Annotated in this window: 55 protein-coding genes and 1 pseudogene (2 of these 56 only partly in view); 21 read left to right on the top strand and 35 right to left on the bottom strand. The window is 69.2% G+C overall.

Going from position 1 to position 55,409, the window contains the following annotated elements:
* Positions 1-1,006, top strand: partial view of an ABC transporter ATP-binding protein gene (locus tag AC1Z4A_RS20980; protein ID WP_483681021.1) — the 3' portion only. The gene continues 17 nt to the left of window position 1, outside the view; 1,006 of the gene's 1,023 nt are visible here — the last part of the coding sequence; its start codon lies beyond the left edge, outside the window; it ends in the stop codon at positions 1,004-1,006.
* 12 nt (positions 1,007-1,018) lie between these two features.
* Entirely contained in the window at positions 1,019-2,098 is a 1,080-nt protein-coding gene (locus tag AC1Z4A_RS20975) for an ABC transporter ATP-binding protein (protein ID WP_483681020.1), read from the top strand.
* A gap of 34 nt (positions 2,099-2,132) precedes the next feature.
* Here AC1Z4A_RS20975 and AC1Z4A_RS20970 read toward each other — a convergent pair whose 3' ends face one another.
* Both AC1Z4A_RS20970 and AC1Z4A_RS20965 read right to left on the bottom strand, forming a co-directional pair.
* On the bottom strand, positions 2,133-2,384 hold the full coding sequence (locus tag AC1Z4A_RS20970; protein WP_483681018.1) for a hypothetical protein: 252 nt from the start codon (positions 2,382-2,384) through the stop codon (positions 2,133-2,135).
* The gene (locus tag AC1Z4A_RS20965) at positions 2,377-2,730 is read right to left on the bottom strand and encodes a hypothetical protein (protein WP_483681016.1); all 354 of its coding nucleotides are present in this window, start codon (positions 2,728-2,730) and stop codon (positions 2,377-2,379) included. The genes AC1Z4A_RS20970 and AC1Z4A_RS20965 overlap by 8 nt, the downstream gene beginning before the upstream one ends.
* 376 nt (positions 2,731-3,106) lie before the next feature.
* Here AC1Z4A_RS20965 and AC1Z4A_RS20960 point away from each other — a divergent pair, with 376 nt between their 5' ends.
* Complete coding sequence (locus tag AC1Z4A_RS20960) at positions 3,107-5,710, top strand: hypothetical protein (protein ID WP_483681014.1); 2,604 nt, start codon at positions 3,107-3,109, stop codon at positions 5,708-5,710.
* Between the two features lie 173 nt (positions 5,711-5,883).
* Here AC1Z4A_RS20960 and AC1Z4A_RS20955 read toward each other — a convergent pair whose 3' ends face one another.
* Both AC1Z4A_RS20955 and AC1Z4A_RS20950 read right to left on the bottom strand, forming a co-directional pair.
* Positions 5,884-6,132, bottom strand: a complete 249-nt coding sequence (locus AC1Z4A_RS20955; protein ID WP_483683667.1) for a DUF397 domain-containing protein — start codon at positions 6,130-6,132, stop codon at positions 5,884-5,886.
* A gap of 5 nt (positions 6,133-6,137) precedes the next feature.
* Positions 6,138-6,965 carry a helix-turn-helix domain-containing protein gene (locus AC1Z4A_RS20950; protein WP_483683666.1) on the bottom strand — a complete coding sequence of 276 codons (828 nt, stop codon included), beginning with the start codon at positions 6,963-6,965 and terminating at the stop codon, positions 6,138-6,140.
* A gap of 491 nt (positions 6,966-7,456) precedes the next feature.
* Between AC1Z4A_RS20950 and AC1Z4A_RS20945 the strand changes: the two genes are divergently transcribed.
* Positions 7,457-7,837 (top strand): hypothetical protein, encoded by a 381-nt coding sequence (locus AC1Z4A_RS20945; protein ID WP_483681012.1) that lies wholly within the window; start codon positions 7,457-7,459, stop codon positions 7,835-7,837.
* A 60-nt stretch (positions 7,838-7,897) separates the two neighbouring features.
* On the opposite strand, the gene AC1Z4A_RS20940 is transcribed toward AC1Z4A_RS20945, so the two are convergent.
* The 4 genes and pseudogenes from AC1Z4A_RS20940 to AC1Z4A_RS20925 form a co-directional block, all read right to left on the bottom strand.
* Entirely contained in the window at positions 7,898-8,053 is a 156-nt protein-coding gene (locus AC1Z4A_RS20940) for a hypothetical protein (protein ID WP_483681010.1), read from the bottom strand.
* A gap of 102 nt (positions 8,054-8,155) precedes the next feature.
* Positions 8,156-8,581: a MarR family winged helix-turn-helix transcriptional regulator gene (locus AC1Z4A_RS20935; protein WP_483681008.1), complete on the bottom strand. Its 426-nt coding sequence runs from the start codon at positions 8,579-8,581 to the stop codon at positions 8,156-8,158.
* 44 nt (positions 8,582-8,625) lie between these two features.
* Positions 8,626-8,892: a hypothetical protein gene (locus tag AC1Z4A_RS20930; protein ID WP_483681005.1), complete on the bottom strand. Its 267-nt coding sequence runs from the start codon at positions 8,890-8,892 to the stop codon at positions 8,626-8,628.
* Positions 8,892-9,194: pseudogene (locus AC1Z4A_RS20925) on the bottom strand (NmrA family NAD(P)-binding protein); the annotation flags it as partial. The gene AC1Z4A_RS20930 and the pseudogene AC1Z4A_RS20925, both read right to left, overlap by 1 nt.
* Here AC1Z4A_RS20925 and AC1Z4A_RS20920 point away from each other — a divergent pair.
* Together AC1Z4A_RS20920 and AC1Z4A_RS20915 are read left to right on the top strand one after the other, a co-directional pair.
* Positions 9,108-9,281 carry a hypothetical protein gene (locus AC1Z4A_RS20920; protein WP_483681002.1) on the top strand — a complete coding sequence of 58 codons (174 nt, stop codon included), beginning with the start codon at positions 9,108-9,110 and terminating at the stop codon, positions 9,279-9,281. The pseudogene AC1Z4A_RS20925 and the gene AC1Z4A_RS20920 overlap by 87 nt on opposite strands.
* Positions 9,278-9,592: a MarR family winged helix-turn-helix transcriptional regulator gene (locus tag AC1Z4A_RS20915; protein WP_483680999.1), complete on the top strand. Its 315-nt coding sequence runs from the start codon at positions 9,278-9,280 to the stop codon at positions 9,590-9,592. The genes AC1Z4A_RS20920 and AC1Z4A_RS20915 overlap by 4 nt, the downstream gene beginning before the upstream one ends.
* Positions 9,593-9,596: 4 nt before the next feature.
* Here the strand turns inward: AC1Z4A_RS20915 and AC1Z4A_RS20910 are convergent, their stop codons facing one another.
* From AC1Z4A_RS20910 to AC1Z4A_RS20890, 5 genes are read right to left on the bottom strand one after another with little or no spacing between them, the layout of a single operon-like run.
* Entirely contained in the window at positions 9,597-10,670 is a 1,074-nt protein-coding gene (locus AC1Z4A_RS20910; protein WP_483680997.1) for an ABC transporter ATP-binding protein, read from the bottom strand.
* Complete coding sequence (locus tag AC1Z4A_RS20905; protein ID WP_483680995.1) at positions 10,651-11,661, bottom strand: ABC transporter ATP-binding protein; 1,011 nt, start codon at positions 11,659-11,661, stop codon at positions 10,651-10,653. Before AC1Z4A_RS20905 ends, AC1Z4A_RS20910 begins: the two co-directional genes overlap by 20 nt.
* A gap of 11 nt (positions 11,662-11,672) precedes the next feature.
* Complete coding sequence (locus AC1Z4A_RS20900) at positions 11,673-12,695, bottom strand: ABC transporter permease (RefSeq protein ID WP_483680993.1); 1,023 nt, start codon at positions 12,693-12,695, stop codon at positions 11,673-11,675.
* Positions 12,688-13,611, bottom strand: coding sequence for an ABC transporter permease (locus tag AC1Z4A_RS20895; RefSeq protein WP_483680991.1), 924 nt, complete (start codon positions 13,609-13,611; stop codon positions 12,688-12,690). The genes AC1Z4A_RS20900 and AC1Z4A_RS20895 overlap by 8 nt, the downstream gene beginning before the upstream one ends.
* Before the next feature lie 52 nt (positions 13,612-13,663).
* Positions 13,664-15,316 (bottom strand): peptide ABC transporter substrate-binding protein, encoded by a 1,653-nt coding sequence (locus AC1Z4A_RS20890; RefSeq protein ID WP_483680989.1) that lies wholly within the window; start codon positions 15,314-15,316, stop codon positions 13,664-13,666.
* Positions 15,317-15,536: 220 nt separating this feature from the next.
* Between AC1Z4A_RS20890 and AC1Z4A_RS20885 the strand changes: the two genes are divergently transcribed.
* Both AC1Z4A_RS20885 and AC1Z4A_RS20880 read left to right on the top strand, forming a co-directional pair.
* Positions 15,537-15,887 carry a hypothetical protein gene (locus AC1Z4A_RS20885; protein ID WP_483680988.1) on the top strand — a complete coding sequence of 117 codons (351 nt, stop codon included), beginning with the start codon at positions 15,537-15,539 and terminating at the stop codon, positions 15,885-15,887.
* A complete protein-coding gene (locus AC1Z4A_RS20880; RefSeq protein ID WP_483680986.1) occupies positions 15,884-16,141 on the top strand; it encodes a hypothetical protein in 258 nt (85 codons plus the stop codon). Before AC1Z4A_RS20885 ends, AC1Z4A_RS20880 begins: the two co-directional genes overlap by 4 nt.
* Positions 16,142-16,355: 214 nt before the next feature.
* Here the strand turns inward: AC1Z4A_RS20880 and AC1Z4A_RS20875 are convergent, their stop codons facing one another.
* Positions 16,356-16,847, bottom strand: a complete 492-nt coding sequence (locus tag AC1Z4A_RS20875; protein ID WP_483680985.1) for an RICIN domain-containing protein — start codon at positions 16,845-16,847, stop codon at positions 16,356-16,358.
* A gap of 170 nt (positions 16,848-17,017) precedes the next feature.
* Between AC1Z4A_RS20875 and AC1Z4A_RS20870 the strand changes: the two genes are divergently transcribed.
* Positions 17,018-17,602 (top strand): flavodoxin family protein, encoded by a 585-nt coding sequence (locus AC1Z4A_RS20870; protein WP_483680984.1) that lies wholly within the window; start codon positions 17,018-17,020, stop codon positions 17,600-17,602.
* A gap of 21 nt (positions 17,603-17,623) precedes the next feature.
* Here the strand turns inward: AC1Z4A_RS20870 and AC1Z4A_RS20865 are convergent, their stop codons facing one another.
* Entirely contained in the window at positions 17,624-18,475 is an 852-nt protein-coding gene (locus tag AC1Z4A_RS20865) for an ATP-grasp domain-containing protein (RefSeq protein WP_483680983.1), read from the bottom strand.
* A gap of 184 nt (positions 18,476-18,659) precedes the next feature.
* On the opposite strand from AC1Z4A_RS20865, the gene AC1Z4A_RS20860 reads away from it, so the two are divergent.
* Positions 18,660-20,930 carry a hypothetical protein gene (locus AC1Z4A_RS20860; protein WP_483680981.1) on the top strand — a complete coding sequence of 757 codons (2,271 nt, stop codon included), beginning with the start codon at positions 18,660-18,662 and terminating at the stop codon, positions 20,928-20,930.
* 685 nt (positions 20,931-21,615) lie between these two features.
* Here the strand turns inward: AC1Z4A_RS20860 and AC1Z4A_RS20855 are convergent.
* Complete coding sequence (locus AC1Z4A_RS20855; protein ID WP_483680979.1) at positions 21,616-22,968, bottom strand: NsdA family TPR-like regulatory protein; 1,353 nt, start codon at positions 22,966-22,968, stop codon at positions 21,616-21,618.
* A gap of 271 nt (positions 22,969-23,239) precedes the next feature.
* On the opposite strand from AC1Z4A_RS20855, the gene AC1Z4A_RS20850 reads away from it, so the two are divergent.
* Positions 23,240-23,392, top strand: coding sequence for a hypothetical protein (locus tag AC1Z4A_RS20850; RefSeq protein WP_483680977.1), 153 nt, complete (start codon positions 23,240-23,242; stop codon positions 23,390-23,392).
* Here the strand turns inward: AC1Z4A_RS20850 and AC1Z4A_RS20845 are convergent.
* The 3 genes from AC1Z4A_RS20845 to AC1Z4A_RS20835 form a co-directional block, all read right to left on the bottom strand.
* Positions 23,349-23,891: a GIY-YIG nuclease family protein gene (locus AC1Z4A_RS20845; protein WP_483680975.1), complete on the bottom strand. Its 543-nt coding sequence runs from the start codon at positions 23,889-23,891 to the stop codon at positions 23,349-23,351. The genes AC1Z4A_RS20850 and AC1Z4A_RS20845 overlap by 44 nt on opposite strands.
* A gap of 339 nt (positions 23,892-24,230) precedes the next feature.
* Entirely contained in the window at positions 24,231-24,458 is a 228-nt protein-coding gene (locus AC1Z4A_RS20840; protein ID WP_483680973.1) for a hypothetical protein, read from the bottom strand.
* Positions 24,455-24,589: a hypothetical protein gene (locus AC1Z4A_RS20835; RefSeq protein ID WP_483680972.1), complete on the bottom strand. Its 135-nt coding sequence runs from the start codon at positions 24,587-24,589 to the stop codon at positions 24,455-24,457. The genes AC1Z4A_RS20840 and AC1Z4A_RS20835 overlap by 4 nt, the downstream gene beginning before the upstream one ends.
* Positions 24,590-24,901: 312 nt before the next feature.
* Here AC1Z4A_RS20835 and AC1Z4A_RS20830 point away from each other — a divergent pair, with 312 nt between their 5' ends.
* Positions 24,902-25,771 carry a helix-turn-helix domain-containing protein gene (locus tag AC1Z4A_RS20830; RefSeq protein ID WP_483680971.1) on the top strand — a complete coding sequence of 290 codons (870 nt, stop codon included), beginning with the start codon at positions 24,902-24,904 and terminating at the stop codon, positions 25,769-25,771.
* Positions 25,719-25,934, top strand: coding sequence for a DUF397 domain-containing protein (locus AC1Z4A_RS20825; protein ID WP_483680970.1), 216 nt, complete (start codon positions 25,719-25,721; stop codon positions 25,932-25,934). Before AC1Z4A_RS20830 ends, AC1Z4A_RS20825 begins: the two co-directional genes overlap by 53 nt.
* Positions 25,935-26,000: 66 nt before the next feature.
* Here the strand turns inward: AC1Z4A_RS20825 and AC1Z4A_RS20820 are convergent, their stop codons facing one another.
* From AC1Z4A_RS20820 to AC1Z4A_RS20800, 5 genes are all read right to left on the bottom strand, one after another.
* The gene (locus AC1Z4A_RS20820) at positions 26,001-27,149 is read right to left on the bottom strand and encodes an ABC transporter ATP-binding protein (RefSeq protein ID WP_483680968.1); all 1,149 of its coding nucleotides are present in this window, start codon (positions 27,147-27,149) and stop codon (positions 26,001-26,003) included.
* Complete coding sequence (locus AC1Z4A_RS20815; protein WP_483680965.1) at positions 27,142-28,203, bottom strand: ABC transporter ATP-binding protein; 1,062 nt, start codon at positions 28,201-28,203, stop codon at positions 27,142-27,144. The genes AC1Z4A_RS20820 and AC1Z4A_RS20815 overlap by 8 nt, the downstream gene beginning before the upstream one ends.
* A gap of 11 nt (positions 28,204-28,214) precedes the next feature.
* Entirely contained in the window at positions 28,215-29,159 is a 945-nt protein-coding gene (locus AC1Z4A_RS20810; RefSeq protein ID WP_483680964.1) for an ABC transporter permease, read from the bottom strand.
* Positions 29,152-30,078 carry an ABC transporter permease gene (locus AC1Z4A_RS20805; RefSeq protein WP_483680961.1) on the bottom strand — a complete coding sequence of 309 codons (927 nt, stop codon included), beginning with the start codon at positions 30,076-30,078 and terminating at the stop codon, positions 29,152-29,154. Before AC1Z4A_RS20805 ends, AC1Z4A_RS20810 begins: the two co-directional genes overlap by 8 nt.
* Before the next feature lie 87 nt (positions 30,079-30,165).
* Entirely contained in the window at positions 30,166-31,791 is a 1,626-nt protein-coding gene (locus AC1Z4A_RS20800; RefSeq protein WP_483680958.1) for a peptide ABC transporter substrate-binding protein, read from the bottom strand.
* 524 nt (positions 31,792-32,315) lie between these two features.
* Here AC1Z4A_RS20800 and AC1Z4A_RS20795 point away from each other — a divergent pair.
* Positions 32,316-33,530, top strand: a complete 1,215-nt coding sequence (locus tag AC1Z4A_RS20795; RefSeq protein ID WP_483683665.1) for an MFS transporter — start codon at positions 32,316-32,318, stop codon at positions 33,528-33,530.
* Positions 33,531-33,754: 224 nt separating this feature from the next.
* On the opposite strand, the gene typA is transcribed toward AC1Z4A_RS20795, so the two are convergent.
* Together typA and AC1Z4A_RS20785 are read right to left on the bottom strand one after the other, a co-directional pair.
* A complete protein-coding gene (typA, locus tag AC1Z4A_RS20790; RefSeq protein WP_483680955.1) occupies positions 33,755-35,656 on the bottom strand; it encodes a translational GTPase TypA in 1,902 nt (633 codons plus the stop codon).
* Between the two features lie 183 nt (positions 35,657-35,839).
* A complete protein-coding gene (locus AC1Z4A_RS20785) occupies positions 35,840-37,918 on the bottom strand; it encodes an ABC transporter family substrate-binding protein (protein ID WP_483680952.1) in 2,079 nt (692 codons plus the stop codon).
* Positions 37,919-38,252: 334 nt separating this feature from the next.
* Between AC1Z4A_RS20785 and AC1Z4A_RS20780 the strand changes: the two genes are divergently transcribed.
* From AC1Z4A_RS20780 to AC1Z4A_RS20760, 5 genes are all read left to right on the top strand, one after another.
* Entirely contained in the window at positions 38,253-38,561 is a 309-nt protein-coding gene (locus AC1Z4A_RS20780; protein ID WP_483680947.1) for a hypothetical protein, read from the top strand.
* An 86-nt stretch (positions 38,562-38,647) separates the two neighbouring features.
* Positions 38,648-39,496 (top strand): hypothetical protein, encoded by an 849-nt coding sequence (locus AC1Z4A_RS20775; protein ID WP_483680946.1) that lies wholly within the window; start codon positions 38,648-38,650, stop codon positions 39,494-39,496.
* Positions 39,497-39,532: 36 nt separating this feature from the next.
* Positions 39,533-41,515 (top strand): fumarate reductase/succinate dehydrogenase flavoprotein subunit, encoded by a 1,983-nt coding sequence (locus AC1Z4A_RS20770; RefSeq protein ID WP_483680944.1) that lies wholly within the window; start codon positions 39,533-39,535, stop codon positions 41,513-41,515.
* Between the two features lie 88 nt (positions 41,516-41,603).
* Positions 41,604-42,371 (top strand): succinate dehydrogenase/fumarate reductase iron-sulfur subunit, encoded by a 768-nt coding sequence (locus AC1Z4A_RS20765; protein ID WP_483680941.1) that lies wholly within the window; start codon positions 41,604-41,606, stop codon positions 42,369-42,371.
* A 127-nt stretch (positions 42,372-42,498) separates the two neighbouring features.
* A complete protein-coding gene (locus tag AC1Z4A_RS20760; protein ID WP_483680939.1) occupies positions 42,499-44,373 on the top strand; it encodes a TPM domain-containing protein in 1,875 nt (624 codons plus the stop codon).
* Between the two features lie 342 nt (positions 44,374-44,715).
* Here AC1Z4A_RS20760 and AC1Z4A_RS20755 read toward each other — a convergent pair whose 3' ends face one another.
* The 6 genes from AC1Z4A_RS20755 to AC1Z4A_RS20730 form a co-directional block, all read right to left on the bottom strand.
* Positions 44,716-47,226, bottom strand: coding sequence for a SpoIIE family protein phosphatase (locus AC1Z4A_RS20755; RefSeq protein WP_483683664.1), 2,511 nt, complete (start codon positions 47,224-47,226; stop codon positions 44,716-44,718).
* Positions 47,227-47,414: 188 nt separating this feature from the next.
* Positions 47,415-47,834 carry an ATP-binding protein gene (locus AC1Z4A_RS20750; RefSeq protein WP_483683663.1) on the bottom strand — a complete coding sequence of 140 codons (420 nt, stop codon included), beginning with the start codon at positions 47,832-47,834 and terminating at the stop codon, positions 47,415-47,417.
* A 172-nt stretch (positions 47,835-48,006) separates the two neighbouring features.
* A complete protein-coding gene (locus tag AC1Z4A_RS20745; RefSeq protein ID WP_483680937.1) occupies positions 48,007-48,522 on the bottom strand; it encodes a (deoxy)nucleoside triphosphate pyrophosphohydrolase in 516 nt (171 codons plus the stop codon).
* A 136-nt stretch (positions 48,523-48,658) separates the two neighbouring features.
* Positions 48,659-48,838 (bottom strand): SPOR domain-containing protein, encoded by a 180-nt coding sequence (locus tag AC1Z4A_RS20740; protein WP_483680935.1) that lies wholly within the window; start codon positions 48,836-48,838, stop codon positions 48,659-48,661.
* Positions 48,839-48,991: 153 nt separating this feature from the next.
* Entirely contained in the window at positions 48,992-50,641 is a 1,650-nt protein-coding gene (locus tag AC1Z4A_RS20735; RefSeq protein ID WP_483680933.1) for an APC family permease, read from the bottom strand.
* A 260-nt stretch (positions 50,642-50,901) separates the two neighbouring features.
* Complete coding sequence (locus AC1Z4A_RS20730; protein WP_483680932.1) at positions 50,902-51,654, bottom strand: GntR family transcriptional regulator; 753 nt, start codon at positions 51,652-51,654, stop codon at positions 50,902-50,904.
* Between the two features lie 379 nt (positions 51,655-52,033).
* On the opposite strand from AC1Z4A_RS20730, the gene AC1Z4A_RS20725 reads away from it, so the two are divergent.
* Entirely contained in the window at positions 52,034-52,237 is a 204-nt protein-coding gene (locus tag AC1Z4A_RS20725; protein ID WP_483680930.1) for an SCO3870 family protein, read from the top strand.
* Between the two features lie 85 nt (positions 52,238-52,322).
* Here the strand turns inward: AC1Z4A_RS20725 and ychF are convergent, their stop codons facing one another.
* On the bottom strand, positions 52,323-53,411 hold the full coding sequence (ychF, locus tag AC1Z4A_RS20720) for a redox-regulated ATPase YchF (RefSeq protein WP_483680928.1): 1,089 nt from the start codon (positions 53,409-53,411) through the stop codon (positions 52,323-52,325).
* Between the two features lie 185 nt (positions 53,412-53,596).
* Here ychF and AC1Z4A_RS20715 point away from each other — a divergent pair, with 185 nt between their 5' ends.
* Positions 53,597-54,208, top strand: coding sequence for a DUF6542 domain-containing protein (locus tag AC1Z4A_RS20715; RefSeq protein WP_483680926.1), 612 nt, complete (start codon positions 53,597-53,599; stop codon positions 54,206-54,208).
* On the opposite strand, the gene ppgK is transcribed toward AC1Z4A_RS20715, so the two are convergent.
* Positions 54,105-54,869: a polyphosphate--glucose phosphotransferase gene (gene ppgK, locus AC1Z4A_RS20710; protein WP_483680925.1), complete on the bottom strand. Its 765-nt coding sequence runs from the start codon at positions 54,867-54,869 to the stop codon at positions 54,105-54,107. The genes AC1Z4A_RS20715 and ppgK overlap by 104 nt on opposite strands.
* Before the next feature lie 29 nt (positions 54,870-54,898).
* A protein-coding gene (locus AC1Z4A_RS20705; RefSeq protein ID WP_483680923.1) for a 4-hydroxy-3-methylbut-2-enyl diphosphate reductase crosses the window boundary here: on the bottom strand, positions 54,899-55,409 show its 3' portion. The gene runs 479 nt beyond the window's last position; only the last 511 of its 990 coding nucleotides appear in the window; the start codon falls outside the window, past its right edge — the gene reads right to left on this strand; the stop codon is at positions 54,899-54,901.

The following is a 55,409-nucleotide window of genomic DNA, read 5'->3' as shown; positions in this document are numbered from 1 at the left end:
CCTCTCCGTACGCGATCTGTACGTGCGGTTCGCCACCGAGGACGGCACCGTGAAGGCCGTCGACGGGCTCTCCTTCGACCTGGAGCGCGGCCGCACGCTGGGCATCGTCGGCGAGTCCGGCTCCGGCAAGTCCGTGACGAGCCTGGCCGTGCTCGGGCTGCACGAGCCGCGCACCACGGAGATCCGCGGGGAGATCGTCCTGGACGGCCGGGAGCTGACCGGCGCACCGGAATCCACGCTGGAGAAGCTGCGCGGCAACAAGATGGCGATGATCTTCCAGGACTCGCTCACCGCGCTCTCCCCCTACTACACGGTGGGCCGCCAGATCGCCGAGCCCTTCCGCAAGCACACCGGGGCCTCCCGGCGCGAGGCCCGGCAGCGGGCCGTCGAGATGCTGGACAAGGTGGGCATCCCCCAGGCGTCGCTGCGGGTGGACGACTACCCGCACCAGTTCTCCGGCGGGATGCGCCAGCGCGCGATGATCGCGATGGCGCTGGTCTGCGACCCCGAGCTGCTCATCGCCGACGAGCCGACGACCGCGCTGGACGTCACCGTCCAGGCCCAGATCCTCGACCTGCTCAAGGACCTCCAGCAGCAGACCGGTTCGGCCATCGTCCTCATCACCCACGACCTGGGCGTGGTCGCCAACACCGTGGACGAGCTGCTGGTGATGTACGCGGGCCGGGCCGTCGAGCACGGCACGGTCCGCGAGGTGCTGCGCGCACCGCGCCACCCCTACACCTGGGGGCTGCTGGGCTCGATGCCCCGCCTGGCCTCGGACGTCGAGGCGCCGCTGACCCCGATCCCCGGCTCCCCGCCGAGCCTGCTGGACCCGCCGCCGGGGTGCCCCTTCCACCCGCGCTGCGCCCACACGGCCGCGGTGCCGGACGACCGCTGCCGCACGGAGCGCCCGGAGCTGCCCGCGGGCCGCGGGGCGGCCTGCCACCTCACTGCGTCGCAGCAGCAGACGACCTTCGCCGAACAGATCAAGCCCCGGCTGGGCTGAGGAGCGTACGCCATGACCGACACCGACAAGGTGCCGCCGCCCAGGGCCGGCGGGGAGGACGAGCCGCTGCTCGTCGCCGAGGGCCTGACCAAACACTTCCCGATCAAGGGCGGCTTCCCGGTCCGGCGGACGGTCGGGGCGGTGCAGGCCGTCGACGGCATCGACCTGACGGTGCGGGCGGGCGAGAGCTTCGGCCTGGTCGGCGAGTCGGGCTGCGGCAAGTCCACGACGGGCCGGCTGCTGACCCGGCTCCTGGAGCCGACCGCCGGGCGGATCCGCTACCGGGGCACGGACATCACCCACGCCGGACGCAAGCAGCTGGCCCCGATCCGCTCCGAGATCCAGATGATCTTCCAGGATCCGTACGCCTCGCTGAATCCCCGGCAGACGGTCGGAAAGATCATCTCCGGCCCGATGGAGATCAACGGCATCGCTCCGGCGGGCGGCCGCGAGGCCCGGGTGCGCGAGCTGCTGGAGACGGTGGGCCTCAACCCCGAGCACTACAACCGCTTCCCGCACGAGTTCTCCGGCGGCCAGCGGCAGCGCATCGGGGTGGCCCGGGCACTGGCCCTCGAACCGAAGGTCATCGTCGCGGACGAGCCGGTGTCGGCGCTGGACGTCTCCATCCAGGCGCAGGTGGTGAACCTGCTGCGGCAGGTGCAGCGGGAGCTGGGCATCGCCTTCCTGTTCATCGCCCACGACCTGGCCGTGGTGCGGCACTTCTCGCAGCGCGTGGCGGTGATGTACCTGGGCAGGATCGTGGAGGTGGGCGCCCGCGACGACATCTACCGCCGCCCCCGCCACCCGTATACGCACGCACTGCTGTCGGCGGTACCGGAGGCGGCGGACGCTGACACTGTTGCCAGGGAGCGCATCCGTCTGGCGGGCGACGTCCCGTCACCGATCCTCCCGCCCTCGGGCTGCCGCTTCCGCACGCGCTGCTGGAAGGCGCGGGACCTGTGCGCGACGGAGGTACCGCCGCTGGCACGGGCGGACGGGAGCGGGGAGGGGCATTTGTCGGCGTGCCATTTCCCGGAGCCGCCGACGGTGGAGCGGGATGCGCGGGTGGTGCTGGACCCGGCCTTGCAGTGACCGTCAGCCCTTGCGGAGGGGGCCGCCAGTTCGCTCAACCGAACCAGGAGACCTGTACGACCACGATGCGTTCGCCACGGACGTCGGTCAGATAAGTGATCATGGCCTGGCCTCGGCTCGCAGTGCGGAGCCCCGGCCCCGGGCCGGCATAGGACGCACCGTCAAGGAAGACCATGGAATCACGCATGGCGATCTCCTGGGCCAGACGTTCGACCTCGGCGATCGCTTCGGCGGGCAGGCCGTCGAGAAGGTTGTCGGGATCGTGCTCCCAGTGCCAGTCAGCCACCCTCGACCTCGCGGTGCGCGGCACGGACGATCTCGCCGGCCTCGCGGATCGCCTGTTCTCGCACGGTCGCATGCTCGCTGTCCATCGCCCGTTCCGCATCGTGCAGCCGTCGAGCCGTCGCCGGGTGGCGTTCGATCTCGACCACCACACCCCAGCGCCGGTAGAACATCCGGATCGGGACGACGCTGCCCTCGTCACCGGCCTGCACGAACGCGTTCTGCATGTCCTCGAAGAACTCGGGCAGGCGGGACGGGGCCACCGCAGCGACGGCCTGGCGCAGAGCGGGCAGCGTCAAGGCGGGTTTGGGGATGAGGGGGCCGTCGTGCTCGGCGTGCTGTGCGGTCATGCGCCATCCCTCTCGATCGCGGAATCGCTGGCGGCCGCAGCCAGGGTAGCGGTCGGCAGCGACGGCGGAGGGCTGTGTCCAGGCGGCGGGAGGGTAGCCCGGCACTCGCGCATACGGGTGCCGGTTGCGCCGATGGTTCCGATTCGATCGGCCGAGTACCCCCAACCGGCGCTCATTGTGTTTCGGAGTTGGCTGACTGCAGGTCCGATGAGTTGCTCATCCTCCGAAGCGTAGAAGACTGGGTGGGAGAGGCTCGACGCTGCAGGAGGCTGATATGCGCTCCCGCTATGGAAGGTACTCCAGAGCCGACCAGTGCCCATTGCCCGTACCGCGGGTGCCGCGTTGGTGCGCTGTAACCGCACTTATCGCCGGGTCCTTGATGGTGATGTTGTGGTGTATCGGCAGCAGGCACCGAGCCTGGGAGGCGACATGGGGATGGTTCTGGGTCAGAAAGGTCTCCGGCTGGGTGGCCCAATTCTTTGGTGGCGTAGGCCAAGTACTGCACGTCGCCGAGGGCAGCCCGTCCGCAGGAGCCCGGTCGGCCTGCCTTGTACTCCTGATTGCCGCTTTCTGGGCCCTGCGGCGGGCAATGCTGAATTACTACGCCTATAAGCCCGGTCCGGTAAATGTAGAACCGTTCATTGACGGTACGCCAGAAGGATGCCAGCCAAAACCGGAATTGGAAGATCTCACCGCTCAATTCCGAAAACACCTATCCGAAACAAACTTGTACCCGCCGATTACGTTGCCGGCCGAAGCGCCAGCTGAAAACTTTCTCGACCTCTTGGGTGACATTGACGTCGAGCCGAGAAACCTTGGTAACAGTCTGGTCCGGATGTTCAGTAAATTGCGGCCACGCATAGCCTACGGTGTGCGAGGCATCCTACATGTCAGGGAAGAAGAGCCAAAATACGGAGCGACGATGACCGTCACTTCCTACACAATGCATGGCTTCCGCTCCGAGACACTATGGGAACCAAGCTGGGATCACGTCGTGCGAATGTCCGGATACTGGGTGGTCGCCGCGCTGCTGCCGGTCACTCGCGCTTGCCGGTATCCGCCTTGGCAGGACTGGAAAGGGCGAAACCTTCCCCGCAAACTGTTCACTCATTACCAGCAGGCAACCGAGCTAAGCCGTGAGCGCAAGTTCGACGACGCACTCGACCACTACTACAAAGCAGTGCATCGCGACCCGTCCAATGTACAGATACGTACTCAGATCGCGGCTACGCAGGAAGAACTCGGGTTGCATCTCGACGCGCTGGAAAGTTATCGGGGGGCTCTCACTCTTCTTACACCGGATCCCGGCAAGGATAACGACCTACTCTGGGTTCTCCCCTGGAATCCACGACGGTTCATCAACCTGCGACGCTTGTGGAGCCCACGTGAAAAACTCTTGGCTCGCTATCGCTACGCTGTCGTTCTCGGTACTTCGGAGAAGGTTGCCGCCGACTGGTGCAGGAAAAATATAGGTGACACGGCCCGTGAGTCTCTGACGAACGCATTTGTGGATCGATACTGGCCGATGGATGTCGAGTACGGTGCCGATCGGTACTGGCGTACAGCAGTCAACCTTGATCGCCTGCGCAGTGAGGGGAGTGAGCGGCTTAGGGAGGCGCTCAGGAGTAAAAATCCGAAGGAGGTTCAGCTGATATTCCAACTCGCCTGCACGCAGGAGATGGTGCGCCTTGCTCAAGATTATCCATTGCTATGGTTCTTGCCTGGCGAGATCCTGAGTCGTCTAGGGCTCGGCGGAAGAGCACGGCAAGGCCTGACATGGGCTGCATTGCGGGTCAATCGTCACGCGTGTGTGCCGTTGCGCCTCGCCTGGGCTTATGAGAGATGGGAGGAGGAAAGAAAGAAGGGAAGGCTCCGTGTTCGCGATTTGCCAGATCCATTCACTGTGCGCGTAAGAAAAATCACTCGCCCCCTCTGCAGTAGGTATCCTTCATGGTGGCGGCCGCGTCCGGAGGATCAAGAGATAAATTTGGGCATTTTGGAGTGGCGTGTAAATCGCTGTCAGAGGTGTAGCGGGCGCCATGACTGGCAAGACCACTACAATGCCGCCTGCGCCTACGCCGTCGCTATAAATATCCAGAACCTCAATAAAGATCGGCTCGCTGATCAGGCGATCGATGAGCTGGAAAAAGCGGTACGTTCTTCTGAGAGCGGATTTGTTCAGCTCCAGAGGACATGGCTCCTCAATGATGACCCGGATCTAGAGTCGCTGCGAACAACCGGTCGTTTCTCGCATTTTGTTCGCCAGGTATACCCTCACTCTACGCCAGACCGCTCTCGCCCAAAGGGGATGGGTACCCTGCAGATTGAGTTGACAGTTTACGATCAACGGTTGGTGGAGAATAGCGCCAAGGTCATGGAACGCACTTGGCACTCCAGAGGTAAACAGGAACAGGTCGATGTTCACACCCTCATCAAGTGGTTCCAGGAGGAAGTCGAACTATGGGAGGCCGTCCATCGTTTCGTTTCCAATCAGCCGCGTGACTGGCGCGATCGGGAGAAGCTTCTACAAAAGGTTCAGGAAGTCGCGGATCCCGCGCAGCTGGCCGGGGCTGGAATTCCCCCGCCTGTACCGAAGTTCAACGATGAATCCCTGCACAAGGAGGCCAACCCCAACTATGCCAGAGAACTTGACAATGACATAAATTCGAATTTTAAATGGCTGGCTGATTCGATAAAGTCGAGCCGGGTAAGGCGGCAGTCACCCATTACGAACAGTCGCGACAGGCTTGCCGTAGCGCGGCGTATCGACGCATTCAGGCGAGGCCCGATGCGGCGACACCCGTCACGCTGGATGCAGTGGGTAAAGATTAGTGCTCTATGTGAACGTTATGCTGCAGCCTGGCAATTGATCCCAGAGATGTTTAAAGCTCGCGCTGAAGGTCGGGAGGAGGATAAAGCCAGGCAGGACGTTGAGAAGGCGTTGAAGAGGCTTTACTTCAAACGGTGGCGTATCGTGTAGAGAGGCTTGACGGATTGACTGCCGTGAGGGAGCTAAAGACCTTCTCGTATCCCCTGACTGCGCTGCGGGGAAAGTACCGCACTGCTCTGGGCTCAGATCAGCCTCTGAGGACGAAGTTGTGCGGTAGGCCGCGGGGTCTCCGATGCTCGAGGGTTCGGTCCGCTGGTAGTGGGCTAGGGAGCGGCCCGTCGGCATGTGACGACGGGGGCAAGGGCGCCTGAGGTTTCTTGCTTGACGGCTGCTATGAACGTGGCCCAAGCCCGTTGAGGGAAGAGCAAGATGGGGCCGTGGGGGTGCTTGCTGTCGCCGACAGGGGTGAGGTCGGGGAGGCCGGCTGCGGTCTGTAAGCAGTCCGTCTGGTGACCGCTGTAGCTGCTTTTGTGCCATATGAGTTGGCAGCGACTCGTCTCTTGCCGTTCCATGTGGCTCATTGAAGGTCCTTCACGGTGCGCGAGATCAGATTGCGTGACTGTTCCTCGTCGAGCGCGGTGGCGCGGAGTGTGTCGAACATGCTGCTGTAGGTCGCAAGGTCGGTCCGTCGCTCGAACTGCATGCTACTGACGTACGACTCGGTGTACACCACGTCAAGATCGCTGCGGACCGGGAACTGAAGAATTGCGAATGAACCCAGCATGCCCACGTGCCCGCCCGACGCGAAGGGCAGCACTTGAATGGTGATGTTGGACTGCTCGGAAGCCTCCAGCAGGTAGTGAAGCTGTTTGACCATCACCTGTGCTCCGCCGGTCGACCGTCGCATCGTGGCCTCATCCAGGATGGCCGATAGTCTGAGCGGGGAGGACCGGCGCAGCGTGGCGTTCTGCCGGGCGAGCCGCACGTTGACCAAGGCGTCGACCGCCTCCGGCTCGGTGTCGGGAGCCAGTGCTTTGATGACGGCGCGGGTGTATTCCGGCGTCTGCAACAGACCTGGGACGAGCGTCGTCTCGAAGGTCCGCTTGGATGCCGCTTCCGTCTCCAACGCGATGTACGACGCGTATCGCGGGGTGATCACGTCCGAGTACGGCGTCCACCACATGCGTCCCTTGCTTTCACGCGCCAGATCAATCAGGCCTTCCCGCGCCTCGGAGTTCGTCACTCCGTAGAGGTCCAGTAGTGCTTTCAACTCGTTGACCCGGACTCCGGAGCGTCCGTTCTCGATGCGGCTCACCTTGGTCTGATGCCACCCGAGGCGCTTGGCCATCTCGTCTGCTGTGTAACCCAACCCGCCCCGTAGTGCACGGAGTTCGGCTCCGAGCATGCGGCGACGAACGGTGGGAATCGCAGGCATGTTCCAGCCCCCTGGTGTGTCGCGAAGGAGTCTTGTCACACAGTGTTTCGCACGACACCGGCTGCCTTGGGCGCGAGTTCACCCGTGCGTATGCACATTCGTGGGATGTGTTGCGACCCCCTTGGCTGGTGGGCAATGCTGCGTGACGTGCCCTCGCCGGGCGATCGGTCAGCTCCGGAGAGGACTCATGGGGCACCTGTGTGCCAAAACCAAAAGCCCCGGCGACTGTTGCGACCAGTCCCGGGGCACGGCCAACGCTGCGTAAGGAGCGTCGACATGGTGAAGTTTATCCGCCGCTGGCTCAGGCGGAAGAGGGTTCCGTTCGAGGTCAGCGGTCCTGATCGTCATCAGTGCGGATTGGCTCCGTTGTCGCTACCTCCGGTGGATTCCCCGCACCCCACCACCTTCCTCTGGGTCACGGCACACGGCATCGACCTCCGCCCCCGCCAGGAGGCGCACCGATGACGGACGGCACACCACCGGAAGTCGGATCCCTCGTGCTCGACGCCCGTCGAGACCGCGTCGGCGAGGTCGTCGACATCGTCAGCGGGCGCATCCTGCTGCGCACACCCGGCGGCGGTGGCACGGAGTGGGAGGCCCTCCTCTGCGACCTTCAGCCCGCAACCGGCACCGATACCCTCCGCACCAAAGTGGCCGACGTCAACGAGCGCAGCCGGCAAGGACGAGGCCAGCCCGAAGTCACCCCCGCCCACCAGCGGTGCGAAACGTGCTCGGACATCCGGCGCAATCGGTACCGGGCTCTTGAAGCCGACGATCTGACGGAGGCCACCCGTCTGACCACGGCCATGGGCGTCCATCTGCGCGAGGCGCATTCCGCCTGACCTGGGGGCTGGAGCGTGGACACGCTCCAGCCCCCTACTGCTGTCCACCCCGCCTGCTACTCACACGTACGGGCGGTTTCTGCGCCGCAGCCATCGCTGCTCCGTCCCCGCGGGCAGCTGCGCCGCGGCCTCCCGCGCGAGCTGCTCGGTGTTCCCGTCGGTCCGTGCACCGCCGAGCAGGAAGAGGAAGGAGCGCTGCGTCTGAGTGTCTGTCATGGGAGGGTCCCCCAGCACGGGTACCAGAATTCGTACCGGTGACCGAATGCAACAGCCTTCGTGCGGAAGCATTCCGCGCCGCATGCCCGGCGGAGCGAGTGGTCATCGCGTGGGATCGGTGTCCGCTGCCGCTTCGACGTTGAGGGCCATGCGTTCCAGGACGTGGACGGCGGTGCGGTAGTCCTCCGGGGAGATTCCGGCGGCGGACAGGGTGCGGAACGCGTCGATGCGTTCCGCGACGGCGGCGAGGCGTTGACGGCCGTCAGCGGTCAGGGCCAGCCGGTCCGGTGCGGGGCGGGTGGCCCAGCCGTCGGTGAGAACGGTGTCGACAGCGGCGGTCAGTGTGGGGACGTCGGCGTTGGCGGAGAGCACCGACAGGACGTCGGCGTCGGTGGCCCGGGGGCTGTCGTCGATGACGTTGAGGACCTGCCATGCAGTCCGGGTGAGGCCGAATTCCGCCAGCATGTTGTTCATGTGGTGGGTGAGGGCCTTGTCGGTGCGGTTGAGCCAGTAGCCGATGGGCTTCACGGTGGGGGTGCTCCTGCAGAGATTGGCGGGGGGCGGGGGGAAAGTCAGCGATGCGCGGGTGCGGCGGACAGGTGCGTGTTCCAGTCCTGACCCGTGGCCCAGTCGGCGAAGCTGTGCCAGCCGACTTCGGGGTATTCGCGGCGCAGCCCGGTGACGTCGACGTCGAGGCCGGCGGTGGTGAAGTACTCGAACATGGCTGCCAGGTCGAAGGACCGGGGCCGGACGTGGGCCAGGGGCACCTCCTGGTGGGCGATCGGCCGGTGGCAGCCGTGAGGATCTCCGCCATCCGGGCCGGGGTGCACTCGTCGCAAGCGATGTCGATGCGCCGCCCGGCGAATTCGTCGCGGCGCCGGAGGGTCAGCGCCGCGAACGCGCCGATGTCGGCGGCGGGGATGAGGGTGAGCGACCGGTCGGCGGGCATGGGCCAGGCGAATGTGCCCTGGCGCAATCCGTCGAGGGTCCAGCCGCTGGTGTAGTTGTCCATGAACGCCGCCGGGGCGATCACGGTCCACGGCACGCCGGCCGCGTGCAGGTACTGTTCGACCGCGAACTTGCTCTCGTAGTGCGGGACCTCGGTGCCGCGGTCCGCGTGGGCGGCGGAGGTGAGCACGATGTGCCCGAGGCGGGCAGCCGCCGCGGCGTCGACGAGGGCCTTGCCCTGCCGGGCTTCGATGGCGATGTCGGTGCCGAAGGGGGGTGACCGCGAAGAGGGAATCCGCTCCGGCGAGGGCGGCGTCGAGGGCCACGCGCCTGGTGGACCGGCTCGAACGCGGCGGCTACGTCGTCCGGGCGCCCGACCCGCAGGACCGCCGCCGGGTGCTGGTCACGCCGGTGCCGGAGCGCGTCGCCCGCGTCACCACTGTGTGGGACGACCTGGGCCCGGCCTGGCAGGCACTGCTCGACGAGCACACCGACGAAGAACTCGAGGTCATCTCCCGGCACATGCGACGGGCCCACGACCTCAGCCACACCCAGATGCAACGCCTGCGGGCCCTGCCGAAGCCGGAGTGACGGCTCATCCGCCCGGCGGCGCCAAACCGCCCTCGCCCCCCGGCACAACCGGCCGCTCCTCCGCAAAATGGCACGCCGAATCATGCGCCGCTGGCCCCCCGCCCTCCCGGAACCACTCCGGCACCTCCAGCGGCGGCACCACCAGCGCGCACTTCTCCCGCGCCTTCCAGCACCGCGTGCGGAACCGGCACCCCGACGGCGGGTTGGCGGGGGACGGAATGTCCCCCGCCAGCAGGATCCGGCCCCGGCGCTCCCGCGCGGCCGGGTCCGGCACCGGGACCGCCGACAGCAGCGCCTGCGTATAGGGGTGCGTCGGGTGCTCGTAGATCTGCTGGTCCGTGCCCACTTCCGCGAAGCGGCCCAGGTACATCACCGCCACCCGGTCCGAGATGTGCCGCACCACGGACAGGTCGTGCGCGATGAAGACGTACGACAGCTCGAAGGCGTCCTGCAGCCGCTCCAGCAGGTTCACCACCTGGGCCTGCACCGAGACGTCGAGCGCCGACACCGGCTCGTCCGCGACGATCACCTCCGGCCGCAGCGCGAGGCCCCGCGCGATGCCGATGCGCTGGCGCTGGCCGCCGGAGAACTGGTGCGGGTAGCGGTTGATGTGCTCGGGGTTGAGGCCGACCACGTCGAGGAGTTCGCGCACCTTATGGCGGCGGCTGCCCTTGGGGGCCGCCTCGGGGTGGATCTCGAAGGGCTCGCCGATGATGTCGCCGACCGTCATCCGCGGGTTCAGCGAGGTGTACGGGTCCTGGAAGACCATCTGGATGTTGCGGCGCACGGCCTTCAGCGCACGGCCGGACAGATTGGTGATGTCCTCGCCCTTGTAGCGGATCCGTCCGGCGGTGGGGCGTTCCAGATGGACGAGCAGCTTGGCGACCGTGGACTTGCCGCAGCCGGATTCCCCGACGATGCCGAGCGTCTCGCCCCGTCGCAGGTCGAAGGAGACGCCGTCCACCGCGCGCACCGCGCCGACCTGCTTCTTGAAGAGGATGCCCTGGGTCAGCGGGTAGTGCTTGACCAGGTCCCGCACCTCCAGGATCGGCTCGCCGTCAGCTCCTGCCGGTGTCACCGAGGGTCTCCTTCCAGAAGTGGCAGGCGCTGGCCCGCCCCGGCCCCACCGGGAACAGCGGCGGCCGGTCCGTGCGGCAGATGTCCCGGGCCATGGGACAGCGGGGGTTGAAGGGGCAGCCGGGCGGAATGGCGGTCAGGCTGGGCGGCAGGCCCTTGATGGCGTACAGCTCCTGGCCCTTCCGGTCGAGCCGGGGGATGGAGTCCAGCAGGCCCTTGGTGTAGGGGTGCGCGGGCGCGGCGTACAGCTGGTGCACGGGGGCGGTCTCGACGATCCGTCCCGCGTACATCACCGCGATCTTGTCGGCGACGTCGGCGACGACACCCAGGTCGTGGGTGATGAGGATGAGACCCATGGTGAACTCGCGCTGCAGCTCGGCGAGCAGGTCCATCACCTGGGCCTGGACGGTCACGTCCAGAGCGGTCGTCGGCTCGTCCGCGATGATCAGGTCCGGCTCCAGCGCCAGCGCCATCGCGATCATGATGCGCTGGCGCATGCCGCCCGAGAACTGGTGCGGGTAGTCCCCCACCCGCTCCTTCGCGGCCGGGATGCGCACCCGGTCCATCAGCTCGACTGCCCGCGCGCGGGCGGTCTTGCGCGTCATGCCCTGGTGCACCTCGTACATCTCGCCGAGCTGTGCCCCGACGGACAGCACGGGGTTGAGCGCGGACAGCGCGTCCTGGAAGATCATGGCCAGCTTGGCGCCCCGCAGCCGGCGCCGCCGATCCTCGCCCATCGTCAGCAGGTCCTCGCCGTGGAAGAGCACCTCGCCCCCGGTGATCCGTCCCGGCGGCGAGTCGAGGATGCCCATGACGGCCTGTGCCGTCACCGACTTGCCGGAACCGGACTCCCCGAGCACGGCCAGCGTCTCGCCCGCGGCGACGGTATAGCTCACGCCGTTGACGGCCTTGGCCACGCCCTCCCGGGTGCGGAACTCCACGTGCAGATCGCGTACGTCGAGGAGAGCGGTCGCCGTCTGATGCACCGTCATTACTCGTCTCCTCACCGCAGCTTGGGGTCGAGGGCGTCGCGCACCGCGTCGCCGAGCATGATGAACGCGAGCACCGTGACGCTCAGCGCCCCCGCCGGCCACAGCAGCATGTGCGGGGCGTTGCGGATCTGGTTCGAGGCGCTGGAGATGTCGATCCCCCAGGAGACGGTGGGCGGTTTGAGCCCGACGCCGATGAACGACAGCGTCGCCTCCAGGGCGATGTACGTGCCGAGGGCGATGGTGGCCACGACGATGACGGGCGCGACGGCGTTGGGCGCGATGTGCCGCAGCAGCAGCCGTGCGTTCCCGGCGCCGAGGGAGCGGGCGGCCTGCACATAGTCGTGCTGCTTGGCGCCGACGACCGCGCCGCGTGCGATGCGGGAGACCTGCGGCCAGCCCAGCAGCACGATGAAGCCGACCACCGGCCACACCGAGCCACTGGTGACCACGGACAGGAAGACCAGCCCGCCCAGGATGATCGGGATGCCGAAGAAGACGTCGGCGATCCGGGACAGCAGCGCGTCCCACCAGCCGCCGAAGAACCCGGCCAGCCCGCCCAGCACGCTCCCCAGCAGTGCGGCCCCGCTCGTGGCGCAGACGCCGACGGTGATCGAGGCCCGTGCGCCGTAGACGGTGCGGGTGTAGACGTCGCAGCCCTGGGTGTCGAAGCCGAAGGGATGGCCGGGCCGGTAGCCGTCCTGGGCCTTGGCCAGGTCGCACTGGAGCGGATTGCCGCTCGCGACGAGCCCCGGCCAGATCGCGATGAGGATCAGGAAGAGGATGACCAGCGCGGAGACGACGAAGACGGGGTTCCGCCGCAGGTCGTGCCAGGCGTCGGACCACAGGCTGCGGGCCTTGCCGCTGGCCGGGCCGCCGGGCACCGGCCCCTTCTCCAATGCCTGGGCGTCCTCGGTGGCCAGGGACATGGCACCGCCTCCGGCGGGGGTGACGACGTCCATCGCCTCGCCGGGTCCGGAGCCGGGCGCCGGGTCGCGGTCGTACGGCTGCTGCGCGGGCGGATCGGGCTCAGGCATAGCGGATCCTCGGGTCGAGCACGGCGTAGAGGAGGTCGACGAGCAGGTTGGCCACCAGGAAGACGATGACCAGGATCGTCACGAAGCCGACGACGGTCGGCGAGTTCTGCCGCAGGATGCCCTGGTAGAGCACGAATCCCACACCGTGGATGTTGAAGATCCGCTCGGTGACGATGGCCCCGCCCATGAGCGCGCCGACGTCGGTACCGATGAAGGTGACGACGGGGATGAGGGAGTTGCGCAGCAGGTGCCGGGTGATGACGCGGCGCCGGGGCAGGCCCTTGGCGACGGCCGTGCGCAGGTAGTCGGCACGGGAGTTCTCGGCGATGGAGGTGCGCGTCAGCCGGGTGACGTAGGCGAGCGAGACCAGGCCCAGGACGACGCCGGGCAGGAGCAGTTCGTCGTAGGGCGCGTACGGCGAGACGGACGGGGACACCACCGCCCACTTCACGCCGAACAGGTACTGGAGCACATAGCCGCTGACGAAGGTCGGGATGGAGACCACGACCAGGGTGAGCAGCAGCACGGTCGTGTCGAGCGACCGCCCGCGCCGCAGCCCGCTGAGGAGGCCGAGCGTGATGCCGACGGCGATCTCGAAGAGGATCGCGACGAGCGTGAGGCGTACGGTCACGGGGAAGGCGTCGGCCATCAGCTCGGTGACCTTCTGCCCGTTGAAGGCGGTGCCGAAGTCGCCGGTGAGGATCTGGCCCATGTAGTGGCCGTATTGCTTCCAGAGCGGCTCGTCGAGGTAGAGGTCCCGGCGGATGCGCGCGGCCGTCGCGGGGTCGGGGGCCTTGTCGCCGAAGAGTGCGGCGACGGGGTCGCCGAGGGCGTAGACCATGAAGAAGATCAGGAACGTGCTGCCGATGAACACGGGGATCATCTGGAGCAGCCGCCGGATCACATACCGTCCCATGACCTTCTCCGGGGAACGCGGGTTGCTTGAACGCAGGTTGCTTGAACGCGGGTTACTTGATCGAGATCCGCTGGTAGACGGGCACGCTGAAGGCGTTCAGCTCCACGTCGGAGATGCTCTCGGAGTAGCCCGCGTTGCCGTTCTGGTACCAGAGCGGAATGGCGGGCATCTGGGCCGCGAGGATCTTCTCCGCGTCCTGGAACCTGGCCACCGCCTTGGCCGTGTCGGACTCGGCATTGGCCTCGTCGACGAGCTTGTCGAACCGCGGGTCGCTGAACTTGCCGTTGTTGGAGGAGGCGTCGGTGTAGTAGAGGGGCTGGAGGAAGTTCTGGACGAGCGGGTAGTCCATCTGCCAGCCGGAGCGGAACATGCTGGTCATGCGCTGTTCGGAGATCTGGTTGCGGAAGTCCGCGAAGGTGCCGACGGGGTTGACCGTGCAGGCGCCGTCATTGCCGAGGGCGTTGTTGATGCTGTTGCAGACGGCGTCCATCCACAGCCGGTGGGAGCCGCTGTCGACGTTGGAGGTGATGGTGACCTTGCCGCCGGGCAGCCCGCCGCCCTCCTGGATCAGCCGCTTGGCCTCGGCGGGGTTGTAGGTGCAGGCGCTGCCGCACAGGCCCGCCTTGTAGCCGCCCTGCTCGCCCAGGACGGGCGAGGTCCAGTCGGAGGCCGGGGTGCGGGTCTTCCGGTAGATCTGGTCGGTGATCTGGTCGCGGTTGATCGCCATGGACAGGCCCCGGCGGACCTTCTCCATGCCCGGCTTGGACCAGGCGGGGTCGTACATCGGGAAGGCGATGGTCTGGATGATGCCCGCGGGCTGGTTGATGTAGCGGTCGCCGAGGTCCTTCTTGACGTTCCTCAGCTGCGCGCTGGGAATGTCGTCGACGATGTCGAGGTTCCCGGCCAGCAGGTCGGTGTAGGCGGTGTTGTTGTCGGTGTAGACCCGCAGTTCGACCGCGGCGTTCTGGGCTTTGTCGTCACCGGGGTAGCCCTCCCAGCGGGAGAGCAGCATCGAGGAGCCCTTGGTGTACGAGTTGATCACGTAAGGCCCGTTGCCCACGGGTCTCTTGAGCCAGCCCGCGTGGTCCTTGAAGAACGCCTCGGGCAGCGGGGCGTAGGCCGCGTAGCCGAGGGTGTCGGGCCAAGTGGAGAACTTCGTGTGCAGCTTGACGGTGAAGGTCCGCCCGTCCTGGACGACCAGCCCGCTGAGCGTCTTCGCGGTGGCGGAGCCGGAGGCGGGGTGGACCTTGTCGTAGCCCTCGACGTCCTGGAAGAAGGAGGCGTTCTTCTGCTTGTTGTCGACGAGGGCGGCGTAGTTCCAGGCGTCGACGAAGGACTTGGCGGTGACCTTCTCGCCGTTGCTGAACGTCCAGCCGTCCTTGACGGTGATGGTGAAGTTCTGCTGGTCGGTGCTCTCGATCTTCTCGGCGAGCATGTTCTGGGCGGCACCGGTCCTGGGGTCGTACCGCTTGAGCCCCCGGAACACCATGTCGAGGACCTTGCCGCCCTGCACCTCGTTGGTGTTGGCGGGCTCCAGCGGATTCTGCGGATCCCCCCAGGAGGCCCGCAGCGTCCCGGCGCCGGTCACCCCGCTCCCGCCCCCGCCGAAGCAGCCGCCGGCCGACAGCGTCACGGCCCCCACCGCGCAGACGGCGAGCACTGCCTTGGCGCGCGTGCGCACGGGGGTGCGCTGGGCTCCACGCATGGAGGGTGCCTCCTCGAATGGCGCACAAATATCACTTACGCGGTAAATAACACCTCATGCGGTGGTGTGGGGTGGGGATACCTGTGCGAACCCGCGCGTAAACCGCCCGTACGTGTGAGTGACAGGCGGGGTGGGTAGCGGTAAGGGATCGGAGCGTGTGGGCGTCCGGCGAAATCGTCCGCGCGGCACACCGCGAGGTCGAAGGTGACAGGATGAAGGCATGAGCGCTCAGCCTGTGTCTTCTGCCACTGCGTTCCCGATGCCACCGCTGACGCCGGAAGGACTGCGGGCCGCCGTCGCCCGACTCGTCCCGTCCCGGCTCGACGAGCTGAACGAGCACTTGGTCCACGCGGCTACCGAGGCACAGGCGCAGGACAGCACCTTGCCGCTGCGATCGTTCACCGAGTACTGGGGCATCGTCATCGCCATAGAACGTCATCCGGAGCGAGCTGTCAGGTTCCATGAGCTGGAAGCCATCGTCGACGCAGGTCTGGACCCTGAGGCGGCTCGGGCCGCGATCTCCGAGATCGGCACCCTGGTCGACGCGGCACGTGCCGAGGTCGTCGCGTGAGTCCTGACTGGACCTGGGAGTACGACCCCGACGCCGAGCATGTGATCGGCGGGCTTCCTCCGGGGGTCGTCGCCGAGGTGGAACAGATCGCGACCTCACTCGCAGTTCTGGGCCGGGACACCAGCCATGTGGGCCGTGGGCCCGCGCATGGCGGCGGCCTCCGTTCGATCGACTTGTCCCGCGGATTTCTGTTCTTCATGGCCGATGCCCGAGGTCAGCTCATCGTCATCGTTCGCGTCATCTGGCACGACTGATCGCGAGAGGCAGATCCACGAGCCTGCCCCGGCCTCAGGCGGCCTGCGACAGCAAATACCCCCACAACCCCGACTTGCTCTTCCATAAACGCGCCTGGGCCACGTTCATAGCAGGCATCGAGCAAGAAGCCTTGCCAGTCCCCTACTGATCCCACTGCCAGGCCCACTGCTCGCAGGCCTGACAGCCGGAACGATCCCGGTCAGCCCACCCGCGTCACGTGGTGTGCCACTGCTGGTTGCTCCCCTGATTGCAGTCCCACATGATGACCGCGGCCCCGACGTACCAGTTGCCGTTGGCGATGGTCAGGCACCGGTTGTACACGGGATTGCGCAGGCGGCTGCCGTCCCACACCCACTGCTGCGGGGCGCCGCCGTAGCAGTCCCACATGTTGAGGGCGGCACCGTTTTCGGCGTTCCCGGCGACGACGTCGAGGCATTTGCCGTTGAGGTCACTGCGGATCGTGAGGCCGTCCCAGTACCACCGCTCCTGCGAGGAGCCCTGACAGTCCCACATGCCCACGAGCGCGCCGACGCCGGTGTTGCCCTGTCTGACCTCCATGCATCTGTTGTTCATGTTCGACGCGATCATGAAACCGACCTTGACCGGCGGTTTCGCCGCCGGAGCCGCGGCCGAGGTGGTGCACAGTCCGGCGACCGTCAGTCCGGCGGCCGACAGCAGAGTCATCAGGCGTTTCGACGTACGCATGGATCCTCCCGATGCACAAGTGAGCCGGATGGCCGGTGCACACGCTACGGAGGCCGCTGCGCCCCGGGTGAGACGAGAACGCGCCGTACCGCCGAGGAATGCGCCCGGCGCAAACGCTGTTGCATTCGATCGCTGGTACGAATCCAGCCGTCACCACAGGGGGATCACTCATGACAGACACTCAGACGCAGCGCTCCTTCCTCTTCCTGCTCGGCGGCTCACGCACCGACGGGAACACCGAGCAGCTCGCGCGGGAGGCCGCAGCGCAGCTGCCCGCGGGGGCGGAGCAGCGGTGGCTGCGGCTGAGCGAGCTGCCGCTGGCGCCGTTCGAGGACCTGCGGCACGAGGACGGGCGGGAGTACGCGGAGCCGACCGGCAATGAGCGGGTGCTCTTCGACGCCACGCTCGAAGCGACCGACCTGGTCCTCGTCTCGCCGGTCTACTGGTACAACGTCTCGGCCAGCACCAAGCTCTACCTGGACTACTGGGTCAACTGGCTGCACCTGCCGGAGACGCGGTTCCGGCGGCGGATGACCGGCAAGACCATGTGGTCGGTCAATGTGTCCCACTCGACCGACCCCGGGGTGGCCGAGCCCCTGCTGGGCACGCTGCAGGCGTCCGCCCGCTACATGGGCATGCACTGGGGCGGCGCCCTCCTCGGCCACGGCAACGAGCCCGGCACCATACCGTCGGACGCGGACGCGCTGCGCGAGGCCAAGGAGTTCTTCGGTGGCACGGCGGGGGCGGCGGCGTAACGACCGCCGGCCGGGGGCCCGCTACCGGCGGGCCCGCTCGACCATCCCCCGCAGCGACGCCTTCATGCTCGCCACGAAGGCGTCGCGGGCCCCGTCGTCCAGCAGGTCCAGGGACAGATAGGGATTGAGGTCCTCCAGCTCTACGAGCAGCAGCTCGCCCTCGGGCGTCCGGCAGGCGTCCACGCGCTGGATGCCGTGCTCGATGTCGTTCCAGCCGACGAAGCGCTGCGCGAAGGCCAGGTCGGCGGCGGTCGGCTCGTACTGCTCCAGGACCCAGCGACGGTCCGGGTCCGGCGCGTACAGCGCGTACTGGAAGGCGTGGTCGACGAAGTAGAAGGACACCTCGTAGCGGAAGTGGATGCGGGGCTGGACGAGGATGCCGTCCTCGAAGGGCAGCCCCTCCAGGCCCTCGGCCCCCACGAAGCGCAGCCCAATGGAATCCGCGCCCGCCTTCGGCTTGGCCACGTACTCGGCCACGCGCGGCAGCCGGCCGAGGTCCGCGGCGCGGTCGACGGTCGGGATGACCGGGTAGCCCTGGGCGCTCAGCTCCAGCAGGTACTGCTTGCCCGCCATGTCGGCCTTGCCGGTCAGCTGGTTGTAGACCGGGACGCCGGCCTGCTCGGCGCGGGCGCGGAAGTCCTCGTACGCGGCCTGGTAGTGCAGCACGGGCCCGCTGTTGCGGACGACGACGGCGTCGAAGGCGCCCGTCTCCAGCAGCGCGGCCGCGTCCAGCGGGTGGCACAGCGCGAGGTCGAATGCATCGCGGAGCCGGGACGTCAGGTATATGTCCTCGTCGCAGTAGCGGCGGCCCTTGGCCTCGTAGGCCAGGTCGGTGACGTACAGGATGCGCGGCCGGGTGGCGGCGGACGGCATGGTTGTTCTCCCCCGTTGATCGTTTACAGATGAATCTACCCCGGTCGCGCGGCAGCGGCCGAGCCCCCATAGGGGCGGGGGAATTAGCGCAACCAGATCAATCCCGGATTTCCATTCCAAGGGTGTGTCCAGCCGTCGCTAACTTGATCCAGGAGATACCGAACCGAGCGATCCAGGGGTCCCGATGACGGTGCAGCCCTTCCCCGTACGCTGGTCCGACCGTGAGCGGCAGCTCTTCGCGGACGCCCGGGCCGGCCGGGAGACCGATCTCGGCAGCGGCGATCCGAGTGCCGGGGAAGGCTGGGGCCCCGACCGCACCATTCGGGCGGGAGTCCTGCGCGTCCTGCTCACCGACCCGGATATCTCCCCCGGCATCGTCCGGCTGCGCCTCAGGGGCGCCAGGATCGACGGGATCCTGGATTTCGAGGCCGCCACCCTGCACGGCACTCTCGAACTCACCGGCTGCCACTTCTCGGAGGTCATCAACCTGCGGCAGACCACCGCGCCCGCCGTCTACCTGAACCACTGCCACCTCGACGGGGTCGAAGCAGCACAGCTGCACGCCTACAACAGCCTCACCCTGGTAGGCACCACCTGCGACTACATCAAACTGCCGCGTGCCCGGATCGACGGGCTGCTGAGCCTTCAGGACAGTACGTTCCACGGCAGCAGTCAGTCGGAGTACACCCTCGAACTGAACGACATCTCCGTCGGCTCGGACGCGGTTTTCGACAGGATCACCGTCTCGGGACCGATCAGCCTGGTGGGCGCGCAGATCAGCGGTCAGCTCGACCTCAGCGATGCCCGGCTCGACCACAGCGGCGGCTGCTCCCTGAAAGCCCACTATGTCGCAACCAAAGAGGATGTTGTCTTCGAAGGGGCGCACGCAAAAGGCACGGTGGACTTCACCGGGGCGGCCATCGGAGGGTCTCTCCGCCTGGACAACGCGGAATTCCACCGCCCCGGAAAGGATCCCGCCCTGGATCTGGCCCGGGCCAGGATCAAGCAGCACATGCGGTGCCAGGACGGTTGCACCGTCGAAGGGCGGACGATGCTGGCGGGTGCCCACATCTCGGGAAGCCTGATGGCCAGCGGTGGAAGCTTCACGAATCCCGGTGATACGGCAATCGACGCGACCGGACTGACAGTCGGCCGCGACGTCGTCTTCAGCAAGGAGACAAGTGATCAAGACGCGGACAGAAGCGGCTTCCGTGCACGAGGCAGAGTAATCCTGACCGATGCGGTGATCAGCGGCACTCTCGACTGCCGGGGCGGATCGATCCACAACCCCATGCCCGAGGAGGAGACCTTCAGTCTTCGCGGCGTCAAGGTCACCCGGGACATGTTGCTCAGCGACGGCTTCGCCATCACCGGAAAGGTGGTTCTCGTCGGTGCAGAGGTCGGCGGGCGGGCCGTCTGGAGCAACGGGTCCTTCGACAACCGCGACAGCGACGCGATCTCCGCGCGCCAGCTTCAGGTACGCACCAGCTTGCTGTTCCGGGACACCTTTCTCGCCCATGGCAGGGTCGATCTGTCCGGTGCCACCGTGTCCGGCCGTGTCGTCGTGGGCGGCGGCATCCACAGCTCCGGAAAGGAGGCACTGGTCCTGGACCGGTTCACGGCCGGCCAGGACGTGGAGTTCGACAACGTGACGATCGAGGGCTCACTCTGCATGCGCAGTGCGCGCGTCGCATCGGATCTGAAGATCCACCAACCGAATCTGAGCGGAGGCCGGAACGAACTCGCACTGACCCTCGAGGGGACAACCATCAAAGGCACTCTTGAGCTGATCTCCGGCGATCCGGTGAACGGTACCGTCGACTTGCGCCAGGTCAAGGCCCGGTCTCTCAAGGACACGCCGACCTTCTGGCCTCGGAAACAGGCTCGGCTGGACGGCTTCACCTACGAAACGCTGTGGAACCTCAACATCCTGGCTGTCCGTGAGCGGATCCGCTGGCTCAATGACAGCGAGTCCTACTCCGCCCAGAACTACCAGCAGTTGGCCTCCGTCTACCGGGTATCGGGCCGCGATGACTTCGCCCGTAAAGCGCTGTACGCGGGACAGCGCGAGCGTCCGCGCGACCGCTGGATGGAGAGAATCTGGTCCTGGCTGCTGCGCCCGACCGTCGGCTACGGCTACTACCCGGCGCGGGTGCTGTGGGCCCTGTCTCTCTTCGCGGTCTTCGGCTGGGCCTACTTCTGCTGGAACAGTAACGACCTCCAGCCGACGACCGCCCTGGAGTCGGCCGACCCCCAGGACACGGAGCGGCACTTCCAGCCCCTCCTCTACGCCCTCGACCTGCTCCTCCCTGTGGTGAACCTGGGGCAGCGCACCCTCTGGATCCCCCATGGCATCACCAGCTGGATCGTCGCCGCTCTCACGACGGTGGGATGGGTCCTGGGCGGCATCCTCGCCTACGGGCTCGGCAGCGCGTATCAGCGGCGCGGCGTCTGAGCGGCAGCGCTGGGTCGGGTGACCGCGTCCATGAAGTCGTCCACCCATGCTTGCTCGTCGCGGGCCGGGGGCCCGATCTCCCTCAGCACCTGTTCCGCGGCTGCCAGGCGCCTCGGCCTTGGCTGCACGCTCGGCCGCGCACGACAGCCAGGCCGAGACGCTGAGCCCCTCACGGTCGGCTGCCTCCTTGGCCGCGGTCAGGGTCTCACTCGGGATCGTGATGGTGACGCGTTCGAGGCTCATACTCGGGATCATCCGAACGTCGGCGCCCCTCGCAGACAGCGTCAGCGAGCCCTTCACTCGATCGAGGCCCCCGCCTGCCCCAGGTCTGCCAGTACCCTTCGTTGCCGTCGCAGTGCTTCGCGGCGGAGAGCATGAAGTTCCCGGAGCGGTCCTTGACCGCGAAACCGCTGGAGCAGATCCCGCCCGTGGGGTTCTTCAGGGCCGCGCCGCCGGTCCACGGGGCCGCGTCGCGCTTCCGTGTGCCGCTGCGTGCTGCCGGGCCGAACGTCGGCTGTGTCGAGGCCGCGGCGCTGGGCATGGGCCCCTCGCTAGCAACATGCCTCTTGCCGTACATGCCTTACAGATATCCGATGTTCGTCAGGCACGTCGGGTACGTGCCGGGGCTCAGAACCGCTGGAACACCAGGCCGTCGAGCAGCTGCGTCTGGCCTCCTGAATGACGGCTATACGGTGAGGTCGAGGAAGTCCGCGACGGGGCGGGTCGTGCCGTGGGCGGCGAGCTGACCGCGCAGGTCGGCCAGGGTGCTGGTGCCGCGGGCGGAGTCGGCCCCGCCCAGCTGCTCGATGGCCCGCTCGGCGACGGCGACGGCGGCGTCCACGTCGCCGAGCGCGAGGTGGGCCTCGGCCTGGCGGGCGAGGTAGATACCCGCGCCGCGGGCCTCGGTGTGGGTGTCGTAGGGGTCCTCGTGCCGCAGGGCGGCGTCGAAGTGCTCCAGCGCCCGGGCCGGCTCGCCGAGGGAGAGTGCGCAGGACGCGGCGACCTCGTGGATCTCGCCATGCGTCAGCCAGTACATCGAGGGCAGGTCGTGCGCGGCGAGGCCGGACCGGTCGTAGGCGGCGAACGCGGCGTCGACGGCACGGTAGGCGGCGGTGGGTTCGCCGGCCTTGGAGTGGGCCCGGGCCGCGCGGGCGTGGAGCATGGCCAGCACTCGCCCGGAGATGATTTTGTGCCGGTGGTCCAGGGCGCGTTCGACGAGGCCGAGGGCGCCGTAGGGGTCGTTCGCGCTATAGCGGAGGTTGGCCCAGAAAGCCAACGTGCTCGCGCCCAGGGTGGGGTTGTCGCCGGTTGCGGCGGCCCGCAGGGCGGTGGTGAAGCGTTTCTCGGCGTCCGCCAGGCGCCCGCTGTCGTACGCGCACCATCCGGCGAGCCGGCACGCTTCGGCAGCGGCTGTGTACAGGCGGCGCCCGGTGGCATCGGTATAGGTGCTGGTGGTGAGCACGCCGGTGATCAGCTGTAACTCGGCGATGGCGGCGGCGTAGGCGTGAGTGGAGCCGACGGCGTCATCCAGGTGACGCAGGGTGTCCAAGCGGGTCTCGAAGAGGTCGGCGGCGCCCGAGCCGACGTGTCGGCCGCGGGTGGCGGCGACGGCGATGGGGGTGGTGGCGGCCCAGTGGGCGCCGGTTGAGGCGAGCGTGCCCAGTGAGGCGATGACGAAGCCGCGTCGGTCCACCGGATGCCCTTCCGCTTGCTCCAGTGCTTTCACCGTACCCGCCACCGTCCACGGCAACTCCCATACGGATCGGTCGTCATGCAGAGCCAGCAGAAGCCAGTCGGGCCAGCCACGGCGGTGGACCTCCTCCGGGCCGATGCCGTGCAGGTCGGCCATGGCGAGCTGAGCCGTCAGCTCCGGCTCGGTGCCGCCGATCCAGCGGGAGAACTTCTCCTTGCGGTAGGCCATCTGCCCGTAGCCGAGGGCCTGGTGCCGGTCGGCTACCCGCTTGAGGTACGCGGCGGCGGTGGTGCGCTCGCGGGCAAGAAGTGTATGGAGCGGATGGCGTTCGAGCACGGCACTCATGGGCGCAACCACCTCCCGGCCAGGGGACGGCCCTAGTGTGCTGCCACGCTCGCGTCGCCGGGAACAGGGCAACCCGGCAGAAGGCAACGGTCGGCAACCCGACGGCAACCCCCGGCATCCTCGAATGGCTTCCAGCACCCGGTGCGGTGGCGCTGTCCTAGGGGCAGCCGGTCCGCCCGGACAGCCTGCACTCCCCGTGAGGCGGACCGGCCACCAGCGGCACCCCGGCGCGAGGCGGGGTGCCTTCACACCGGAATCTGGGAGGCGCGCCATGACGACCGCAACCGAACACCGGACGTTCTCCGTGGACCTGCCCGAGGCGTTCACCGAGACGTGGAACCGCATCGACGGCATCACCGTCACTGGCCGGACCATCACCATCAACCCCGGCCAGTACCTGTTCCGTTACGAGAACCCCAGGTGAAGGTGTCCGGCTCACAGCCGACCGTCCGCGTGATCAGGTGCCGGATCTTCCGCTCGGCGGTCGAGAGCCTTTTGGCCTGGGCATGAACCTCGGGCAGATCCCGGGCGCGCAGCACCCAGCGGTCCAGGCAACGCTGGGCCGTTACCAAGTAGGTGAGGGGGATCTGCGCTGAGAGCTGTGTCAGCAGTTGTTTGCGCGCCATGCCGTCCCGGACCCGGGCGCCGTGCTCGTTCCGTAGGCTGCCGACCGCGTTGTGCAAAGGGCGTTCAGCCACGATCGCCGTCTGTTCGGCGTCGGCCGCGGTCTCGCGCGTGGCAAACCATTCGACTTCCTTCGTTGCGACCTGCGGCCACCAGGTGTCGCGCTTGTCGCGGGCGTGCTGCGCCCATCGACGGCGCGGGTCGTTGGCTATGCCGATGTACAGCAGCATGTCCTGGGCGTCGTACAAGCGGTACAGCCCGGTGCGGCCTGACTCACCGGGCGTGGCGGAGAGACTCACGGTCGCTTCTCTACCACTCAGCACTGACAATCACGTCATCGCAGCAGGTCAGCGAAATTCGTGTTTTTGCGGCGGACGCGGCGACCCCAAGCCGGTCGGTCGGTGACGCAGCGCCACTTGAGGTACCTATACGTACGGGCTCGGGGGCGGTTCGACGCCCCCGGGACTGCCCTCAGTGCGCCTCCCGCAAATGCACCCCCATGGCTGTCGTCAGCCGCACGGCCGCCTGGCGGTCGCCGGCTTCCAGGGCCTGGGCCCTCTTGCGCTTGATGGCCTGACACTCCTCGCACCGGGGACGCCGCGGCTCGGATGCCGTCCCGTGTCCGATGACCGTCCCGCTCACGCCATGCCCCGCTCTCGCTTGTTCCGACGGTTGAAGTCGGCCGTTTTCACCCGGAGTTCGTCGCCCGTTGTGGCCGGGCGGACATCACAGGTGAACGCCTCCCACTCCCGCCCGTCGTACGCCCGCAGCGACAGCCGCTCGCCGACTGAGCCCACTACTGTGCCGACGCGATCCCGTCGGACGTCCACGACCAACGCTCCTACGCCGGACGGCTCCGCGTTCACCGGTCCACCTCCGCCGCTGCCGCCTGGCGGGGAACGATGTTGATGCCGTGCGCCGTCACCCACAGCATGTGAGTCGTGTCGTTGCCGCTGTCGATCGGCCAGTCGGTGGGGCGCGGAGGCCGTACGGACACCTGCGCCGAACCGGAACCGGGACCGGGACAAGTGCGGGCGTCGCGACCGGAAGCATTCGGCCGGAAGACTGCTCTCGCCCACGCGAGGCACCGATGGATAGAGTCGTGCACTGTCTGCGCTCCTTGTCAGCGTTGGCCACGCCCCCGGACCGGTCGCTCGGTCGCGGGGGTCTTGCATGCCTGGCGATGGGCAGGGGGCATCAGCACCCCTTGCGCTCCGTGATCAGGCGGTTACCAAGATTGAGCACAGGGGCATATCCTCGCCAGAGGGGACCTGTACACAACTCGCAGATGGCGACGGGCGGTTGTTCGATGACCGAGCGCGAACAGGACGAACACCTGACAGCACGCCAGGTACTCGGAGCGATGATCGAGCACCTCAGGAAGCGCGAGGGGCTGTCATTGCGCGACCTCGCGGAGGAAACGCGCTATGGCCACACCTACATCCACAGGGTGGAAAGCGGCGCGCAACTTCCGTCCGATGCCCTGACAGCCACCCTGGACCAGCGCTTCGACATGGGCGGAACGCTGATCAAGCTGCTGGAGATGGCTCGCGAAGGGTCGGTTCAGGACTACGGGCGAAAGGCCGCCGCGAGGGAGGGTCAGGCCGAACGCATCCAAGTCTTCACCAGCAGCACCGTCCCGTCGCTGCTGCAGACGGAGAACTACGCACGGGCGCTGCTCCGCACAGCCCGCCCCAAAGCGCCGAGAGAATACTTTGACGAAACCGTGGGCCTCCGGATGGGGCGCCAGCGCGTGTTCACCCGTGAGGAACCGCCACCCTACTGGGCAGTCATGGACGAGGCGGCACTCAAACGGCCGGTCGGCGGACGCGAGACCATGGCCGACCAGCTCACCCACATCATGAAGGTTGCCGAGAACCCGGATGCCACGATTCAGGTTCTGCCCTTCGCACGGGGCGAATACTGGATGCTCGGCGGGAGCCTGACACTCCTCACCGCGCCCAACGGCTCTACCCTGGCCTACGTCGATCGTTCGGATCAGGGGAGTTGGTGGAGTCCCCCAAGCGAGTGGTGGAGCTTTCCCAACGTTTCGACTCCGTACGCGGCTTGGCGCTGCCGGAACGCGAATCGCTGGAACTCGTTCGTGAATACCTGGAGGAATACCAGTGCCCGACATAACCGGCCTGAGCACAGTGCAGTGGAGAAAGTCGAGCTATAGCGGATTGGAAAACGCCTGCGTTGAGGTTGCCGATGGCTTCCCCGGAAGCGTTCCCGTCCGTGACAGCAAACGCCACCACGGCCCCGCCATCGTCTTGGGCTCGCCGGCCTGGGCGGCCTTCGTGGCCGGAATCAAGACCGGCGGCCTCCGAGCTGCACACTGACCACGCGAGAACGCACAGGGGGCTCCCCCGAACGGGAGAGCCCCCTGCAACGCGGCGACGCAAAAGCTACGCCGCGTGCACCACGTCCTTCTCCTCCGCGAAGTGGCACGCCGACTCGTGTGCCGCCGGCGTGTTCTTGCCCGCGAAGACCTCCGGCACCGCCAGCAGCGGGATCTCCTCGGCGCACTTGTCCTGCGCCTTCCAGCAGCGGGTGCGGAAGCGGCAGCCGGACGGCGGGTTGGCCGGGGACGGGACGTCGCCGGTGAGGATGATGCGCTCCCGGCCCTCGCGGGCGTCCGGGTCCGGCACGGGCACGGCCGACAGCAGCGCCTGCGTGTAGGGGTGGGTCGGGTGGTCGTAGATCTCCGAGTCCGTACCGATCTCGGCCATCTTGCCCAGGTACATCACGCCGACGCGGTCGGAGATGTGCCGGACGATGGACAGGTCGTGCGCGATGAAGATGTAGGAGAGGTTGAACTCGTCCTGGAGCTTCTCCATCAGGTTGACGACCTGCGCCTGCACCGAGACGTCCAGCGCCGAGACCGGCTCGTCGCAGATGATGATCTCGGGGTTGAGCGCCAGGCCGCGAGCGATGCCGATGCGCTGGCGCTGACCGCCGGAGAACTGGTGCGGGTAGCGGTTGATGTACTCGGGGTTGAGGCCCACGACGTCCAGCAGTTCCTGGACCCGCTTGCGGCGGTCGCCCTTGGGAGCCACCTCGGGGTGGATCTCGAAGGGCTCGCCGATGATGTCGCCGACCGTCATGCGCGGATTCAGCGAGGTGTACGGGTCCTGGAAGACCATCTGGATGTTGCGGCGCACGGCCTTCAGCGCGCGGCCGGACAGCCTGGTGATGTCCTGGCCCTTGTAGAAGACCTCGCCCGAGGTGGCCGTCTCCAGGGTCATCAGCAGCTTGGCGACCGTGGACTTGCCGCAGCCGGACTCGCCGACGATGCCCAGCGTCTCGCCCTGGTAGAGGTCGAAGGAGACGCCGTCGACGGCCTTGACCGCGCCGACCTGCTTCTTGAAGAGGATGCCCTGGGTCAGCGGGAAGTGCTTGACCAGGTTCCGCACCTGCAGGATCGGCTCACCGCGCTCGACGGGGGCGTCGAGGACGGCCTCCACCTCGGCGGTCGTGCTCGCGTCGCTGACCTCGACCTCGGAGACGTTCGGAGTCGCGTCCACGGCCTCGTCCTTCTTGCTGTTCTCAGCCATGGATCGTCTCCTTCCAGAAGTGGCACGCGCTGCGGCGGCCCGGCAGCGCGGCGCCGTCCCGCTCCGTGACGTCCAGCAGCGCCGGGGTCTCGGTGCGGCAGATGTCCTGCGCCTTGGGGCAGCGCGGGTTGAATGCGCAACCGGCCGGGATACGCAGCAGGTTGGGCGGCAGACCCTTGATCGCGTACAGCTCCTGGCCCTTCTGGTCCAGGCGCGGGATGGAGTCCAGCAGACCCCGGGTGTACGGGTGGGCCGGGCGCTTGTACAGCTCGTGGACGGGGGCGGTCTCGACGATCCGTCCCGCGTACATCACCGCGATCTTGTCGGCGACGTCGGCGACGACACCCAGGTCGTGGGTGATCAGGATCAGACCCATGTTGAACTCGCGCTGCAGCTCGGCGAGGAGGTCCATCACCTGGGCCTGGACGGTCACGTCCAGAGCGGTCGTCGGCTCGTCCGCGATGATCAGGTCGGGTTCGAGGGCCAGCGCCATCGCGATCATGATGCGCTGCCGCATACCGCCCGAGAACTGGTGCGGGTAGTCCCCCACGCGCTCCTTCGCGGCCGGGATGCGCACCCGGTCCATCAGCTCGATGGCCTTGAGCTTGGCCTCCTTCTTGGAGAGGCCCTGGTGGACGCGGAACATCTCGCCGAGCTGGTAGCCCACGCTGAGCACGGGGTTCAGCGAGGACAGCGCGTCCTGGAAGATCATGGCGATCTTGCTGCCACGGATCTTCCGGCGCTCCTCGGCGGACATCTTCAGCATGTCCTGGCCGCGGAAGAAGATCTCGCCCTGCGGGATCTTGCCGGGCGGCATGTCGAGGATGCCCATGATGGCCTGCGCGGTCACGGACTTGCCGGAACCGGACTCGCCCAGGACGGCCAGCGTCTCACCCGCGTTGACGGAGTAGTTGACGCCGTTGACGGCCTTGGCGACACCGTCGCGGGTGTGGAACTCCACGTGCAGGTCGCGGACTTCGAGCAGCGGGGTGCCGTCCGTGTCCCCGGAGCGCGGCTCGGGCACGTTCGCCGTCTTCTCGGTGGTGGTGGTCACGTACGCCTCCCTCAGCGCAGCTTGGGGTCGAGGGCGTCGCGCACCGCGTCGCCGAGCAGGATGAACGCCAGCACGGTCAGGCTCAGGAAGGTGGCCGGAACCAGGAGGTTGTGCGGGGCGTCACGCAGGTTCTTCTGAGCCTCGGAAATGTCGACACCCCAGGAGATGACCGGGTCCTGGAGGCCGATGCCGAGGTACGACAGCGTCGCCTCGGTGGAGATGTAGCCGCCGAGCGCGATGGTGGCGACGACGATCACCGGGCCGATGGCGTTGGGCAGGATGTGCCGGAAGAGGATCCGGTTGGTGCCCGCGCCGAGGGCCTTGGCGGCGGTCACGAAGTCCGCCTGCTTCTGCGTGATGACCGCACCGCGCATGACGCGCGCGATCTGCATCCAGCCGAAGACGGTCAGGCCGAGCACCACCGTCCACACGGTGCGGTGGGTGAACGCCTGCAGCACGACGAGGCCGCCGAGCAGCAGCGGGATGCCGAAGAAGATGTCGGTGAGACGGGAGAGCAGGGCATCGATCCAGCCACCGAAGTAGCCGGCCAGCATGCCGACGAGCCCGCCGACCACGGTGACGGCCAGGGTGACGCAGATGCCGACGATGATCGAGGCACGAGCCCCGTAGATCGTACGGGCGTACACGCTCTGGCCCTGGATGTTGTAACCGAACCAGTCCTCTTGGAAGAAGTGGCTCCAGTTCGGGGCGCCCAGGTAGTGGTCCCGCAGGTTGGCCTGGCGCGGGTCCGCGTCCGTGAACACCGAGGGGAATGCCGCCATCAGGACGAACAGCACCAGCAGCACGCCGGAGATCCAGAACAGCGGGCTGCGGCGCAGCTCGCGCCAGGCGTCCTGGCCGAGGGAGCGGGGCTTGTTCTGGTCGTTCTTCGGCGCGGTCGCGACGACCGCCTCCGGTCCCGGACCGGCCTCGGGAGTCAAAGTCTTCTCAGGCATAGCGGATCCTCGGGTCCAGAACGGCGTACAGCAGGTCGACGACCAGGCTGCTCACGAGGTAGACGAGAACGAGCACGGTCACGATGCCGACAACGGTCGGGCCCTCACTGGTCTGGATGGCCCGGAAGAGCGTGTTGCCCACGCCCTGGACGTTGAAGATGCCCTCGGTGACGATCGCGCCGCCCATCAGCATGCCGAGGTCGGTGCCGAGGAAGGTGACGACGGGGATCAGGGAGTTGCGCATGAGGTGCACGCCCAGGATCCGGCGCCGCGGCAGGCCCTTGGCCACGGCCGTGCGCATGAAGTCGGCGCGGAGGTTCTCCACCACGGTGGTGCGCGTCAGGCGCGTGACGTACGCGAGCGAGAGCGCGGCGAGCACCATGGCCGGGACGAACAGCTGCCCGAGGTCCATGGAGTCCTGGACGGTCGGCGTGATGATCTTCCACTTCATGCCCAGCGTGAACTGGGTGAGGAAGCCGATCACGAAGACCGGGATCGACACGACGATCAGGGTGAGCACCAGCACGAGCTGGTCGACCAGCTTGCCGCGCTTCAGACCGGTCAGCATGCCGAGGCTGACGCCCAGCACGACCTCGATGGCGAACGAGAAGAGCGCGAGCCGGATGGTGACCGGGAAGGCGTCCTTCATCAGGTCGGCGACGGGCCGGCCGGTGAAGCTCTGCCCGAAGTCGCCCTGGAACAGACCGGTGATGTAGTCCCAGTACTGCTCGAGCAACGGCTTGTCGAGGCCGTACTGGTGGCGCAGTCTCTCGACTGTCGCGGGGTCGGCTGCCTTGGAGCCGAAGAGTGCCTTGATGGGATCGCCGGGGAGCGAATACACCATCAGGAAAATGAGCAATGTGGTCCCGATGAAGACCGGGATCATCTGGAGCAGTCGCCTCGCGACAAAGCGCCCCATGGTGTTCCTCCTGTCGCCGACGGGGCCCAGCGCCCGCCTCCCTCACGGGCGGCGGTCACTGGGCCTTCGTCACTGCAGCTTCCCGGGTTACTTCTTGACCTCGACCTCGGTCCAGATCGCCTGGCGGAAGGTGTCGAACTTGACGTTCTTGACCTTCTTCGAGTAGCCGGCGTTGGTGTGGTCGAAGAAGAGCGGGATGGAGGGCATCTGCTCGGACAGCTTGGTCTCCACCTGGTGGTAGAGCTTGTTGGACTCTTCGATGGTCTTGGCCTCGTCGGCCTGCTTCATCAGGTCGTCGAGACCCTTGTCGCTGAAGCCCATGTCATTGGCGCCCGCACCGGTGCGGTACTGCTCCGAGATGAAGTTGGCGATGTTCGGGTAGTCCTGGACCCAGGCCATCCGGAAGATGCTGCTCATCTTCTTGTCGGTGATCTCGGAACGGAGCTGCTGGAAGGTCGCGCGCGGCTCGGCGATGCACTCGACGCCCGTGTTCTGACGGATGTCGTTGCAGACCGCGTCGGCCCACTCCTTGTTGGCGCCGTCGGCGTTGTAGGCGATGCTCAGCTTGTTGCCGGGAACGCCGCCGCCCTCCTGGATGAGCTGCTTGGCCTTGGCCGGGTCGAACTTGCAGAACTCGCCGCAGGAGTTGGGCTCGTAGCCCTCGACGACCTTCGGGGTCCAGCCGTCGGCCGCGTCCTTCGAGCCCTTGAGCGCCGTCTTGGCGATGGTCTCGCGGTCGATGGCCATGGAGATGCCCTGGCGGACCTTGGCCTTCTCCGGCTTGGCCCACTCGGCGTCGTACATCGGGAAGGCGACGTTGGTGTTGCCACCGAACATCTGGTCGACGGCGCGGTTGCCCAGGTCGTTCTTGTACTGGCTCACCATGGAGTTGGGAACCTGGAACATCACGTCGAGCTTGTCGGAGACAAGGTCGTTGTAGGCGCTGTCGTCCTTGTTGTAGAACTTGAAGACCACGCCGCCGTTCTTCGGCTTGTCGTCACCCTTGTAGCCGTCGAACTTCTTGGTCTTGAACTCGACCTTGTGCTCCCAGCTCCCGTCCATCTGGTACGGGCCGTTGCCGATCGGGTGCTCGCCGAACGACTTGGGGTCCTTGTAGAAGTCCTTGGGCAGCGGGAAGAAGGCGTCGTAGAAGAGACGGTCCTTGAAGGTCGAGACCGGGTGCGACAGCTCGATGGTGAACTCGTTGTCGCTGACGACCTTCAGGCCCTCGAGCTTGTCGGCGCTCGGGTCGCCCTTCTCCGGGTGGACGGCGTCGTAGCCCTTGATGTCAGCGAACCAGGAGGAGTTCAGCTGGGCGTTCTTGACGTTGGCGGCCCAGTTCCAGGCGTCCACATAGGAGGAGGCGGTGACCGCCTCGCCGTTGTGGAAGGTCCAGCCCGGCTTCAGCTTGACCGTGAAAACCTTGTTGTCGGGGCTCTCGACGCTCTCCGCGGTGACGTTGCGCAGCTTGCCCTTCTCGTCGAAGTCGACGAGTCCGCGGAAGAGGTTGGCCAGGATGTAGTGGCCGCCGACCTCATTGGTGTTCGTCGGGATCAGCGGGTTCTGCGGCTCGACGTCGTAATACGTGTAGGTGCCGTTCGGATCGACAGCCGCATTGTCATCACTGTCACTTCCACCGCCGCCACAGGCGGTCGCGGTCATTGCGATGGCTATCGCACCCACGACCCAGACAGCACTCTTGGCACCGCGCATGAGCTTGCCTCCTCAGGAGTCCACGTATCACTGCAAGAGAGGCGCCGGCCCCACGCTGACACCCCTGACAGCGGAGACGGAACCGGCACCCCGAGTGTGCTCGTGAGTCGGCGCTCCCCACAGCGCGTGACCCATTGACCCGAGCTCAGTGAACCCAACTATTAAGTACGGCCGCCTTTTAAACCACTCTTACAGGGTCTCGCTTTGGTCACATCGGCCACATTGGCAGGTCCGAAATCCGGACAAAGGCAACACAGACAGACACCTACGAAACGGACTGTTAACACGAGTTCCGACATCCCAGGTCCGCTATCCGGACGTCGACCGTACGGTTCCCGGCCACCAGGGCGTCGTTTCGGCACTCCTGACGACCTGTCTGATATGCGTCGGCCGGCGTCCGCGCCCCGAGCAGGCTGTCATACGGCGGCCGCCAGGGCCAATGGCTGAGGAGTTCACGCCATGTCTGCTATATCCGACTCACCCTGCTTATCCGGAATAACCCGGCCCGTTGTCGCTCCGTGCTGATGCGGGCCCGGCTGCCGCTGCTGCCCGGTGGACCGGTCGCGCGGGTCCACGCCGCCACCTTGATCTCCTACGTCGGCCAGGGCGCCTGGTTCAGCTGCTGGGCCATCTTCGTCACGCACTCCATCGGGCTGTCGCCGGGCCGGTTCGCCCTCGGCGTCACGGTGGCGGGCCTGGCCGGGGTGCTGGCCGGCCATCCCGTGGGCGTCCTGGCGGACCGGGTCGGGGTGCGCGAGGTGCTCGTGCGCGTCGCGCTCGTCCAGGGCCTGGCCGGGCTGGCCTTCGCGCTCGTCCACTCCTTCTGGCCGTTCCTGCTCGTCACCGTCGTCACCATGGCCGGGGAGCGGATCACCTCGGGCCTCCGGGTCGCCCTCGTCTCGGGGCTGCTGCCGAAGGAGGAGCGGCTGGCGGGCGTCTCCGCGGTGGTGGTCACGTCGCACGTCGGGGCGGCGGTGGGGGCCGTGCTCGGGGCCGGCTTCCTCTACCTGGACAGCCGCCCCGGCTACCTCGCCCTGGTGGGTCTGTACGGGCTGGCCAACATCGCCTTCGCGGCCGTCGTGCGCGGCGTCCCCCATGTGCGGTCGCTCGCCGAGCGCCGGGTCGAGCGGGGCGCGTCGGCGCTGCGGGACCGGCCGTTCCTGCTGATCACCGTGCTCAGCGGGGTGCTCGCGCTCAACTGGGGCATGCTGGGCAGCGGCCTGCCGCTGTGGGTGACCCACCACACGGGCGCCCCCACCTGGACCGTCGGCCTGGCCACGGTGATCAACGCCGTCGGCATCGTCCTCTTCCAGAACCGGGTCAGCCGCCACGGCAGGACCGTGCCCGGCGCGGCCCGGCTGGCCCTGTGGTGCGGCGCCGTACTGGCCGTCTCCTGCCTGCTCTTCGCGGCCACCTACCACCGGTCGGGGGGATGGGCCGTGGTGTTGATGACGGCGGGTGCCGTCGCCCATGTGGCCGGGGAGATCCTCTTCACCGCCTGCACCTGGGGGCTGTCGGTGGGGCTGGCGCCGGAGGATGCGCAGGGTGAGTACCAGGGGATGTTCAGCACGGGGCCGACGACGGCGGTGATGGTGGCGCCGGTGCTGATGACGCTGCTGGTGGTGGAGTGGGGCGTCGCGGGCTGGTTCGCCCTGGGGGCGGTCTTCCTGCTCGGCAGCGTGCCGGTGGGGCCGGCGGGGCGGTGGGCGTTGCGGTCCCGGCCGGGGGCCAGGGGCTGAGGTGGGGGTTCTTTTCCCCTACCCGCCCCTTCCCGGCTGTATCGATGTGCGGCTCCGCCGCGTGGGGGGCTCCGCCCCCGGACCCCCGGTCCTCAAACTCCCCCAGCTACCGCTGGGAGGTGCCCCCAGACGGGCTGAAATTGCCCCCGGCTACGGGAAAGAAAACGGGCCCGGCACCCCCGCGAAACGCGGCGGCACCGGGCCCGTCGTCAGGCTGCTACGCCTCAGCCGTGCTTGGCGCGCGAGGCCGTGCGGCCGCGCTCCTTCTGGTCCAGGACGACCTTGCGGATGCGGACCGCCTCCGGGGTCACCTCGACGCACTCGTCGTCGCGGCAGAACTCCAGGGACTGCTCGAGCGACAGCTTGCGCGGCGGCACGATCGCCTCGAAGGAGTCGGCGGAGGAGGAGCGCATGTTGGTGAGCTTCTTCTCCTTGGTGATGTTGACGTCCATGTCGTCGGCGCGCGAGTTCTCGCCGACGATCATGCCCTCGTACACCTCGGTGCCCGGGTCGGTGAAGAGCACGCCGCGCTCCTGGAGGTTCGTCATCGCGAAGGCGGTGACGGCACCGGCGCGGTCGGCGACCAGCGAACCGTTGTTGCGGGTCTTCAGCTCGCCGAACCACGGCTCGTGGCCCTCGTGGATGGAGTGGGCGATACCGGTGCCGCGGGTGTTCGTCAGGAACTCCGTACGGAAGCCGATCAGGCCGCGGGACGGGACGACGAACTCCATGCGGACCCAGCCGGAGCCGTGGTTGGACATGTTGTCCATCCGGCCCTTGCGGGTGCCCATGAGCTGCGTGACCGCGCCCATGTGCTCCTCGGGCACGTCGACCGTGAGGCGCTCGACCGGCTCGTGGGTCTTGCCGTCGACCTCCTTGGTGACGACCTGCGGCTTGCCGATGGTCATCTCGAAGCCCTCGCGGCGCATCTGCTCGACCAGGATGGCCAGCGCCAGCTCACCGCGGCCCTGCACCTCCCAGGCGTCGGGGCGCTCGGTGTCCAGGACGCGCAGCGAGACGTTACCGATCAGCTCGCGGTCCAGGCGGTCCTTGACCTGGCGGGCGGTGACCTTGCGGTCCTTGACGGCGGACTTCGCGTCCGCGCCCTTGCCCGTGCCGCCACGGCCGACCAGCGGCGAGGTGTTGGTGCCGATGGTCATGGAGATCGCCGGCTCGTCGACCGTGATCAGGGGCAGCGCGACCGGGTTCTCCGGGTCGGCCAGGGTCTCACCGATCATGATGTCGGGGATACCGGCGACGGCGCAGATGTCGCCCGGGCCGGCCACCTCGGCGGGCTTGCGGGTGAGGGCCTCGGTCATCATCAGCTCGGTGATGCGGACGTTGGAGACCGAGCCGTCGCGCTTGATCCAGGCCACGGTCTGGCCCTTGCGCAGCTCGCCCTGCTCGACGCGGAGCAGCGCGATACGGCCGAGGAAGTTGTCGGCGTCCAGGTTGGTGACGTGGGCCTGGAGCGGCGCGTCCTCGTCGTACGTCGGGGCCGGGACGTGCTCCAGGATGGTGGAGAAGAACGGCTCCAGGTTCTCGCTGTCGGCCGGGACGGTGCCGTCCTCCGGCTTGGTCAGCGAGGCGATGCCGTCACGGCCGCAGGCGTAGACGATCGGGAACTCGATCTGGTCCTCGTCGGCGTCCAGGTCGAGGAAGAGGTCGTAGGTCTCGTTGACGACCTCGTCGATGCGGGAGTCCGGGCGGTCCGTCTTGTTGATGCACAGGATGACCGGCTTCCGCTGCTGGAGCGCCTTGCGGAGCACGAAGCGCGTCTGCGGCAGCGGGCCCTCGGAGGCGTCGACGAGCAGGACGACCGCGTCGACCATCGACAGACCGCGCTCGACCTCGCCACCGAAGTCGGCGTGGCCGGGGGTGTCGATGATGTTGATCGTGATCGGGGCCCCGCCGTCCTTGGGGTGATACTTCACCGCCGTGTTCTTGGCGAGGATCGTGATGCCCTTCTCACGCTCCAGGTCGTTCGAGTCCATGACTCGGTCGTCGACCTGCTGGTGGGCGGCGAAGGCGCCGGCCTGCTTGAGCATGGCGTCGACGATGGTCGTCTTGCCGTGGTCGACGTGGGCGACGATGGCGACGTTACGAATGTCGTGGCGCGTGGGCATACGTGGGGCGCTTCTCCCGGGATAGGTGATGGCGTCGCGTACGGTTCGGTACGCGGGCCCTGCCGGGCGGATACGCCACGGCCTCACCCCATGGTACGGGGCCCGGCCCCGTTCGGCCTGCGCGGGCCGGGTGCGGTGGCTCTGACCTGCGGTTTTCTTTCCCCACCCCGCCCCCTCACACCCTCAGCGCGCGAACCCCATGTCCTGGTACCGCGGTGTCGCCAGCCCGAACGCGCCCGCGTTCAGCACCGTCCTGCGCGCGCCCACCAGCTCCGGCCGCTGGTAGAGCGGGATCGAGCCCGCCGCCGCCCAGATGCGGGCGTCCGCCCTCGCCACCAGGTCGCGGGACGCCTCCGGGTCCAGTTCCGTCGACGCCTGGTCGAAGAGGCGGTCGATCTGGTCCGTGCCGACCCGCGTGTAGTTCTGCTCCACCTGGAGCGTGCCGTCCGCCGCCGGCTGCGGCTTGGCGAAGATCGGGCGGGCCTCCGTGGCCGGGTAGGCGCCGGTGGGCCAGCCGTAGAGGGCCAGGTCGAAGTCGCCGGAGGCGATGTGGTCCTTGAAGAAGGCCGCGTCGTCCACGTTGACGATCTCCGTGCGCACCCCGATCGCATCGAGCTGCCGGGCAATCCGCTCGCCCACGGACCGCAGCGGCTCCGCCCCCGCCCCCTTGGGCAGCACGAAGCGGAGGCTCAGCTTCTTGCCGTCCTTGAAGCGGGCCGGGGCGGCGCCCGCCTTGCCGCCGCTGTCGCTGCCGCCCTTGCCGTCACCCGCCGCGTCCTCGAGCCCGGCCTCCGGGTACTGCTCCTCCTCGGCCCCGCCGTGCGGCGACAGCCCGACCGGGCCCCCGCCCATGGCCTTCTTGCGGGGAGCCGCGCCGTGCCCCTCCTTCCAGCCCGCGTCCGCGAGCAGCGCCTGGGCGGCCCGCGGGTCCGGGGAGCCGATGGCGTCGCTGTGGTCCGCGTAGCCGTCCTGCCCGGACACCGCCACATGGCTGCCCATGGGGGCTGCGGGCAGGCCCAGGGGGCCCAGCACGTACTCCGCCAGGGCCTTGCGGTCGACGGCCCGGGCGATGGCCCGGCGGACGCGCTCGTCGGCGAGCGGACCGGAGGAGCCGTTGAGGGCGAGCTGGGTGTAGGAGGGCTCCAGGGCCTTGCGGACGACCAGGCCGCGCAGGGCCGTCACGTCCGCGGCGACGGGCTTGTTCGCGGCGACGGGCCTGTTCGCAACCACAGGCTTGTCCGCAGGCGCGGGCTTGTTCGCGCCCACGGGCTTGTTCGGGGGCGCGGGCTTGTTCGGGGGCCCAGGCTTGTTCGCGCCGTCCCCCTTCCGCGGCGGGGTGTTCGCCTTGGTGATGCGCTCGGCCCCGGCGGGGCTGATCTCGGCCAGATCGGCCTTGCCGCTCGCCAGGGCCTCGATCCGCTGCTCGCGCGGCACGGCGCGCAGCACCAGCCGGTCGAGCTTGGCCGGGTCGCCCCACCACTTGGGGTTCCGGACGAGCGTCAGGGTGTTCTGCTTCTTGTCCAGGTCGCCGACCTGGAAGGGGCCCGCACCGGCCTTCAGCTCCTTGCGGGCGCCGTCGTTGAAGGCGTCGGCGCTGCCCATGACCGACTTCGGGTACAGGGGGGTGAAGAGGGAACGCCAGTCCGCGAGGCTCTTCGCGAACGTGACCCTGACCTCCTGGGCGTTCGCCCCGCGCTCGATCCGGTCGATGCGGTCGTACCCGGCGTTGCGGGCCACCCAGTACGCGCTGTCCCTGCCCCGCAGCGCCTTCCACTGGGCCTCGAAGTCGGCGGCGGTGATCGCGCTGCCGTCGCTCCACACGGCCTTGGGGTTGAGCTTGTAGACCACGACCTGCCGTGGCCGGCGCTGGACCAGTTCGGCGGAGGCCAGGTAGTCGGGGTTGCGCTGCGGGCGGCCGCGCTCGTCCAGGGTGAACATCGCGGGGAGGGTCGCGGCCGCGACGCGCTGGGCGGTGGCCTCCGCGTCGGCCTGGAAGACGTTGAAGGTGCCGGGCAGCGTGTCGACCGCCCAGGTCAGGGTGCCCTTGTCGGCGACCTTGGCGCGGGGTGCCACGGCGATGTCCCGGGGGGCGGCGGGCCCCTCCGCCTCCTCCTCGCCGCCGGCGCCGCCGGCGCCGGTGCAGCCGGCCAGCAGGGGCAGCGGGAGCAGGGCGCCGGCCGTGAGCAGGGCGGCGGAGCGGCGCGTACGGGACCGCGTGCGCGTGGACGACGTGCGCATGGACGGCGTGCGCGTGGACGACATGGGTGCTACCTCCGCCTGACCGGCCCGGGATCGTTCACAGCAGGCGCCGCCAAGGGCACTGCGCCCAGCTGATCACATCTGTCGGATCGTGGGATCGCGTCTTCCGCCGCCCACTGAAGGCGACGCCCCCGGCGAAGGCGTGCCGACACGTCGCCGCCGCCCCGCACGCCACCCGCCTGGACGAACGTTCGGCAGCCAAAGGGGCGCCCCGGCGAATACGCTCCCGCGAAGGCCCGATCGGGACGGCTATCTTCCCCTCGAGGGGTGTGACGCGCGACACTCTCAGTCGCATGACCGGTCGCCACCCGCAACACCCGACGCGGAAGGCCACATCATGTCCGTCAACGACGAATTGATTGCGATGCAGCGCTGTCTCGACGATCTGGACCGCGCGATCGGGCGGCTCGAGCAGCAGCTGGGCAAGGGCGAGCTGGACGTGCGGCGGATCCGCACGGACGCCGGTCATCTGCGCGAGAGCCTCGGCCTCCTGCGTCCTCCCGGCGGCAGCAGCAGAAGCCGCACCACCATCGTGACGGTGCCGCGCGAAGCGATGGTGCCGGTGCCCGACGCCCCGTACGACTCCTCGCTGTGGACGGACGCGGAGGAGGAGGGGCTCGGCTCCCGGGACCGGCGCGCTCCCTAGGACGCGCCCCGGCGCCCCCCGGCGCTCCCGGTGCTCCTGCGCAGCGGCGACCACACCGTCCCCACCACTCCTCTCCGGAGTCCTCCTTGGCCACTGGTACCGACCCCGAAGCCTCCGCCGCGACCGCGGCCCCACCGGCCGGGCGCGGCGTCCACCACGCCTCGCGCGCCGCGATCCCGGCCCGTCATCTGCGCGGCGACCGCTGGTGGCTGGCGCCCGCGGGCACCGCCGCCGGGCTGTTCGCGTTCGTCGTCTACTCCACCTGGCGGGCGTTCGCCAACGGCGACTACTACGCAGCCCCCTACATCTCCCCGTTCTACTCGCCCTGCCTCGCGCACAACTGCGTGCCGATGGCGTCGGGCAGCGCGGACTGGGACCTGTTCGGCGCGTGGTGGGGCCTGTCCCCCGCCCTGCTGATCCTGATCTTCCCGCTGGGCTTCCGGCTGACCTGCTACTACTACCGCAAGGCCTACTACCGGGGCTTCTGGGCCTCTCCCCCGGCCTGCGCGGTGCCGGAGCCGCACACGAAGTACAGCGGCGAGACCCGCTTCCCGCTGATCCTGCAGAACGTCCACCGCTACTTCTTCTACTTCGCGGTGCTCGTCGCGGGCGTGCTCACCTACGACGCCGTGCTGGCCTTCCGCGACGAGAAGGGCGCTTGGGGCCACATGGGCCTCGGCACGCTCGTCCTCCTCGCGAACATCGCGCTGATCTGGGCGTACACCCTCTCCTGCCACTCCTGCCGGCACATCGTCGGCGGCAGGCTGCGCAACTTCTCCCGGCACCCGGTGCGCTACCGCATGTGGGGCTGGGTGAGCGCGCTCAACGCCCGCCACATGCAGCTCGCCTGGGCCTCCCTGGTGAGCGTGGCGGTGGCCGACCTCTACGTCTATCTGGTCGCCAGCGGCGCGTTCGACGACCCGCGCTTCTTCTAGGACTTCCCGGACTCAAGGACAGGGGCATCGAAAGCGATGACGAAGGCGGACCGGCAGTCCTGGGACGTGGTCGTGGTGGGCGCGGGGGGCGCCGGGCTGCGCGCCGCGATCGAGGCGCGCGAGCAGGGGCTGCGCTGCGCGGTGATCTGCAAGTCGCTGTTCGGCAAGGCCCACACGGTGATGGCCGAGGGCGGCATCGCCGCCTCCATGGCCAACGTCAACCACAACGACAACTGGCAGGTGCACTTCCGCGACACCATGCGCGGCGGCAAGTTCCTCAACAACTGGCGGATGGCCGAGCTGCACGCCCAGGAGGCCCCGGATCGGGTCTGGGAGCTGGAGACCTGGGGCGCGGTCTTCGACCGCACGCCCGACGGGAAGATCTCCCAGCGCAACTTCGGCGGCCACGAGTACCCGCGGCTGGCGCACGTGGGCGACCGTACGGGCCTGGAGCTGATCCGTACCCTCCAGCAGAAGATCGTCTCGCTCCAGCAGGAGGACCGGCGGGAGTACGGCGACTACGAGGCCCGGCTGAAGGTCTTTCAGGAGTGCACGGTCACCCGGGTGCTGAAGGAGTCGGGCGGCGGCAGGGTGGCCGGGGTCTTCGGCTACGAGCGCGAGTCCGGGCGCTTCTTCGTCATCGACGCCCCGGCCGTGGTGCTGGCCACCGGGGGCATCGGCAAGTCCTTCAAGGTGACGTCGAACTCCTGGGAGTACACGGGCGACGGGCACGCGCTGGCGCTGCTGGCCGGGGCGCGGCTGGTCAACATGGAGTTCGTGCAGTTCCACCCCACGGGCATGGTCTGGCCGCCGTCGGTGAAGGGCATCCTCGTCACCGAGTCGGTGCGCGGCGACGGCGGGGTGCTGCGCAACAGCGAGGGCAAGCGGTTCATGTTCGACTACGTGCCGGACGTCTTCAAGGAGAAGTACGCCGAATCGGAGGCCGAGGGCGACCGCTGGTACGAGGACCAGGCCAACAACCGCCGCCCGCCCGAGCTGCTCCCCCGCGACGAGGTGGCCCGGGCCATCAACGCCGAGGTCAAGGCCGGGCGCGGCTCCCCGCACGGCGGGGTCTTCCTGGACGTCTCCACCCGGATGCCGGCCGAGGTGATCAAGGCCAAGCTGCCCTCCATGCACCACCAGTTCAAGGAGCTGGCGGACGTGGACATCACGGCCGAGCCGATGGAGGTCGGCCCGACCTGCCACTACGTGATGGGCGGCATCGCGGTCGACCCGGACACCGCGGCGGCCGAGGGCGTGCCCGGCCTGTTCGCGGCGGGCGAGGTGGCGGGCGGGATGCACGGCTCCAACCGGCTCGGCGGCAACTCGCTGTCCGACCTGCTGGTCTTCGGCCGACGCGCGGGGCTGTACGCGGCCCGGTACGCGGCGGGCTTCGCCACGGGGGCCGCGCCGGCGGTCGCGGAGGCCGATGTCGAGCTGGCGGCGGCGGAGGCGCTGCGGCCGTTCGGGGCGGAGGGGCCGGAGGGCGCGGAGGGCGCGGAGGGCGTGCCGGAGAACCCGTACACGCTGCACCAGGAGCTTCAGCAGGCCATGAGCGACCTGGTCGGCATCATCCGGCGGGCCGGGGAGATGGAGGAGGCGCTGCACCGCCTCTCCGGGCTGCGGGCGCGGGCCCGGCGGGCCGGGGTGGAGGGGCACCGGCAGTTCAACCCCGGCTGGCACCTGGCCCTGGACCTGCGCAACATGCTGCTGGTCAGCGAGTGCGTGGCGCGGGCGGCGCTGGAGCGCGAGGAGAGCCGGGGCGGGCACACCCGGGACGACCACCCGGTGATGGACCGGCGGTGGCGGCGGATCAACCTGGTCTGCCGGCTGGCCGACGAGTCCACGGGGCATGGGGGCACCTCCCACGCCGTCAAGGCAGTGGGGGACGTGACGGACCCCTCCCTCGGCCTCATCCGGCTGGAGCGGCGCGAGACCCCGCCGATCCGGCCCGATCTGCTGGCCCTCTTCGAGAAGGACGAGCTGGTGAAGTACCTGACCGAGGAGGAGCTGCTGTGAGCGTCGCACGCGCGGCCGCCGGGCCGCAGACGGCCACGAAAGCCGCACTTTCGCCGCGCGGGCGGAGAAGCGAACGAGGAGATGCAGCATGAGCTACCAGGCCCGCTTCAAGGTGTGGCGGGGTGATGCGGACGGCGGCGGCCTCGCCGACTACGAGGTGACCGTCAACGAGGGCGAGGTCGTCCTCGACATCATCCACCGGCTGCAGGCCACGGCCGCCCCCGACCTCGCCGTCCGCTGGAACTGCAAGGCGGGCAAGTGCGGCTCGTGCAGCGCGGAGATCAACGGGCGGCCGCGGCTCATGTGCATGACCCGGATGTCGGTCTTCGACCCCGCCGAGACGATCACGGTGACCCCGATGCGTGCGTTCCCGGTGGTGCGGGACCTGGTGACGGACGTGTCGTACAACTACGCCAAGGCGCGTGAGGTGCCCGCGTTCGTGCCGCCGGCCCGGCTGAAGCCCGGCGAGTACCGGATGCAGCAGGAGGACGTGGGGCGGATCCAGGAGTTCCGGAAGTGCATCGAGTGCTTCCTGTGCCAGAACACCTGCCATGTGGTGCGGGACCACGAGGAGAACAAGACGGCCTTCGCCGGCCCGCGCTTCCTGATGCGCGTCGCCGAGCTGGACATGCACCCGCTGGACGCGGCGGAGGAGGCCGGTGTGGACCGGCGGCGCGAGGCGCGCGAGGACCACGGGCTGGGCTACTGCAACATCACCAAATGCTGCACGGAAGTCTGCCCGGAGCACATCAAAATCACCGACAACGCGCTGATCCCGCTGAAGGAGCGGGTGGTCGACCGGTCCTACGATCCGTTGGTCTGGCTGGGTAACAAGATCCGCCGCCGCCAGGACTGACTACGCTCCGTAAAAGCTCAGGCCCTCCCGGTAGCGGGAGCACCAATACGGTCATACGCTCCAAAATGTGACGCGGCTGACGCGGCATTCGTGTGGACGCGGGCCGAGGGCACCGGGCGGCCGGGCCATGCTCGGCGCCCTCCTCGCGCTCTGCGCCGTGCTGCTCCCGGCCGCGGCCGCGGCCCGCGCCGACACGCCCCTCGACCTCGACTCCAGGGGGTCCATCACCGACACGGTCGGCGCCCTCGGCCGCCGCCGGGTCCAGGTCGAGGCCGCGCTCGACCGGCTGCACACCCTCGGCCATGTCCAGCTCTACGTCACCTACGTACGGGACTTCTCCGGCCGCTCCCCCCACGCCTGGGCCGACGCCACCGCCGACCGCAACGGCCTCGGGCCGCACGACGTGCTGCTGGCCATCGCCGTCCACCAGCGCCAGTACGCCGTCTCGGCCGACAAGGACTCCGGCTTCCGCAGGGAGCAGCTGGAACGGGTCGCCGCCGCGGCCATCGCGCCCGCCCTCCGGGAGCACGACTGGGCCGGGGCCGCCATCGGGGCCGCCGACGGCTACGGGGCCGTGCTCCAGGGCGCTCCCGTCCGCACGCCCGTCATCCGGCCCGGCATCAGCGACCCCGGCGCCGAGGGGCTGGTGCCCGGCGACAACGACCTGTGGATGCCGGTGGCCGCGTTCGCCGGGACGGGCATGGCCGCGCTCTACCTCTGCTCCAAGCACACCCAGAGCGCCCGGCGGCGGCGCTCGATACGCGAGTACCCCTACCCCGTGCTCTCCGGCGGCTCCGCCCCCGGCGCCGCGGAGCCCGGGCCGGCCCGCCTCGCGCAGCCCCTCACCCCGCTGCCGGAGCTGGCCGCGGAGGCGGCGTTCAGCCTCGTCGGCACCGACGACGCGGTGCGCACCAGTGCCGAGGAACTCTTCTTCGCGACCGGCCAGTTGGGCGAGGCCGCCACGCTGCCCTTCGCCGAGGCCGTGGCCTATGCCGGGAGCGAGCTGGCCGACGCCTTCCGGCTGCACCAGCAGCTCGACGACGCGCCGTACGAGGACGACGGCTTCCGCCGGCACGCCCTGGACGAGATCTGCTCCCGCTGCACCAGCGCCAACCGGCGGCTGGACGCCGAGTCCGCGGCCTTCGACCGGCTGCGGGACCTCAAGTCGAACGCCCCCGCCGCCCTCGACCGGGCCGAGCGGGCCGCCCGTGCGCTAGGCCCGCGCGTGGACGCCGCCGAGGCCGCGCTCCTGGCGCTGGCGGCCTGCCATCCGGAGGGCGCCCTCGCCCCCGTCGCCGGGTACTCCGCCGAGGCCCTCGACCGCCTCGCCTTCGCCACCACCGCGCTCGCCGAGGCCCGGGCCGCGCTCGCCGTCCGCGACGCCGACCGCGCCGTGGTCTCGCTGCGGGCGGCGGAGGCCGCGCTCTCCCAGACCCGCACCCTCGCCCTCGGCGTGCTGCGCCACACCTACGACCTCACGGCCGCCACCGCCCGGCTGCGCACGGCGCTGGCGGAGGCCGCGGCCGAGCCGGACGCGCGGTCCGTGCTGACGGAAGTGCGCCGGGCCACCGCCGACGGCCGCCCGTACGACCCGCTGGCCGTGCTGCGGCGGCTCGACGCAGTGCCGCTGCCGGGCGGCCCGGCGCGCTCGGTGCTCACCGCGCGGGCGGCGGTGGCGGCGGCGCGGGACTTCATCGGTACGCACCGGGGCGCGGTCGGGTGCCGGGCGCGGACGCGGCTGGCGGAGGCGGAGCGCCACCTGTCCCTCGCAGTGGCATCGGCCGCCGCGGCCCGCTCGGAGGCGCGGCGGGCCGATGCGCTGGCCCACCAGGCGCGGGCGCTCGCGGAACAGGACGTGGCGGCGTATGCCACGCCGTACGGCACCGGGGGGCCGTCGCCGGCGCGGGCGCTGGGGGGTGCGGTGCTGGGGGGCATCATCCTGACGGGGCTGCTGCCGGCGACGTTCGGGGGCGGGGCAACGCGGGGGCGTTTGGCGGGGTGACTTTTCCCCGATCCCGCCCCTTCCCGGCTGTGTCGATTTGCGGCTCCGCCGCGTGGGGGGCAAGCCCCCGGACCCCGGGGTGGTTGCTGCCCGGTGGGCCGGTTTGTGCCCACCCTCCCCCATTGCCTGGGGGCACCTCCCAGCGGTAGCTGGGGGAGGAACGCCTGCCCACAAACCGGGCGGCATCCAATTCAGCCCGTCCGGCGTTTGAGGCTGCGCTCGATGTGCGGCTCCGCCGCGCGGCGCGCGCAGCGCGGTCCGGGGTCCGGGGCGGAGCCCCCCACGCGGCGGAGCCGCAAATCGATACAGCCGGGAAGGGGCGGGGTGGGGGAGGAACCCCCCTCAGTACAAGCTCAGCAGCGCTTCCACCGCGTCCGGCGCCGGCGTCTCGCCGTCCGGGAGCGCCAGTTCGAACCACACCGTCTTGCCGTGCGGAATGCGGCGGCTGCCCCACGCCGCACTGAGCAGGCCCACCAGCTGCAGCCCCCGACCGCCCTCGTCCGTGTCCCGCGCCCGCCGCCGCCGCGGCTGCACATGGCCCCCGTCCCACACCTCGCAGACCAGCGTCCGGTCCAGCAGCAGCCGCAGCCGGATCTCCCCCTCCCCGTACCGCAGCGCATTGGTGACCAGTTCGCTCACCAGCAGCTCGGTGGTGTCCACCAGGTCCGTCAGGCCCCAGGTCTCCAGCTGGTCCCGGGCCAGCTCGCGGGCGCGGGCGACCGAGCGCGGCTCGGGCGGGAGGGTCCAGTCGCCGACGCAGCCGGGGCGCAGGCCCCGCAGGCGGGCCATGAGGAGGGCGATGTCGTCCTCGCCGTGGTGGGTGTCCAGCGCGCTGAGGACGTGGTCGCAGACCTCCTCCAGGGGGCGCTCGGGGTCGGCGAGGGCGTCGCGGAAGGCCTGGAGGCCCTCGTCCAGGGGATGGTCGCGGGACTCGACCAGGCCGTCGGTGTAGAGGGCGAGCAGCGCCCCGTCCGGCAGCTCGACCTCGGTCTCCTCGAAGGGCTCGCCGCCGACCCCCAGCGGCATGCCCGGCGGCACCTCCAGGAGCATCGCGGGCTCCCCCGCCTCGACCAGGACGGGCGGCAGATGGCCGGCGTTGGCCACCGTGCACCGCCGGGTGACGGGGTCGTAGACGGCGTAGACGCAGGTCGCCAGGTAGACCTCGGAGAGGTCGGCGGGGCGCACGCTGCCGCGCACCCCGCGCGACGCGGACTGCTTGCCGCCGGGCCGGCCCAGGCCGTGGGCGATCTCGTCCAGCGCGGAGAGCACCTCGGCGGGCTCCAGGTCGAGCATGGCCAGGGTGCGGACGGCCGTGCGCAGTTCGCCCATGGCCACCGCGGCGCGCAGCCCGCGGCCCATGACGTCGCCGACGACGAGGGCCGTGCGGTGCCCGGGCAGCTCGATGACGTCGAACCAGTCGCCGCCCACCTCGGTGGCGGCGTTGCCCGGCAGGTAGCGGCAGGCGATGTCGACGCCGGCCGCCTCCGGGTCGCCGGGGGGCAGCAGGCTGCGCTGGAGGATCAGGGCGCGCTCGTGCTCGCGGCGGTAGAGGCGGGCGTTGTCGATGCAGACGGCCGCGCGGGCGGCCAGCTCGACGGCGAGGGCCGTGTCCCGCTCGCCGAAGGGCTCGCTGCCCTTCGTGCGCGAGAACTGGGCGAGCCCGACAACGGTGTCGCGCGCGACCATCGGCACCGCGAGCGTGGACTGCACGACGGCGCCCAGCTCGGACGCCTCGTCGCCCTCGCGCCCGGGCACGACCTGCACATGGGCGGTGCGCAGGGCCTGGGCGCAGGGCGAGTGGAAGGGGTAGCGGTGCACCTCGCCGACCTGGATGGGCTTGTGGTCGGGGTCGACCGGCGCCCCGGACACCGCGCTGGAGTAGGCCACGCGGCGCAGCTCCGCGCTGCCGTCGGCGAGCCCGGGCGGGGCCTCGTCGCCGGCGAGCAGGCCCTGGTAGAGGTCGACGGAGGCGAGGTCGCAGAACTGCGGGACGGCCACGTCGAGCAGTTCGCGCGCGGTCTTCTCCAGGTCGAGGGAGTTGCCGATGCGCGCGCCCGCCTCGTTGAGCAGCGCCAGGTTGCGGCGCACCCCGGCGGCCTCGCGCTCGGCCCGCCGCCGTCCGGTGACGTCGGTGGCGAGGGCGGCCACCCCGATCGGCCGGCCGCTGCCGCTGTGCAGCCGGTAGAGCGAGACGGACCAGCGGCGCCGCTCGCTGTGCCCGGGCACCGGGCCGACCAGCTGAATGTCCGACACGGGCTTTCCGCTGTCGAGGACTTGGCGCAGCGCGGCGGTCAGCCGGTCGGCCTCGGCGCGCGGCAGGAAGTCGTGCGGGGTACGGCCGCGGTGCCAGTCGGCGGGGCGGCCGAAAGTCTGGGCGAAACTCTCATTGACGCGCAGCAGGGTGAGGTCCGTACCGAAGAAGAAGAAGCCGAGCGGAGATTGGCCGAAAACTGCTTCCGCCGCGGCAATGTCCGTCTCTATTCCGCGCAGCGCACGGACGTCGACGGCGATGCAGAGCGCGGAGCGGTCGCCGTCGCCGTTCTCACAGGGCATCACATAGATCTCGGCAACGCCTTCCTGACGTCCCGTCCGCTGATAAGGGACGAGCCCGGTCCAGGTGCGGCCGCGCAGGCCGTGCTCGCCGAGGAAGGGCAGGCCGGGGTGCTGCCGGGGGCGGGAGTCCACCGGGGCTAGGACCTCCAGGGGATCCTTGCCCACGGCCTGGCGGGCTGTCAGGCCGAAGAGTTCGGCGGCCCGGTCGCTCCAGTGCTCGATGCGGCCGTCCGGGCCGAGGGTGAACGAGGCCATGCGGATGTGGTCGTAGAGGGAGCCGGGCGGGCTGTTCTGCCACATCGCCGTGGCGCCCGTACCCTCTGGCCTGCCCGCCGTACCCGCTGGCTTCTCGCTCACGTGCCCGTCCCCTCCGGCTCTTGTGCTCGCACCGGCATCAGAAGGCCGAGTATCCAGCACCGGGGCCCTTCGGAACACGGACTTCACGATCACAGCACGGTCTCAACCCGCTATGTCTTCTCCCCGGGTTACTAACCGGGCAGACTCAGCTCGAACCACACGGTCTTACCGGTGTTGCCCGGACGGGTACCCCAGCGGCGCGAGGCCAGTGCCACCAGCTGGAGTCCGCGGCCGCCCTCGTCGTCGAGTTCGGCCACGCGTTCACGGGGCGGGTCGGGCAGCGGGTCGGAGACCTCGACGAGGAGGCTGGGGCCGGCGTGGGAGTACATCCGGACGCCGATGGGTCCGCTGGCGTACCGGAGGGAGTTGGTCACCAGCTCGCTGACCAGCAGCACCGTCACATCGGTGACGGCGTCCAGGCCCCACTCGCGGAGCGTGTCGCGGACGAGCGTGCGCGCGGTCCGCACGGCGCCGGCCTCGGCGGGAAAGCTCCACTCGGCAAAGCCGGGCACCGATGCCAAGGTCCCTGCGCTGTCGCTCACGCCGACCACTTCCCAGACCGTGTCCCAGAGCACTGCCGCCCCGCCGGTATGACCGGCTTTAGGGCCAATAATCAGCACATACCCGGTATAGGGGTCTGACTATCTTCTTCAGCGGGCTCCGTCCGCCACGCGTACTGCATCCGGCGTAGACGGCATCCGCCGGTTGTGCGTGAGCCGCAGGTCAGCGTGTGCGAGGGGGGACCTGTTCCGGATCGTCCGCGGGGGCGTCCCCGGCCCCGGAGGGGTCCTCTCCGGCTTCTCCCGCCCCTCCGGCTCCTCCGGCTTCTCCGGCGCCCTCCCCGGCGGCGAGCCGCCGCGCCGCCTCCGCCACCGCGGGGCGGTCCTGCTCCAGCCAGTCGACCTCGAAGGCCCGGTCCGGGGTGAGCCAGCGCAGCTCGTCGTGGTCCTCGAGCGGGCGCGCCTCACCGGCCACCAGCCGCGCCGTCCAGACCTGGAGGACGTACGGCGGCCGCAGGGGCCACTCCCCCTCGATGCGCGCGAGCGGCTCGGCCTCGATGCCGAGTTCCTCGCGCAGCTCCCGTACGAGCCCCTCCTCCGGCGTCTCACCGGGCTCCAGCTTGCCGCCGGGCAGCTCCCAGCGGCCGGCCAGCTCGGGCGGCGCGCTGCGCCGGGCCGCAAGCAGCCGCCCCCGATGGAAGACCGCCCCGCCCACCACAACACGCACCGAAGTCGTCATGGGGGAAAAGCGTAGGGCCCGGTGCTTTCGCACCGGGCCCTGGGGCTGCGACGAGGCCCTCGGGACGCCGCCCCCAGGGGGGCGCACATCCGCGAAGGGCGCACACCCTCCGGGGAGGGCGGCGGGGACACCTGCGTCAGGTGACCGCGCGACCGACCCGCTCCACGATGTAGAGCTGCCGGTGGCCGTGGGAGTCCAGCCGGTCGGCCACGCGCTCCGCCTCCGTCCTGGTGGCATAGCGCCCGACGCGGTAGCGGTTGCCGTTCTCGTCCTGGCGGATCACCAGCCAGGGCAGGACCGGTCCGGTGTCAGTCATCGCTCCCGCCCTCCCGTCGTCGCGCGCACCGGCGCACGCCCTTCGGTGACTTCCGAAGAAACCGCAGTCCGCATATGCCCGAGCGTACGCCCGGACTTTACGCAGCGGATACGGGTTTTCACGAAGAGGTACGCATTCGGCCACCCGTGAGAGTTACTTGGCCTCCGCCAGTTCCTGCTCCGCGGCTTCCTCGGCCTCCGCGTCGGCCTTCAATTCCCGCTCGGCCTGAACAAGAGTCGGGTTGCGCCACGCGCTGCGCACACCCCACACGTAGAAGGCCAGAGCAATCAGGACAACCACGGCGATGTCCACGCCCTGCGGCAGGTAGCCCTTGCCGCCGAACTCGGTGCCGCCGGCCCACGAGACGCCCGCCATGACGAGCAGGTAGGCCACCATCCAGACACCCGCGAGCAGGTGCGGCTTGAGCACGGCCCACGGCTTGCGCAGCTCGTACCAGGCCCAGATCGGCAGGCCGACCGCCATGATCAGGATGACCTTGCCGGTGAGCGGCCAGCGGGCCCAGTACAGCACCAGCGAGCCGAAGACCATCGCGACCGGCGCGATGACCGGCATGGCGCGCAGCATGACCGGGCGCTTGATGTCCGGGGCGATGCGGCGCAGCGACATCACGGCGACGGGGCCGGTGATGTAGGAGATGACGGTCGCCACCGAGACGATTTCGGCCAGCGAGCCCCAGCCGCGGAAGACGGCCAGGAAGAGGAAGGCGACGGCCAGGTTGAGCAGCAGGGCCGGGCGCGGCACGCCCGTCTTCTTGTCGACCTTGCCGAAGACACCGGGCAGGTGGCCGTTCTCCTGCACGCCCTGGATCATGCGCGAGGTGGTGGCGGCGTAGATCATGCCGGTGCCGGACGGGGAGATGAAGGCGTCCGCGTAGAGCAGCATCGCGAGCCAGTTCAGGCCCCAGGCCACGGCCAGGTCGGCGAGCGGCGACTTGTAGACCTTGCCCAGGCTGTCCCAGCCGTTGGCGGCGAGGTCGCCCGACGGGACGGCCATCAGGAAGGCGACCTGCAGGGCTATGTAGATGACCAGCGCGATCAGGATCGAGCTGATGACGGCCTTCGGCAGCGACTTGCCCGGGTTGCGGGCCTCACCGGCCATGTTGAGCGGCGACTGGAAGCCGTTGTACGCCCAGACGATGCCGGAGAGCGCGACCGCGGTGAAGACGGAGCTCCAGCCGTTGGGGGTGAAGCCGCCCGCCGACTCGATGTTGTGCGTGTCGAAGTGGGCCAGCATCAGCGCGCCGGCGGTCAGCGCGGGCACCACGACCTTGAAGACCGTGATCGCGTTGTTGGTCTTCGCGAACAGGGAGATCGCGAACCAGTTCAGGAAGAAGTAGAAGACAAGCAGGACGCTGGCCAGGGCAACGCCCTTGACGGTCAGCTCCTTGCCATCGTAGAGGGACTTGGCCCACTCCCACTTCCAGGAACTCATGTACTGCACGGAAGCGGTCGCCTCGCCGGGGATGACGGAGACGATCGCGATCCAGTTGGCCCAGGCGGCCAGGTAGCCCGCAAGCGAGCCGTGCGAGTACTGGCCGTAACGGACCATGCCGCCGGCCTTCGGGAACATCGCCCCGAGCTCGCTGTACGTGAGCGCGATGGTCAGCGCGACGGCCGCGCCGATGACCCACGCCAGGATGGCCGCCGGCCCGGCGATGGCAGCGGCCCGCTGGGCTCCGAAGAGCCAACCGGAGCCGATGATCGACCCGAGGCCCACGGCCGTCAGGGCCACCGGGCCGAGGGTCCGGCGGTAATTCGAGTGGGAACCCTGTTCGGTACTCAAGCCCCGGATCTCCTTCTCTTTCTAACTCCCCCACGGCAGGACACAAACCGCGCCATCGTACGGGCGATTTGGCCAATAAAGTTCTGCCAAAAGCCCCTGACCTGGGCGTCTGTGAGTTTTGCAACATCAAAAGACTCGGCTTTAAACCGGATCGAATCCGGACAAAGGCGGGCACTTCCTACCCGCTGGTACGGACCGCCGGGGAGGGTTTCCGGAACCGTGCAACCTGACTCCGGAGTCAGTTCATCGGGGGGTCGCCCCTACTTCACCGGAAGGTGGTACGCGACGCGGTGCCGCTCGGCGAGGGTGACCACGTCGGCCGTCTCGACCGGGCAGCCCCCCGCGAAGTACGTCCGCGAGACCACCAGCACGCAGTGCCCGGGCACCCCGCCGAGCGCCAGCGTCTCCTCGGCCAGCCCGGGGCGGGCGCCGACCTCCTCGGTGACGTTGTCCACGACCAGGTCGATGGCGGCCATCCGCTCGACCACCCCGCGCCCGGCCAGCGGCCCCTCCTCGGGCAGCATCACGGGCGTCCGCCCGGTGAGCGCCAGGGGCTCCCAGGAGGTGGAGAGCATGCAGGGCTCGCCCCCGGAGCGGAAGAGGTACTCCGTGCGCATCACCCGGTCGCCGGGGGCGATCCGCAGCCGCCTGGCGACGGCCGGCTCGGCGGGCGCCTGCTCGCTGCGGGACTCCCAGGTGCCCTTCACCCGCTCGTCCGCCTGCTCCTGCCGGAAGGGGGTGGAGTCGCCCAGTGCGCGGTAGCCCGTGCGCACCAGGGCGCGCGGGACGGGCTGCTCGCGGACGTACGTGCCCGACCCGGAGCGGCCCTCGACGAGGCCCTCGGCCATCAGGACCTTGCGGGCCTCCAGGGCGACGGTGTCGGAGACGCCGTACTGCTCCCGGATCCGCGCCTGGGACGGGAGCCGGGTGTGCGGCGGCAGCTCGCCGGCGACGATCTTCTGCCGGAGATCGCCGGCGACGCGAAGGTATGCGGGCTGGTCACCGAACGCCACGTCCACTCCCAAGGGGTTGACAGTCCGCAACAGCTTGGCAACCCAGTGTTGCAATCCGCAACTTCAGGCCAAGGCTTTACGAGGTGTGGCGAAGGCCAGCTCAGGCCGTGCAGGACGGGAAAACCTGCGGCACATGCGAGTCGCACGCACCGGCGGCACATCCGCAACTATGCGCAAACCCCCGGGAGCCGCCCGCAACGGAGCGCGACCGGGATGCGGAAAAGGAACAGCCGAAGGGCAGCCAGAGGGACAGCCCGCCCCGCGTCGGCGCAGGTGGGGCGCTCCGTGCCGGAAACTGCAGATGGATCGGGCGTTCCGGCGCACAGGGCCGCCACTAGACTCGATGATCATCGCCGGCCCACCCCTTGGAGGAATCGGAATGACGCAGCCCCCCTTCGCCGCCCTGACCGCCTCGCTCGCCGCACTCGCCACGGCGCTGGGCTTCCTGGCGATGCAGTTGCGCGAGGCCGGTTACGAGCAGTACGTGGAGTCCGTGACCACCGCCTCCGTCGTGATCATGACCACCGCGTGCCTGACGGTCGTGACCTGGGTCCGCCACCGCCGTCAGCCGAACTCGGACTGAGCGCCGCGGACGCCGCGGACGCCGCAAAGGCGGACGGGCGCCGGGGCATCGCCCCGGCGCCCGCCGCGTTCGGTGACCGCAGTCGTCAGACGTTGAAGCGGAACTCCACCACGTCGCCGTCCACCATCACGTACTCCTTGCCCTCCATGCGCGCCTTGCCGGCGGCACGGGCCTCGGCGACCGAGCCGGTCTCGACCAGGTCCTCGAAGGAGATGACCTCGGCCTTGATGAAGCCCTTCTGGAAGTCGGTGTGGATCACACCGGCCGCCTCGGGGGCCGTGGCGCCCTTCTTGATCGTCCAGGCGCGGGCCTCCTTGGGGCCGGCCGTCAGGTAGGTCTGCAGGCCCAGCGTGTCGAAGCCGACGCGGGCCAGCGTGGCCAGGCCCGGCTCCTCGGCGCCGACGGACTGCAGCAGCTCCATGGCGTCCTCCTCGTCCAGCTCGGCGAGGTCGGCCTCCAGCTTGGCGTTGAGGAAGATGGCCTCGGCCGGGGCGACCAGGGCGCGCTGCTCGTTCTTGAACGCCTCGTCCGTCAGCTCCTCCTCGTCGACGTTGAAGACGTAGAGGAACGGCTTGGTGGTGAGCAGGTGCAGGTCGTGCAGCAGCTCCGCCTTCTCCGAGCCCTGGACGATGCCCGCGGAGAAGAGGGTCGTGCCCTCCTCCAGGAGGGCCTTGGCGGCCTCGACCGCCGCGACCTTGGGGGCGACGTCCTTCTTGATCCGCGATTCCTTCTGCAGGCGCGGCAGGACCTTCTCGATGGTCTGCAGGTCGGCGAGGATCAGCTCGGTGTTGATGGTCTCGATGTCGTCCTTCGGCGAGACCTTGCCGTCGACGTGGACGACGTTCTCGTCCTTGAACGCGCGGATGACCTGGCAGATCGCATCCGACTCGCGGATGTTCGCGAGGAACTTGTTGCCCAGGCCCTCGCCCTCGGAGGCACCGCGGACAATGCCCGCGATGTCGACGAAGTCGACGGTGGCGGGGAGGATCCGCTGGGAGCCGAAGATCTCCGCGAGCTTGGTCAGCCGGGCGTCCGGCACACCCACGACGCCGACGTTGGGCTCGATGGTGGCGAACGGGTAGTTGGCCGCCAGCACGTCGTTCTTGGTCAGGGCGTTGAACAGGGTCGACTTGCCGACATTCGGCAGACCGACGATTCCGATCGTGAGCGACACGTGGCGACTTCCCGTTGTTCCCGTAGTGAAGGCTTCCGCGCCCCGTGACGCGGCCGGTCAACCAGTCTACGGTGCGGCACCGCGCACCGGCCCCGGACGGAGGATTCCCCGAACACACGCCCAGGGTGGCACCCACGGCGTGTCCAACGCCGGATTCCCCGGGCGTGGCTGCCTAGTTTGGACGCGTGGAGCAACCCAGCACGCGCATCCCCCAGCGCAAGGTCCGCCGCGGGTCCCCCGTGCCCCGCCCCGCCGCGCCCGTCGGACAGCGCCGGAACGCCCCCGGACAGCCCGTACGGCGCCCCCGCCCCGGCCGCCCCGCCCCCGCGCCCGGGGGGCTCCCCGCGCCCCGGCTGACCGGGCTCGGCAGCGGTCTGCTCACCGCGCTGGGCATGCTGGCCATCGGCTTCCTGGACGCCCGGCTGCTGAGCGGCTCGCCGCGCGCGTACGGGGTGTTCTTCCTGCTCGGCAGCGCGGCCTGCGCCCTGTGGGTGCGCCCGGCCGAGCTGATGACCGCGCCCGTGAGCGTCCCCATCGCCTTCGCGGTGGGCGCGGTGCCGATCAGCGACGGCTCGGACGGCGTGATCGGCCGGGTGCTGAGCCTGGTCACCCTGCTGTCGCTGAACGCCGGCTGGCTCTACGCGGGCACGCTGATCGCCGCGGTGATCGCCCTGGTCCGCAGGATCCTGCTGATCAAGCGGCGGCGGCGGATCCGGAACCGGCTGCGGAAGCGGCCATCGCGGCCCCCACGATCCCCGCGTTGTTCTCCAGCTGAGCGGGGACGATCTCCGCGTTGACCCCCTCGATCAGCGGCAGGAACTTCTCGGCCTTCCGGCTGACGCCCCCGCCGATCACGAACAGCTCGGGCGAGAACAGCATCTCGACGTGGGCCAGGTAGCGCCCGACGCGCTTGGCCCAGCGGCTCCAGTTGAGGCCCTCGTCCTCCTTGGCCCGAGTCGAGGCGCGCGTCTCGGCGTCGTGCCCGTGCAGCTCCAGGTGGCCCAGCTCGGTGTTGGGGACCAGCTCGCCGCCGATGAAGAGCGCGCTGCCGATGCCCGTGCCGAAGGTCAGCACGATCACCGTGCCCGTGCGGCCCCGGCCGGCCCCGAAGGTCATCTCGGCCAGCCCGGCCGCGTCCGCGTCGTTGAGCACGGTCACCGGCGTGCCGATCCGCTCGCCGAGCAGCGCGGCGGCGTCCTTGCCGATCCAGCCCTTGTCGACGTTGGCCGCCGTGCGGGTCGTGCCGCCGACGACCACGCCCGGGAACGTGGCGCCGACCGGCCCGTCCGGCGCCCCGAAGTGCTCGACCACCTGCCGGACGCAGTCGGCGACCGCGTCCGGGGTGGCCGGGTGCGGGGTGAGCACCTTGAAGCGCTCCGCAGCGATCTCGCCCCGCGCCAGGTCCACCGGGGCGCCCTTGATGCCCGATCCGCCGATGTCCACGCCGAATACGTTCATACCGCCACGCTAAGGCGTGGCGGCGGCCGTCACCCCTCGGACGGGGCCGCCAGACCGGCGGCCTCGGCGCGCAGGTCGCGGCGCAGCTCCTTGGGGAGCGAGAAGGTGATGGACTCCTCGGCGGCCTTGACCACCTCGACGTCCTCGAAGCCGCGCTGCGCGAGCCACTCCAGCACGCCCTCGACGAGGATCTCCGGCACCGAGGCGCCCGAGGTCACGCCGACCGTGGACACGCCCTCCAGCCAGGCCTCGTCGATCTCCTCCGCGTAGTCCACCAGGTGTGCGTCGCGCGCGCCCGCGCCGAGGGCGACCTCGACGAGGCGGACGGAGTTCGAGGAGTTCCCGGAGCCGACGACGATCACCAGCTCGGCCTCGGCGCCCATCTGCTTGACCGCCGTCTGGCGGTTCTGCGTGGCGTAGCAGATGTCGTCGCTGGGCGGCGAGAGGAGGTTGGGGAAGCGGTTCTTGAGGGCGTCGACCGTCTCCATGGTCTCGTCCACGGAGAGGGTGGTCTGGGACAGCCAGACGACCTTGTCCGGG

Source organism: Streptomyces sp. 17_S59, assembly GCF_056930295.1.
Note: the sequence above shows the minus strand (reverse complement) of the source record. Positions and strands in the feature narration are given on the sequence as shown.

What these genes read in the sequence shown, in the direction of transcription:
- AC1Z4A_RS20905 (WP_483680995.1), bottom strand. Translation starts at nt 11,661, where the DNA reads ATGACGGTGCATCAGACGGCGACCGCTCTCCTCGACGTACGCGATCTG.
- AC1Z4A_RS20830 (WP_483680971.1), top strand. Translation starts at nt 24,902, where the DNA reads ATGACCGAGCGCGAACAGGACGAACACCTGACAGCACGCCAGGTACTC.
- AC1Z4A_RS20780 (WP_483680947.1), top strand. Translation starts at nt 38,253, where the DNA reads ATGTCCGTCAACGACGAATTGATTGCGATGCAGCGCTGTCTCGACGAT.
- AC1Z4A_RS20740 (WP_483680935.1), bottom strand. Translation starts at nt 48,838, where the DNA reads ATGACTGACACCGGACCGGTCCTGCCCTGGCTGGTGATCCGCCAGGAC.
- AC1Z4A_RS20855 (WP_483680979.1), bottom strand. Translation starts at nt 22,968, where the DNA reads ATGAGTGCCGTGCTCGAACGCCATCCGCTCCATACACTTCTTGCCCGC.
- AC1Z4A_RS20895 (WP_483680991.1), bottom strand. Translation starts at nt 13,611, where the DNA reads ATGGGACGGTATGTGATCCGGCGGCTGCTCCAGATGATCCCCGTGTTC.
- AC1Z4A_RS20870 (WP_483680984.1), top strand. Translation starts at nt 17,018, where the DNA reads ATGACAGACACTCAGACGCAGCGCTCCTTCCTCTTCCTGCTCGGCGGC.
- ppgK (WP_483680925.1), bottom strand. Translation starts at nt 54,869, where the DNA reads ATGAACGTATTCGGCGTGGACATCGGCGGATCGGGCATCAAGGGCGCC.
- AC1Z4A_RS20850 (WP_483680977.1), top strand. Translation starts at nt 23,240, where the DNA reads ATGACGACCGCAACCGAACACCGGACGTTCTCCGTGGACCTGCCCGAG.
- AC1Z4A_RS20900 (WP_483680993.1), bottom strand. Translation starts at nt 12,695, where the DNA reads ATGCCTGAGCCCGATCCGCCCGCGCAGCAGCCGTACGACCGCGACCCG.
- AC1Z4A_RS20820 (WP_483680968.1), bottom strand. Translation starts at nt 27,149, where the DNA reads ATGGCTGAGAACAGCAAGAAGGACGAGGCCGTGGACGCGACTCCGAAC.
- AC1Z4A_RS20745 (WP_483680937.1), bottom strand. Translation starts at nt 48,522, where the DNA reads ATGACGACTTCGGTGCGTGTTGTGGTGGGCGGGGCGGTCTTCCATCGG.
- AC1Z4A_RS20765 (WP_483680941.1), top strand. Translation starts at nt 41,604, where the DNA reads ATGAGCTACCAGGCCCGCTTCAAGGTGTGGCGGGGTGATGCGGACGGC.
- AC1Z4A_RS20785 (WP_483680952.1), bottom strand. Translation starts at nt 37,918, where the DNA reads ATGTCGTCCACGCGCACGCCGTCCATGCGCACGTCGTCCACGCGCACG.
- AC1Z4A_RS20800 (WP_483680958.1), bottom strand. Translation starts at nt 31,791, where the DNA reads ATGCGCGGTGCCAAGAGTGCTGTCTGGGTCGTGGGTGCGATAGCCATC.
- AC1Z4A_RS20760 (WP_483680939.1), top strand. Translation starts at nt 42,499, where the DNA reads ATGCTCGGCGCCCTCCTCGCGCTCTGCGCCGTGCTGCTCCCGGCCGCG.
- AC1Z4A_RS20865 (WP_483680983.1), bottom strand. Translation starts at nt 18,475, where the DNA reads ATGCCGTCCGCCGCCACCCGGCCGCGCATCCTGTACGTCACCGACCTG.
- AC1Z4A_RS20955 (WP_483683667.1), bottom strand. Translation starts at nt 6,132, where the DNA reads ATGGAACGGCAAGAGACGAGTCGCTGCCAACTCATATGGCACAAAAGC.
- AC1Z4A_RS20875 (WP_483680985.1), bottom strand. Translation starts at nt 16,847, where the DNA reads ATGCGTACGTCGAAACGCCTGATGACTCTGCTGTCGGCCGCCGGACTG.
- AC1Z4A_RS20885 (WP_483680988.1), top strand. Translation starts at nt 15,537, where the DNA reads ATGAGCGCTCAGCCTGTGTCTTCTGCCACTGCGTTCCCGATGCCACCG.
- AC1Z4A_RS20965 (WP_483681016.1), bottom strand. Translation starts at nt 2,730, where the DNA reads ATGACCGCACAGCACGCCGAGCACGACGGCCCCCTCATCCCCAAACCC.
- AC1Z4A_RS20755 (WP_483683664.1), bottom strand. Translation starts at nt 47,226, where the DNA reads ATGTGGCAGAACAGCCCGCCCGGCTCCCTCTACGACCACATCCGCATG.
- AC1Z4A_RS20810 (WP_483680964.1), bottom strand. Translation starts at nt 29,159, where the DNA reads ATGCCTGAGAAGACTTTGACTCCCGAGGCCGGTCCGGGACCGGAGGCG.
- AC1Z4A_RS20805 (WP_483680961.1), bottom strand. Translation starts at nt 30,078, where the DNA reads ATGGGGCGCTTTGTCGCGAGGCGACTGCTCCAGATGATCCCGGTCTTC.
- AC1Z4A_RS20795 (WP_483683665.1), top strand. Translation starts at nt 32,316, where the DNA reads ATGCGGGCCCGGCTGCCGCTGCTGCCCGGTGGACCGGTCGCGCGGGTC.
- AC1Z4A_RS20860 (WP_483680981.1), top strand. Translation starts at nt 18,660, where the DNA reads ATGACGGTGCAGCCCTTCCCCGTACGCTGGTCCGACCGTGAGCGGCAG.
- AC1Z4A_RS20940 (WP_483681010.1), bottom strand. Translation starts at nt 8,053, where the DNA reads ATGACAGACACTCAGACGCAGCGCTCCTTCCTCTTCCTGCTCGGCGGT.
- typA (WP_483680955.1), bottom strand. Translation starts at nt 35,656, where the DNA reads ATGCCCACGCGCCACGACATTCGTAACGTCGCCATCGTCGCCCACGTC.
- AC1Z4A_RS20975 (WP_483681020.1), top strand. Translation starts at nt 1,019, where the DNA reads ATGACCGACACCGACAAGGTGCCGCCGCCCAGGGCCGGCGGGGAGGAC.
- AC1Z4A_RS20945 (WP_483681012.1), top strand. Translation starts at nt 7,457, where the DNA reads ATGACGGACGGCACACCACCGGAAGTCGGATCCCTCGTGCTCGACGCC.
- AC1Z4A_RS20770 (WP_483680944.1), top strand. Translation starts at nt 39,533, where the DNA reads ATGACGAAGGCGGACCGGCAGTCCTGGGACGTGGTCGTGGTGGGCGCG.
- AC1Z4A_RS20950 (WP_483683666.1), bottom strand. Translation starts at nt 6,965, where the DNA reads ATGCTCGGAGCCGAACTCCGTGCACTACGGGGCGGGTTGGGTTACACA.
- AC1Z4A_RS20890 (WP_483680989.1), bottom strand. Translation starts at nt 15,316, where the DNA reads ATGCGTGGAGCCCAGCGCACCCCCGTGCGCACGCGCGCCAAGGCAGTG.
- AC1Z4A_RS20725 (WP_483680930.1), top strand. Translation starts at nt 52,034, where the DNA reads ATGACGCAGCCCCCCTTCGCCGCCCTGACCGCCTCGCTCGCCGCACTC.